Origin of the sequence: Marinibacterium sp. SX1 (assembly GCF_050389775.1) — a bacterium.
GTDB lineage: Bacteria > Pseudomonadota > Alphaproteobacteria > Rhodobacterales > Rhodobacteraceae > Marinibacterium.
This window is the reverse complement of sequence record NZ_CP177149.1, coordinates 57,672-114,923: the sequence shown is the minus strand read 5'-3', so window position 1 is coordinate 114,923 and position 57,252 is coordinate 57,672. Positions and strand designations below refer to the sequence as shown.

Here is a 57,252-nt window from a genome sequence, read left to right as displayed (position 1 = left end):
GCGCAATCGACCGTTCCGCGCTGAAGCGCGGGCACGACCTCGCCGAAGGGCATCGTCACACCGGTTGCGCCGAGACCTTCGACAAAGTCACCCTGAGAGGCGCCCTGAACGCGGATCTTTCTGCCCGCGAGATCGGCGAGACTGTCGAAGGCGCCGTTGCAGTAGATCAGCTGCGTGGGCCAAGAGTAGAAACCCAGGATCCGGGCCTTGTAGTCCGCCTCGAACTTCTTCGATGCGATCGGGAAGTAGGCGTCCGTCGCCTTGCGGGCGTCCTCGACACTGCCGGCGACCCCTGCGATGTCAACGCCCTCGATCACCGCATCCTCTGCCACGTAGACCGCCAGCGCATGGGCGAAATCGAAAAGGCCCAGTTGCAGGAAGCGGATCACCTCGGTTCCGTTCAGACCCAGTTCGCTGACGGATTGCAGGGTGGCCGAGATTTTGCCGTTGCTGCGCTCTGGAACGATCTCGGTCCAGAGCGGATGCTCGACCGCCTTCCAGTTGTTCAGGTTCGACCAGGTTCCGACGACCTTGAAGGCCTGCTGTGGCAGATCCTGGGCCGCCGTGCCCGTCGCGAAAGCGGCGCAGAACATGGCTGGAGCCAGCGCCGTGGTAATTATCCGTTTCATGGTATCCTCCCTATGTTTACCGTTTTGTCCGACGTCGCGCCCGGTCTCCTCCTGGGCGCGTCGTGCAGACGGGTTATGAGGTATCAGCGCATGACGAAGGCGTTGGCAGGCGCCTCGCCGGCCATCGAGATCCAGACCGCCTTGGTTTCCAGAAACTCGTAGATCGCGTCCTTGCCGCATTCGCGGCCAATGCCCGAACGTTTCATGCCGCCGAATGGCATCATGAAACTCACCGCCCTGTAGGTGTTCACCCAGACCATCCCGGCCTTGATCGCCCGGGTCATCCGCAGGGACCGCGCAATGTCCGAGGTCCACACGCCCGCGGCGAGACCGAAGGATACGTCATTGGCGATACGCACGGCGTCGGCCTCGTCGTCGAAGCCGATGATCGATAGAATTGGGCCAAACACCTCTTCCTGCGCGATCCGCATATCGTTGGTCACGTCGGTGAAGATCGTCGGTTCGATGAAGTGATCGCCCTGCAGACCGTGCCCTGTCGCAGCTTTCCCCCCCAAGGCGCAATGCGCCCCGTCCGCCTTGGCAATCTCGATGTAGCGCAGCACCTTTTCGTACTGGGGCTTGTTGGCGATTGGGCCGACCTCGGTTTCGGGCAGCATCGGATCACCGATCCGTGCACTGCCGACACGCTCGACCAGCCGCTGGGTGAATTCCTCCCGGATGGAGTTCTGGACCACCAGCCGGGACCCTGCGATGCAGGACTGGCCATTGGCCGCGAAGATGCCAGATATCGCCCCGGCAACCGCAGCATCGAGGTTGCAGTCCTCGAAAACGATATTGGGCGACTTGCCGCCTAGTTCCAGCGAGACCCGTTTCAAATCCTGGCCGGCCCGCGCATAGATTTGCGCACCCGCCGCGTCCGAGCCGGTGAACGAGATCTTGGCAACGCCGGGATGTTCGACAAGCGCGGCACCCGCTTCGGGACCAAGCCCGGTGACCACGTTGAACACGCCGTCGGGAAACCCCGCCTCCTTGGCGAGGGCCGCGATCTCAAGACTGCTGGCGGATGTGAATTCCGAGGGCTTCAGAACCACCGAACAGCCCGCCGCAAGTGCCGGAGCGCATTTCAGCGACACGAAAAGCAGCGGCGAGTTCCAGGCGGTGATCGCACCGACCACCCCGGCCGGTTCGTATTGGGTGAACCCGAACATGTCGGGCTTGTCGATCGGCACGACGCCGCCTTCGACCTTGTCGGCCATGCCGCCGAAATACCACCACCAATTCGGTATATAGCGCAACTGTCCGTGCATCTCGGTGAACAGCTTGCCGTTGTCGCGCACTTCGATCCTGGCCAGCCGCTCGGCATTCTGTTCGATCAAATCGCCAAAGCGGCGCAGGACCTTGCCCCGATCGGTAGCGGTCATCGTCGCCCACGGCCCTTCCGACATGGCCCTTTGTGCTGCGCGCACCGCACGGTCGACGTCCGCGGCCGTTCCGCGCGGAACCTTCGACCAGGCAGTTCCCGTATACGGATTGACGCTTTCGATCCATTCGCCGTCTACCGGGTCAGCCCAGGCACCGTCTATGAAATGGCGATAGATTTCCAATTCCTGGCTCGAAGCCATTATCCTCACTCCCATGTCGTCGCTTGCGCGAGAACTTATCGGGTGTGCCTGAAGAGGAATATCGATTTTAAATTTGTCATTTATTGAGGTAAACTCAAGCATATTAATGCACCCAAGAAAAAAGGTCGGTGCAAGGCGCCGACCTTTCTCGAACCTGTCAATAAGCTAGCCCGTTCTAACGCCACGGGCACGCCGACTGACCAGCTTTGGGGCCGTCTGGATGCCCGCTGCCTCAAGCTCTGCGGCGATCCGTTCGCGCAAGACGTATTTCTTGATCTTGGTTCCGGACATCGGCCAGTCGTCGACAAAGCGGACATAGCGCGGCACCTTGAAGGTCGAGATGTCGTCCAGGCAGAAGTCGATCAGCTCCTCCTCCGTTACACTTTGTCCGGGCGCAAGCTGGACATACGCGGCGGGAACTTCGGAGTAATAGCCGTCGGGTGCGGCGACGACCGCGGCGATGCTTACCGCCGGGTGACGAAGTAAAAAGGACTCTATCTCGAGTGCGGCAACGTTTTCGCCGCCGACCTTCAGCATGTCCTTCAGCCTTCCCTTGTAGGTCAGCCGCCCCTCGGCATCCATCACGCCCAGATCGCCCGAGGAAAACCAGCCGTCAGCGTCAATCACCGCATCGGTTGCCGCCTTGTCCTTATAGTACCCGACAAAACGAGATGGGCCGCGGAACTGGATCTCCCCACGTTCGCCAGGCGGATTTGGCTGCCGCGTTTCCGCATCGACGATCCGGACCTCCATCTGCGGCAGAGGGAAGCCGCCGGTGGTCATGCGGATATCCTCGCTGTCCTCCAGCGTGGTCATCGAGACATGGCCCGTGCCTTCGGTCATCCCATAGTTGGCCATCTGCGTGGCCTGCGGCGTACGGGCCTGAAGCTTGCGCAACAAATCCTCGCCCCCGGTGTTCAGGATGCAGCGCAGATGCGACAGGTCTGCCTGCGGGAATTCGGGATGTTCGAGGATCCGCATCCACACGGTTTCGAATGTGGGCAGGCCGTGGGTGCATTTCTCCTCTGACAGGAGGCGTAGCGCGTCGGTGGCATCGAACTGGCCGGAATGGGCGAATTTCGCCCCCGCCACCAGGGCTGCGGTCATCGTCGCGAGGCCAGCGTTGTGGAACAGCGGCATCGGGCACCAGAAGGCACAGCTGTCATCGAGCATATATCGGGTGAAGGCGAGAGACCTGCCCTGCAACAGACAGCCGCGATGCGTGGTCATGCAGCCCTTGGGCATGGCCGACGTGCCGGACGTGTACATGAGATAGGCCAGATCGTCGGCTTTCAGGGTCGCATCCGCAACTTCCGGATCAGCATGGACCCAAAGCGTAAACCCTGCATCGTCGATCCAATCGATCCCCGATGGCAGATCATATGGCTCGGATCCGATCAAGAAGACCCGCCCCAGCAGCGGCGCGATCTTGCTTGAGGCCCGACCATCCGCGCCCGAAAGATCTGGCAGAGCCTTCAGCAATTCTTCAGGCCGGTCTGCAAAAGAGGTCCGGGCGTTAGTGACCAGCACCCGCAAATCCCCGTGGGTAATCACATGCCGCAGTTCGTCGGAACGGAAGCGGTCACTGATCGGCACGGCCACGCCGCCGCAGCGCATGGCACCGAACATGGCGGCAATCATGTCAATCGAGGGCGACAACCAGATGCCGACCATCTGGCCGTGGCCCACGCCACTGTCGCGAAAAACGCGGGCATAGGCATCGGCGCGGCGGTCAAGCTCGTCATAGCTGCACCGCTCCTGCGGAAAGACGATCTCGCTTGCTGCGAAACGCCGTGCGCCGTCGCGCAGCATGTCACCCAGGGTGTCGCCCCGGGCCCCCTGGTTCATGGCTTCGTTCATGACAACCTCCTCCGCCGGTCGGGCGATGTTCAATGTCCTCGGTAAATTGGGGGACGGCGTTCGGCGAAAGCGCGCAGGCCCTCCAGAAAGTCTGCACGCTTGGTATGGGTCGCAAAAACTTCAAGCTCCTGCGCAAGCGCCGCGTCGCGGGTTGTGTCTTTGGCCGAAAGCGTCATGCGCTTCATGTCGGCGACGGCCAGCGGGCTGAACTTGGCAATTGTCTCGGCCCAATTGCTGGCGGCTGCGGCCAGATCGGCGTGCGGCACAATGCGGTTCACCACGCCAAAGCTCTGCCACCACTCGACAGGTTTCGACTCTGCCATCAGGAAAAGCTCTGCCGCGACGTTTTGTGGCACCTTCCGGGGAAGCCGCGCCGCGGCGCCGCCACCGGGCAGGACGCCATAGCGCACATGGCCGTCGCCCATCGTGCTCCCTTCGGCGGCGATCACTAGATCGCAGGCCAGGACCAGCTCCAGCCCACCGGCGACCGCCACGCCATTGACCGCCGCGATGACGGGCTTGGAAAGGGTTTCCAGTCGGGAAAATGTCGCGCTGACACCGCGCACGAACCGCTCTAGCTCGTCGGGGTGCCCGGCCTCCAGATGGCTGCGGAACTCGGTCAGATCGCCACCGGCGCAAAAGGCGCGACCGGTCCCGGTGATGACCACGACGCGACAGCCGGGATCGGCCTCGATCCGGTCGAGCGCCTGTCGCAGCGCCTCCACCAGAGCAGCCGACAGCGCGTTGAGCTTGTCGGGACGGTTCAGAGTGATCCGGGCCACCGGGCCCTCTATGTCGAGAAGAAGAGGTGTCTCTGTCATGGGGTCCGCTTGCATCTGGAAAAGGGCCGGGGCCGGGACATCCGGCCTCGGACGAGGCGAGCGCAACGCGCCCGCCCGTTTTGAATCAGAAGCCGGTGACCGGGGTCACCTCGCCGGTGGCTGCATCGACCTTGTAGACTTTCGAGGCCTGCCCGGCGCGTTGCTCTTCCTTGCTGAAGGTGATGGGCGCGGTCAGCCCGCCGGTGTCGAACCCGTCGAGCCCGCGCAGCTTTTCGATGTAGCAGTCGCGTGTCAGATCGGCACCACACTGTCCCGCGGCCTCGGCAAAGATCAGCATCGAAGCATAGCTGGCAAAGGTATAACGGTTGATCTTTTCCGCCTCGGCATCGGTCAGGTATTTGCGCGCCTTCTCGATCACCGCCTGCCCGGCCGGTTCAGCGACGCCAGCCACATAGTCGCCGACATAGTAGGTGTAGCCGCCCGGTTTCTGCAGGTTGATCGAGGCCGGCATCAACTCGGTGTAGACATTGGTCGAAACCACTTCTAACCCGGCCTGCCGCATGGATTTAAACAGCGACGCCGTGCCGCTGACGATGGTGCCGTTGATGACAACATCCACACCCGCCTGTTTCAATTGCAGCGCCTCGGCGCCGAAATCAGTCTGGCCGCGCTTGAACTTCAGGCGCAGCCCGTCCTTCACACCATAATTTTCGATCGCATTGTCATAGGCGGCTTCGATGGTTTCGCCAAAGGCATCGTCCTGACGGATCACGCCATAGACGGCATCGCCCGGCTCTGCACTTTCGTGGATGTACTTCAGGGCCGCGTCGAAGGTCTCCGTATAACTGGCGCCCATGACAAAGACGCTGGGTCGTACCCGATCTTCATAGACCAGGTTGTTGGGCGCCCAGGACACGATGGCGGGGATATTTCCCTCTTCCAGAAGCGGCAGTATGGCCAGCACGTTGGCCGAGCCTGAGGTGCCGTTGAACGCAAAGACCTGATCCTGTTCGATCAGTTTCTTGGCAGCGGGAAAGGTCCGACCGGGCTGTGCCCCGTCGTCTTCGACAAACAGCACGACCTTGCGGCCGTTGATGCCTCCGTTTGCGTTGATTTCCTCCACCGCCAGACGCGTGCCGATGGTGTAGGCTTCCCCGACAGAGGCGACAGGCCCGCTAAGCGCCGAGATTTCTCCGATCCGGATTTCCGAATCGGTGACGCCGGTTTCCGCCAGCGCCGGGCCCGCGATCAACGCCGCGACAGCGGCAAGGGTGAATAGGACTTTCATTGGTAGTACTCCCTGGAATTGTTCAGATGCGCCAGTAACTCACGGCCCGGTGCCAGAGGCTGACCAGGCCGCCCGGCGCGGTACGAAGAAAGACGATGATGACGACGCCATAGGCGATGCCGCGCAGCTTGTAGACATTGCCGCCCAGCCCGCCGCCGGCCGATCCCGACAGGGCCGCGACCACATCCGGCAGAAGCGTGACAAAGAACGCCCCGATCACCGCGCCGGCAATCGACCCGATGCCGCCGATGATGATCATGGTGATCGCCTCGATGCTGAGGATCACGCCGAAGATCTCGGTGTTGACGAAGCGCACCTGCAGCGCCATCAGCCCGCCCGCGAGCCCGACGAACAACGACGAGACGAAGAAGGACATCAGCTTCCAGCGCGCCAGTTCGATTCCCATGACCTGGGCCGCCACCCCATGATCGCGCACCGCCATCCAGGCCCGTCCGACATGCGAGCGCAGCAGGTTCAGGCTGACCAGAATGGCCAGTACCGTCAGTCCGAGGACGAACCAGAACAGTTCCTTGTCATGGCCCAGATCCAGCGGCCCGAAATGCAGATCGGCCAGAAAGATGCCGCTCGTACCATGCGTCAGGTCATCGGCGTAAAGGATCAGATGCTCCGCGATCAGCGCAAAGGCCAGCGTGGTGATTGCCAGATAAAGCTCTCTCAGGCGCAGGGACGGGATGCCCACGATCAGGCTCATCAGTCCCGAAACCAGGCAGCCCAGAAAAAGCGCCACCGGGATCGGCAGGGCGAAATCGGCGATGGCGATGGAGGTCGCATAGGCTCCGACCAGCAGGAACCCGCTCTGCCCCAGCGACACCAGCCCGGTGGTGCCCGTCAGCATGTTCAGCCCGATAGCTCCGATGGAGGCGATCAGGCAGGTCGTCAGCAGCCCCAGCACGTAGCCGTTGACCGCAAAGGGCAAGAGGGCCACCAGCGCGATGGCCAACACTGCCGTCCAGCGGGCTCGGGGGGTGCCAAGGGCGATCAGCTGCGACGGGCGGGTGACAAGGGACGAAGCGGTCATGGTCAGACCCTTTCCACGCTGCGGCCGCCGAAGAGACCGTTGGGATTGATCATCAGGACGAAAATGATGACGACGAAACCGGCGATCTCGCGCAGGCCCTGGCCGATGTAGCCTTGGGCCAGGTTCTCGGTCAGGCCGATGATCACGCCACCGATGGCGCCGCCAATCGGGGCGTCGATGCCACCGAGGATCACAGCCGGGAAGGCATGGAAGCCATAGACCCAGAGTTCCGGGTTGAGCGTCGTCAGGCTGGCAAGGAAAAGGCCCGCGATAGCCGAGATAACACTACCCAGAACCCAGACAAAGCTGCGCACCTTGGGCACGTCGATCCCCATCAGCACCGCCGACCGTTCGTTGCTTGCCATGGCGCGGATGGCGATGCCGATGCGGGTGAAGCGCAGGATGGCAGCCACCAGGACAGAAGCGACGATCAGCGCGGCCAGCAGGTAGACCTGGACCATTTGCACCGACATGAAACCAATGTTCACGAACTCCGGCGACAGCACCTGCCCGAAATCCAGAGCCGCGGCGCCCCAGACAAGGATCGCCAAACCCCGAAGTACGAAGGCCAGACCAAGGGTCAGCATGACAATGGAGAACATCGGCGCATCGACCATCGGCCGCATGATGAACCGCTCGATCGCCCAGCCAAAGAAACCTGCCACCGGGATCAGCAGAAGGATCAGCGGGATCAGGCTCAGATCAAAACCCAGCCCCAGCGAATAGGCGACATAGGAGGTGATCATCATCATTTCGCCCTGGGCGAGGTTCAGCACCCCGGTCGCCTTGAAGATCAGCGCCAGGCTGATCCCAACCAGCCCATAGGCTGCCCCGACGAATAGCCCGTTTGCGGCGATCTGAAGAAAGAATTCCATGGCTCAGCCCTCCTGTGCCAGAACAAGGCGCTCGGCCACGCGAGCACGTCGCAGGCCATAGACCGGGGCCAGTTCGCCACGCTCCAGATCAAGCGGGCCGTCCAGCAGGTGATGGCCCGCGATGCGAACCGTGCCATCCAAGCCGGACAGACGTTGCGCGATGTCGGCGTCGATCAGCTCCCGCAACTCGGGACGGGCTACGAGACTGGCGAAGTCGGTGAAGGCTAACTTGCGTTCGGCGGCCCATCTGGCGGTGGTAACCGGGTCGATCTCGATCATCAGGGTCACCCCGTCCGGGCCGGGACAGGCCGCAGCCCGCCGGATCCAGCGGCTGTCGGTCAGCAGGCTTTCAAGCCCGCCCAGCCCGACCGGGTGCCCGTACCCGCCATGCCGGTCGGACTGCCGGTCGATCTGGCCCAGCCGCACGGCGGCGGCACAGCGCTGGTCGCCCGTCGCAATCCCGCCACGCGGACCGGTGGTGATGTGGATCTGGCCACCCTCGTCGGTGGTGACCGTGACACCGGGCAACGGCGCGTCCAGCAGGCTCTGCGGCTGTTGCGACATGTGGGTCAGGCCACCGGTTTCGGTCAGGCCGTATCCATAGTGCAACCGGATGCCGAGACGTTCGAGTATGCTGCGCGTCTCCTGATCGGGCAAGCCGCCCAGGCAGATTGCGCTGCTGTTCCGTGCCAGCCCCATGAACCGCCGCATCCCGGCCCCGAAAACCCGCCGCGCCCTGCCGGCCTGCGGGTCGCGCAACGCCCTGAGCCGCAGACGCGAAGGCAGCTTTGGCGACTGTTCAAGCCGGACGGTGAGTTGCGAGACCAACTCGGCCCAGCCGTTGGGGAAAAGCGCGACACTCTGCGGCTGAATTGTCTGCATCGCGGAGAAGAGACCCTGCTCTGCCTCTGCGAAAACCAGTTCCTCGCCTGTCATCAGGCTCAACGTCGCGGAACATTGCCGCGCCATGGCATTGGCCAAGGGAAGATAGGCCAGACAACACCCGTTCGGTCCGGCCTCGACCCCAGCAACGGCCCGTTTGCCCGCCGCAACCAGATCGGCGTGAGTCAGCGGGACTGTCCGCACCCGGCCGGTGACGCCACGCGTAAGGCAGAGAGCAGCGACCGCTTCAGGGTCAAGGGCATCTATTGCCTCAACCATCCCGGTCCGGTTGCCCTGCTCTGCTGCGGCAGCACGAAAGGCATCATAGGCGACCAGCCGGGGATCTGTGCAGGATTGCAGCCCCGCAGGTTCCCAGAAAACGATCCGGCGTAGGCCAGGCAGGCAGCCTGAGGCCTCGGCGGCCAGCACCTGATCCACCTGTTCATGGCCACAGCAGAAGACGACCGAGGGCGCGAGTGCGGCAAGGATCTCCAGCCGCTCGTCCGGCGCCATGTCGGGGTAAAGCCCGGCAGACCGGCCGCCGGCGATCTGAATGCCCATGTCGGCCATCAGCCATTCCGGGCCGTTGAAGGCAAAGACCAGCACCGTGTCACCCGGCACAACCCCGTCAGCCCGCAGGGCCAGAGCGGTCTCGACCGCGGCCTCGAAGTATCCGCGCAGGTCGGTCGCCTGCCAGACTCCGCGCCGCTTGCTGCGCAGCGCCGGTTTGCCCGGAGTCTTTCGCGCCGCGTCTCGCAGGATCTGCGGCAGTGTCCTGGGCGTTCCGCTTGCCATCACGCCCCCCTTTTCCGGCCCAGATAGGCCTCGATCACGTCACTGTTGCCCGAAATGGCCTCGGGATTGTCACAGGCGATCAGCCGCCCCTGATGCATCACCGCCACCCGGTCGGAAATATCCATGACGACGCCCATGTCGTGTTCGATCATCAGGACGGTCACGCCCATCTCGTCGCGCAGGTCGAGGACAAAGCGAGCAATGTCCTCGCGCTCTTCCTGGTTCATACCCGACACCATCTCGTCCAACAGAAGCAGCTGCGGAGAAGAGACCATGGCGCGCGCCAGCTCGACCCGTTTCTGCAACCCGTAGGCCAGCGTCCCGACGGGGGCATCGCGCACATCCTCAAGCCGCAGAAAGGCCAGTACATCCTCGACCCTCTGCCGTGCCTCGATTTCTTGCCGCCGCAGCCGCCCGCGATAGAACGCGGCCTCCAGAACTGTGCCGGTCAGCTGGTGGTGCAAACCAGTCAGCACGTTCGCTACCGTTGGCTCCGTATGAAAAAGCGCCAGGTTCTGGAAGGTGCGGGATACGCCCAGCTTGGCAAGGTCCGAGGTGCGGCAGCGGGTCAGCTCGCGCCCGCCGAACACAACGCGGCCCGCGCTGGCCTTCAGCACCGCGCTGATAACGTTGAACAGCGTTGTCTTGCCGGCACCATTCGGACCGATGACGCTGAAGATCTCGCCCTGCCGGACGCTGAAACTCACATCCTGAACCGCCTTCAGCCCACCGAAATGTTTCGAGACGCCTTCGACCTCCAGGACCGTGCTCATAGCTGGCCCCTCTTGCGGCGGTCATAGCGCTTGACGTCTCGCATGGAGCGACGCGCGCCATCTGAAGCGATCCCGAGATAAAGGCTCTGCACTTCATCACGCTGAGCCAGGTCTGCGGCGGCGCCGGACATCACGACGCGGCCGTTTTCCATGATGTAGGCGTGGCGGGCGACCTCCAGCGCAAGGCGCGCGTTCTGCTCGACCAGCAGCACGCCCAGCCCGGCGGCATCGCGCAGCGCGATCAGCGTGTCGAAGATCGTGTCGATAATCTGCGGGGCCAGCCCAAGCGAGGGCTCGTCCAGCATCAGCAGCCGGGGACGCGACACCATCGCGCGCGCGATGGCGACCATCTGCTGCTCTCCGCCCGAAAGATAGCCCGCCAGCTGTTTGCGCCGCTCCGCCACGCGGGGGAAAAGCGCATAGACCTCGTCCATCGCTTCAAGCAGCGCGGCCCGCTTTACGCTATAGCCTCCCATCTTGAGGTTTTCCTCGACGGTGAGATCCTGGAACAGACCCCGCCCCTCGGGCACATGGGCCGCTCCCAGTTCGACGATGCGATAAGCAGGCGCGGTGAGGATGGCCTCTCCTGCGATCTCGAGCGCGTCGCAACTGGTCGCCCCGTTTTCCCGCTTTAGGAGCCCGGAAAAGGCTTTGAGCGTGCTGGACTTGCCAGCTCCGTTGGCGCCGAGAAGGGCAACAATCTCGCTTGCGCGGACCTCGATGTTCAGGCCTTCGACGGCGAGGACGGCTTTGTTGTAGGTCACGCTCAGATTGCGGGCCGACAAAAGCAGCGCGCCATCCCGCGCGGCGTCGCCGTCCTGCATCCCTGCAGGGGTGGCTGCCACCATCGGACCCTGTTGAACGACCATAGCAGACACTGAATTCCCCTCCCAAGGACTGTGAACACAAGATTAAGTTCCGCTCTCAAACCGGGGTAGAAGCAGTTCCACCCGAGTGCTGTGCATTTTTGCCCGGACCCGGGCCCATTCCTGCATCGTTCCGGCGTCAGGCAGAAACACCGCCCGTTCCGCCCTGGCGCGCTCGATAATGAAGTCGATCACGCTGCGGATCAGCGGCGTCGCACGCCTGTCTTCATGGGTCTGGATGAAGAACGACCGCTGCAGCCGGAAATGTTCGGGCAGAACAACGAACAGATCGGTGAAATGATGCGCGACGAAGGCCGGCAGCACGCAGAGCCCATGCCCGGCCAGCGTTGCATGTACCTGGGCCAGAAGATTGGTGCTGCGCAGAGGAACGCCGAGGTTGGGCGCGACGGCGTCCAGATAATCCAGTTCGGGCGCGTAAAGGTCCCGCTCCACATAGCCGATGAAGCCGTGTCGCCCCAGATCCCGCGGGTCGCTGACCGGATGCCGTGCCAGGTAGTCGCGGCTGCCGTAGATCATCAGCGCGTAATCGGTCAGACGGCGGTAGACAAGGCGACTTTGCCGCGGCACCGGGATGGATATCGCAATATCCGCCTCTCCTGTAATCACGTCGAAGGATCGCGCCGTCGCGATCAGCTCGACCTCCAGTTCCTTGTTGGTCTCCAGAAGCTTGGGGATCTGCCGAGCGAGAAACAGCGATCCCAACCCGTCAGGCGCCCCGATACGGACCTTGCCCGACAGGGCGCCATGATCGCTGGCCGCCATTGTCACACCTTCGAAAAGTGCCGTCTCGATCCTGTCGCTGGCGGCCAGCAACCGCTCCCCCGCCGACGTCAGGCTGTAGCCAGCATTGGATCTCCGAAAGAGCTTGACGCCGATTTCCTGCTCCAGCCGCTTGATGCGGCGGGAGACGGTCGTGTGATCGGTGGTCAGCAAGTTGGCGGCGGCGGCCAGTGTTCCCGTACGGGCCACCGCAAGAAAGAACCGCAGATGGTCCCAGTTTACCCGCGTCCATGGCCCGCCGCCCAGCCCGCATTCCGGCTTTGTCATGATCTCCTCCCTGACCGCCTCTCCCGTTGGGTCAGTCATCAGGGTAGGCATGGACAAATGATCCAATCCAATAATTTATTGCCGGCCTATTAATCGAAGAATATTATCATTCTGACTGGGTCATGCCGGGCTCGCAGGAACAGGCAAGGAAGGACGGACCATGTTGGGGAACGTGAAGTTGCGACATTTCGAGGCTTTTCTGGCCCTGGCGGAGGACACGCATTTCGGGCGCGCGGCATCCACGCTCGGCATTGCCCAACCGGCGCTCAGTCACCAGATCCAGGCCCTGGAGCACATTCTCGGCGTGACGCTTTTCGAACGGACGAGGCGGTCGGTCGCCCTGAGTCCCGCCGGCGCGGCGCTGATCCCGGCGGCCCGCCGCGCGGTTGCCTCCGCCGAGCAAGCGGTGAACGATGCCCATCGCTATAGCCGGGGAGAAACCGGAACCATCGAGATCATGTACAGCGCCTCCATCGCCTATTCTGGCGTCCTGCAGGAAGCGATCGGCGGGTTTCGCGCGGCTTTGCCGGATGTCCGGCTGAACATACGCGAGGGGACGCTGGAACGACAGGTCACCGCCCTGCTCGAGAGCCGCGCCGACATCGGCTTCATGCGCCCCACCCTACCCCGCGGCGACGGTCTCGACAGCCATGTCATTCGGCGGGAGAAAATTCTGCTCCTCCTGCCAGCCGCGCATCCGCTGGCGCAGCGCGACACCGTGGATCTGGCCGACTGCCGCGACGAGACCTTCATCATTCCTGATCAGCCCCCGGAAGTCAGTTTTCACAGGCACACGCTGGAGCTTTGCAGCAACGCCGGGTTCGTCCCCCGGATCGGTCGAGAGGTTCGGGACTGGGTGACCATCACCAGTCTGGTCGCGCTTCGGATGGGCTTTGCCCTTGTGCCCGCATCGCTCACCTGCGTGGCTTTGCCTGGCGTGGCCTTTCGGGAGATCCGTGCCAACAACGTTCTGGCCGACATCGCGCTGGTGCATCGGAGCGGCGATCAGACGCCGCCCGTCTCGGCCTTTCTGCGCCATGTCCGCGCGCATTTCCACGACGCGGATTGGGTGTCGGACTGACAGTTCAGACGCACTCCAGCACTGTGGCTATCCCCTGTCCTCCGCCGATGCACATGGTCGCAAGACCGGTCCTGCCGCCGGTTCGGCGCAGCTCGTATGCCAGCTTGACCAGAAGGATAGCGCCGCTGGCACCGATCGGATGACCCAGCGAAATGCCGCTTCCGTTGGGGTTGGTGCGGGCGGGATCGAGGCCGAGCTGCTGGGCCACCGCGCAGGCCTGCGCCGCGAAGGCCTCGTTCGACTCCACCACGTCCAGAGCCTCAACCGCGGCTCCCGCGCGCTCGAGCGCCTGCCGCGAGGCCGGCACCGGGCCGATCCCCATATGCGCCGGGTCGACCCCGGCCTGACCATAAGCGCAAAGCCGTGCCATCGGTGTCAGCCCGTATTTCTCGACCGCCTCGCCGCTGGCCAGAACCAACGCCGCCGCGCCGTCATTGATACCCGATGCATTGCCCGCCGTTACGCTGCCATCCGCCGCGAACACCGTGCGCAACTTCTGGAAATCGGCCAGTTCGGCATCGTGCCGGACGTGCTCATCTTCGGAAAATAACGCGGTCTTACCGCGCGACCTGATCTTGACCGGCAGGATCTGCTCCCGGAAATGCCCGTTCCGAATGGCTTGGGACGCCCGCCGATGGCTCTCGAGCGCAGAAGCATCCTGCATTTCACGCGAGATGCCGTAGGTGCCAGCGACGTTTTCCGCCGTTACCCCCATCAGCACGTCGAGAAAGGGATCGGTTAGCGCGCCGTTCAGCATATCGGCCAGCATCTGATCGCCGAGCTTGCGCCCGAACCGGGCCGACTGCGCCAAGAGAGGTGCCCGGCTCATACTTTCGGCACCGCCCGCTACTGCAATCTCTGCATCCCCCAGCATGATCCCTTGCGCCGCCTGGATGAAGGCCTGCATCCCCGATCCGCACAGCCTGTTCACTGTGACTGCAGAGACTCCCTGTGGCAGCCCTGCGTCCAGCGCCGCGACCCGCGCGAGAAACGGGTCGCGGCGGTCGGTGTGGATGACATTGCCGAAGACGGCGAGCCCGATCGCTTCGGGGTCAACACCGGACCGGCTGACGGCTTCCTTGCAGACCGCCGCGGCCAAGGTTGACGGAGGGATATCCGCCAACGCTCCTCCGAATGTTCCAACCGCCGTGCGTACGCCGGACACGATATAGATCTGCCGCATATCAACATCCGTCTATTGTGATTGGCCTCTTTGCCGTCGCCGGCACCTTACCTGCAGCGCGCCCGGCGCTCTGCGCCCAATTCTGCGGGACGGGTGTGCAAATTCACCGCGACCGTGCCCGAAACGGGCGCGTCACGGCCCGGTTCACCCGTCCGTTGAACGGGTCAGGTCTTCCCACTCCGCGATCTCGTGCCGCATGCGATCCAGCCGCGCGCTTACCAACCCGAGCGCATCGCTTCCCAGAAGGAGCTGCGGCGGTGGTGCGTCGGAGGCGATCAGCTCGAGAACGGCCAAGGCGAGCTTGTTCGGATCGCCAAGCTGCTTGCCGCTTTTCTCCTGCCGCGCCGCGCGGATCGGGTCAAAAAGCGCATCGTAATCCACAATCGAACGTTCGGTGCGGATCATCGAGCGGCCCGCCCAGTCAGTGCGGAACGACCCTGGGCAAAGAGTCGTCACATGTACATTGAATGGCGCCATCTCGGCGCGCATCACTTCCGAAATACCCTGCAGGGCGAACTTGCTACCGCAGTAATAGGCGATGCCGGGCATGGTGATCATGCCCCCCATCGAGGTCACGTTGACAATGAACCCGGCGCGTCGGGTGCGGAAGGCGGGGAGAAAGGCCTTGGCCACGGCAACCGCGCCGAAAACGTTCACGTCGAACTGGCGCCGCAACTCGTCCAACGGCGACTCTTCGAGGATACCTTCGTGGCCATAGCCTGCGTTGTTAATCAGCACATCGACAGGGCCGTGCGCCTTCTCAGTGCGCGCGACGATGTCCGGGATCGCGTCGAAATTGGTTACATCGCAATCCACCGGAACGACAGCGGGCAACCGTTCGGCCAGCGAGGCACGCGCCTCCTCCGAACGTACGGTCCCAATGACCTTGTGGCCCTGCTCTGACGCGGCTTTTGCGATGGCATAACCGAACCCGGAATTGGCGCCCGTGATGAAAAAGGTCCTATTCGACATGATGCTCCTCGTCTTGAAATTGCCTCTGTCTTGACGAATACTCTCTCAGAATCCGCTCTCTTAGTGCGTATCCTCTGTTCTTCTTGTCTGATCCTATGAAAATTGATGGCCATTCTGGCGCTCTTGCAGAGCTCGCCGCCACGCATGCACCGCGCACGGGGTACAATCCGACCGCGCTGGACGGAGTGCGGTTTTTGCGCTCGGACACCGTTCTGGAGGATGTCCCCGTGCTGTACCGGCCGGGCGCAGTCTTTGTCTTGCGGGGTGCGAAACAAGGGTTTCTCGACGGCGCCGTTTATCGCTACGACACGGACCATTACCTGGCCGTCTCTCTGCCGGTGCCGTTTCGCATGGCCTCGCAGGCCGACCGCGATGCGCCTTTGCTGGCGATCTACGTCGATTTCGATCTGCGCCTCGCCGCCGAAATAGCCAATATGCTTAGCAAAAGCGGGGTCATACAGCCGCCTGCCCCGGCCAAAAGCCTGGTGTCCAGCCGCATGACGCCGAGTCTCAGGGATGTATTGCGCCGTATGCTGCTGGCTTTGCGCGACCCTGTGGAATTGGCGGTCATAGGACCGGGGCTTATGCGCGAACTGCATTTCCGGATTCTGACCGGCCCGCAGGGTGGAGCGTTGATGGCGGCCCTACAGCACGAGGGTCCGACCGCGAAGATCGTGGAAAGCCTCGTGCGGATCCGCGACAGCTACAATACCCGGCTAACGGTGCCGGGTCTAGCCGCTGCCGCTGGCATGAGCGTTCCGTCATTTCACGCGCACTTCAAGGCCCTGACAGGCAACGCCCCCATGCAATACGTCAAGGCCATCCGGCTTCACGAGGCGCGCCTGATGATCGTGCGACAGGTCGGCACGGTTTCCTTGATCTCCGAGAAAGTCGGTTACGCGAGCCCGGCTCAATTCAGCCGGGACTTCCGACGGCATTTCGGCCGCAGCGCGACAGAAGAAGCGAAATGGATGCGTGAGCACCTTGGGTAGGGTGGTCAGGTTTGATTGAAACGCACCTCGGCGGCATCGAAATGTCGTGCTATCTTCGAGTAGGTTCATTGACGTCGTCATGGGATCAAAAGATCAAAAAGTTTCGGACTGGAAAAAGCCAGAGAAAGGGAAGCCCGGGTGCCGGGCTTGAAAGGATAGAGAGAGTCTCATCCGGGTCCGGCGTGACAAGGACCCTGACCATGGCCAAGACCTCTACCAGTCCGAAACCCACCACCTCAAAGAACACCGAAGCCGCTGGATCGGCAACGCCTGACGGCGCCACCGACATCCGGATGATCCCGCTCGACCAGCTGGAGCCGAGCCGGCTCAACGTCCGTAAGGTCGCCGCGAGCGCCAACGATGATGCAGAGCTCCTCGCCAGCATCCGCGAGACGGGCATCAAGCAGAACCTGGTGGTTCATTTGCTGTCTGAGACACGTTTTGCAGTCGATGCCGGCGGGCGCCGCCTCAAGGCGCTGAAGCAGCTCGCCGAAGACGGTGTGATCGCCGCAGACCACCCGGTGCCCTGCCTCATCGAGGATGAGCGCAATGCCATCCTGACCTCCGCCACCGAAAACCTACAGCGCGCGGCCATGCACCCGGCAGACCAGTTCGAGGCTTTCGAGGCGATGATCGGCGAGGGGCGTAGCGAAGACGAGATTGCGCTGAAGTTCGGCGTCTCCGTCGACTTGGTCCGCCGCCGCTTGAAACTCGCCCGTGTCGCGCCGGAGATAATCGAACAGTTTCGCGCGGGCGATCTGACCCTCGAATGCGTGATGGCGTTCACGCTGACAGACGACCATGATCGGCAACTGGCGGTCTGGAACGCGGTAAAGGGTGGCTATCACATCCATCCGCAAAGCATCAAACGCCAGCTGACCGAGACAGCGCACTCGGCGAACTCGGGCCTTGGGCGTTTTATCGGCATCGAGGCCTATGAGGCGGCGGGCGGCGTTCTGCTGCGCGACCTCTTCGACGATCGTGCCAGCGCCCATATGGAAAACCCCGAGCTCCTCGAGCGTCTTGCCATCGAGAAGCTGCAAACCGCCGCCAAACCGTTCGAGGCTGCCTGGAAATGGGTCGAGGTGCATCTCTCGGTGGATTACGGCGCGTTTCGCAGTTTCGGGCGGGTCTATCCGCAGGATATCGACCCTGATCCGGACCTGCTCGCCGAAGAGGAACGTCTCATCGCGCGCGAAGAAGAACTGGCGGCGCAGAATGACGGCGAGGATTGGACTGACGCGGAGACGGAAGAATACTACGCCATCGAGCCGCGCCTGCGTGAGATCGAGGCCTTGCAGCGCGAGCGGCACCCTTATACGGACGAAGATCGTGCCATCGCGGGGGTTGTCCTGACCATCGGCCATGACGGGGAGTTACGCGTCGAGAAGGGCCTTGTTCGGCCCGAGGATATTCCTGCGGCGCCCGAGCCCAATGAGACCACCGCAGATGCGGATGGCGCCCCCTCCCCTGCCCGCCCACATGTGACTCCGCCGACCTCCTCCACGCCGGTGCCGAGCTCCGACCCGGCCGCAACCTTACGCAAGGCAGACGGAATTTCGGCAAGCCTGGCCGACGATCTGCGCGCGACGCGCCAGCATATCCTGCGGGCGCATCTGGCGGCGGATTTCGAGGTGGCTTTCGATGCGATGCTCTACGCGCTCTGCGAGCAGGCTTTGGGGCGGTCCTACAACAACGAGGCGCTCGATATCTCGATCCGTCCTTTCCAGGCGCAAAACCGCGAGGTACTGCATGCGGACACCGTCGCCCAGAAGATGCTCGAGGCGCTGGAACAGGATCTCGCCACTGACTGGATGAAGCTGGAGAAACCCGATGACTTCCGGGCAATGTCAGCACTGCCGATCGAAGACAAACAGGCGCTCTTCGCCTGGGCGTCGGGGCTGGCGGTCAAGCCGCAGCTCTCCTCCGACAATCGCCCCTCCCCTGTCATCGAGGAGATTGGCGTACGGCTCGATGTCGATGTGTCGGCTTGCTGGCGCCCGACGGCGCAGAACTACTGGGGCCGGGTCAACAAGGGGCATGCGGTGGCCACGGCACGCAAGCTGATCGGCGACGACTACGCCGAGGATCGCAATCGCGAGCGCAAGGGCGATCTCGCAGCCGCGATGGAGCGGGCGTTCGCGGAAACTGCTGGCGAGACGGAGGGTTTCGACGCCGCGACGGTCGCCGAGGTGACCCGCTGGCTACCCGACGGGATGGTGTTTGCCGGTGCGAAGGAGGCTACTACCGACATGGGTAACCATGCGCCCGAGGCCGAGGCAGGCGACGCGCCCGCCGCAGACGCTCTGGCCGAGGCGGAGAGTGATGAACCGTCGTCCTTGCCCGCCTTCCTCAGCGAGGATGCAGCCTGACGAAGAAAACACCGGTGTGATTACCACATGAACTTTGGGCCGTCCTCACTTCGAGGGCGGCCCTTTCCGGCTGGCGGGTTGCCTACAGCCGATATCGGATCGGCTGGCCCGTCCCGGAGATATCCCATGACCACCACACTCGATCTCGATCCCGTCGAGGAAGCCGCACTCATTGCCGCGCAGAACGATGCGTTTCGTCACTCGATCCTCGGAAACACCCCCGTCGCCGATGCCCCGCATGGCCAGTTCGTGATGACACGTGGAGTCGCGGCGCTTGGACCTGACGCCCAACTGGAACTGACCCGCCGCGTTGCCACATTTGACGCCTTCGATGCCGACAGCGACCCGCAGGGATGGCACGAAATGGGGGTCATCGAATTCGATGGTACGACGGTCTGGTTCAAACTCGATTTGTACGACGTCGACTACCAGTACGGCTCGCCCGAGCCCTCTGATCCCGAACAGACGCGTCGGGTTCTGACCCTGCTTCTGCCGTCGGAATACTGACGCCTCCAATCCCTACTCACCGCCCCGGACCGCCCTTGCACAAAGGGCGGTCCTTTCGCGCTGGCGGGTTCCCCGGGGTCGCGATGATCGCATCCTGCCCGCCGCAGGAGAACAGACATGGCTAAACCGATCGACTACGAGATCACGCTGCATCCCGCCCACCGCGACGGGGCCTTTATCGTCACCAAGTTTCAGATGATGGAGACCTATCCGCATAGGCGCATCCAGGCCGCGGGGATGGATGACCTGATCAACCAGGTGACGCAGTTCGCGATGGAACATGGCGCGAGCTGCCGTGCTGCAGTGCGCTGCCTGGCCCCACGCAAGCCACCCGGCTTCGCAAAGGCGACGGCGGAGCTTTACTTCAACCTCGAGGACCGCACCGGGACCGCGTGCGGTGACGCGGCCCGTTGAGCGCAAGCATGTGACATGGGTGGCCCTTGATCGATGGCCACCCTCCCCTTCCACTTTTCCAGGATCGAAGACATGAAACAAACACCAGATTTCTACGCGCAGATGCTCGAGTCCCAGAGACGCGCTGCCGAGCAGCGGGTAATTGCCCGCGCGGCACTTCTCACCGAGCTGCGCGCCCTCGGCGTGACCGGCCTCAAGGTGCAATATGAAGGCTACGGCGATTCCGGCAATGTCGAGGATGTCATTGTGACCCCTGATACGGCCACCCTGACAGATGAGCAGCGGCGCCGCGTCGAAGACTTCGGCTGGGACTTCGCCTATGCGCTGAGCCCCGGTTTCGAGAACAACGAAGGTGGCTATGGCGAGCTGACCTGGTCACTGGAGGCGGACAAGATCGATGTCAGCCACTCGAACCGCTATATCGCGTCTGAGACCACCGAACACGAGGGGCTCTGACATGGCACATCCCCTCCATCACGCTGAAAGCTCGGCCCGAAAATTCGGCGGTGTGCCTGAAGATTACCAACATGTGCATGACTGGTTCGATGCGTCCAAGGAACACCTCGCGATCTTTACCCATCGCGCACACCGGCATCACACGCTCGGGATCTTCGAGGCCGAGCGGCTGTTTGGCCGCAGCCTGATCAACAGCGCGGGTCGGGTCGTTCCGATCCGCTGGATTGGCGAGCAGCATGTGCGCGAGGACTGCCAGGGACGTATCCCGTCGCTGGCCGACTGGTTGGGGCGCATTCAGCCGGAGTCGTGGATGGCCAATGGGCGGATCGACAACGACCCGACGCAGATTGGCAGCGATCCACGCGCCGTCTGGATCGAGGCAGTTGCCACTCACCAAACCATTCTCGGTTTCGAGGATTGGCTCCTGAAAGTCTCTGTCGAGCACGTCCAGCATCGCCAGAACCGCGCCGCCGCCTGATCCGCCAGTCGGCAAAAGCATCAACCACCTGACCACGTCCCAATCGACCCGTTCGCGCCACAACCGGCTCGGCGGGTCGATTGCGTTTCTAGAAAGGACATCGATATGCAAGACCCTATCTACGAGGAGGCCTACCAAGGCCACGTCATCAAGATCTACCACGACCCCGATGCTGAAAGCCCGCGTGAGTGGTGCAACCTCGGCACGCTGATCTGTTGGCATCGGAGATACCGGCTTGGCGACTGCCACCAGTTCGACAGCCCTAAGGCGTTCCTGCGCGACCTCGCCGATGTTTCGGATCAAAGTAATCTCTCGTTGGTACAGTTGCTCGACCGTGCGGAGCGCAATGCGATCCTGCTGCCCGTCTTTCTCTATGATCACTCTGGCCTCGCGATGAACACCATCGGGTTTCATTGCCCGTGGGACTCCGGCCAGGTCGGCATCGTCTACGCGACGCTCGAAGCGGTCCGGGAGGAGTTCGGTGTGAAACGCGTCACCAAGGCGCTGCGCGAAAAGGCTGAAGACATCCTGCGGGGCGAAATCGTCAGCTATGATGCCTACCTCGGCGGTCGGGTCTATGGCTATGTCATTGAGCAGGATGGCGAGGAGATCGACGCCTGCTGGGGATTCGTTGGCGACTATGAGACGGGCTGTTTGCCCGAGGCGCGACAGGCTGTGCCAGTACGGTCGCCTGGTCAAATACCCCAGTCCGCTGCCGCTCAAGCGCAGGCTCACCCTTAGCAACCGGCACAGGTGGCAAACGCTCCCTTTCTTGCTGCAATCCCAATTGGTCTCGCATTGCTGCAATGCAGAAAAATTATGGCCTGCCTATTGTGCGGCTGCAGCATAGCCACTATTTTGAAGTTGAGATCGGTTCTCTCCTCCTCCCTGAGCCGATCTAAGCTAAACGGAGGCATCCACCTCCTCCCGGATGCCGCCTTTTTCTTTTTCAGAGCTCGTCCTGAAGGTTGTCCGGGTGCGTACGGCTACCGAGCGGTCGACGACGTGCCCGTTTCGGATGCACAGGGCGCAAACCACCCAAGACTTAGGCGAGCTGGCAATGCCTCAAGCTGACAAGGGCTTACGCGGCAGCACCCACAGCCCCATCCCCAGATTCTGGGGATAACTTTCCGCTGCCGGGACGGAGTTCAGCACTCCCAAGAAAGAGCAAGAGGCAGGGCGGGAGGGGTGACCCCTCCCGGGTGAGAGAGTGCGCGCGGGGCTTGGGGCCAACCCTCAACCCTGGAGATTGCCGATGAACGCTCACCCCCATTCCGTCCCCCTTGCGCCCGAGGTCGAGGCCTCTGTTCTGCCGGATGCCTCGCGCTTCGCCCACAACCTGATGCAGGCTGCGAAAATCCTTGTGCCCTTGTTCGAGGCGGGCAGGTCCATCGACGCTGCCGCCCTTCGCGCCGCCATGGAAGATGCCTTCGGCGCCAGCGACACCAGCGGTGCCTGGGTCTGGAAGGACGCCTACGAAGCGGCAGAAGTCGCGCAGATCCTGATGCTTTCGCGCTACGGCGCATTGATGCAGCGCCAGGCCGCCTCACCACAGGCCTTCCTCACCATGATCGAGCGCCTCGCAGGGCTGGCCCCCTCCCACACGCGGCGCTCCGAAGACAGCGTCCGTCTGCAACAATTCTCGACCCCTCTGCCCCTTGCGGCCAGCGTGGCCCAGGCGACGGGGTTTCGGGATGACGACCTGGTGCTCGAGCCCTCGGCCGGAACCGGCATGTTGGCGGGTTTCGCGCGGATTGCAGGCGCTCGACTGGCGCTGAATGAACTCGCCGACTCCCGCCGGGCCTTGCTGGGACATCTGTTCCCGGAGGCTGTCCTGTCTGATCACGATGCCGCGGCGATCGACGACCGCCTCGACCGGTCGATCTCGCCCTCGGTAATCGTGATGAACCCGCCGTTTTCAGCGGCCAACCATGTCGAGAGTAAGTTCCGGCAGGCCACCAGCCAGCACGTTCTGTCCGCCCTCGCGCGCCTCGCGCCGGGCGGACGTCTTGTCGTCATCACCGGCGAAAGCTTTCGTCCCTCCACGAAATCCTTCCAGTCGACGTTTCAGCGTATCGGCCAAAGCGCCGATGTCGTGTTTTCCGCCTCCATCGACGGCAAGGTCTTTGCGCGTCATGGCACCACGATCGACACTCGGCTCACGGTGATCGACAAACGCCCGGCTGGCCACCAAGAGACAACGCCGGGCAATATCGAGGCCGTCTATCATCCGATTTGCGCAACAACGGCCGATCTCCTCGCGTCAGTTCTGACCCATTGCCCGGAGCGCCGGAGCCCCCCGCCCTGCCCTACAAGTTCGGCGTTGTCGGTTCCGTCCGGCCCGACGCGTACGAACCTGCACGCCCTGCGAAATACCGCCCGCAAGGAAACCCGTGCCCTCGCCGAAGAACGCGCGAAGCACCCGTTCGATGACATCGAAACAGCCCGTCTCGACTACCTGCCGAAAGACTGGAGCCAACCAGAGGGCACGCTGCAGGACACGGTCTATGAGGCTTACGACCTGCAGGCGATCCAGATCGATGGCGCGGCAGAACACCCAACCGCGCTGGTGCAATCCGCGGCCATGGCCTCGGTGCCGCCGCCCGTGCCGAGCTACCGTCCCGTTCTGCCGAAGAGCCTCGTCGCGGACGGCCTACTGTCAGCGCCCCAGCTCGAAAGCGTCGTTTATGCGGGTAATGCGCATGAGGTCCACTTGAAAGGCTGGTTCAAGCGCGGCGAGATCGAAGGCCAGCTGATGGCGGCGGCTGAGGGTGACGAAGGCGCCTTCCGGCTGCGCAAGGGCTGGTTTCTGGGCGATGGCACTGGCTGCGGCAAGGGGCGGCAGGTTGCGGGCATCATCCTCGACAACTGGCTGCAGGGGCGTCGGCGCGCGGTCTGGGTGTCAAAAAGCGACAAGCTGATCGAGGATGCGCGTCGCGACTGGATGGCGCTCGGGGGGCGCGAAAGCGATATCGTGCCGCTCTCGAAATTCCGCCAGGGCAGCGAGATCCGGCTTCCCGAGGGTATCCTCTTCGTCACCTATGCCACGCTGCGCTCCACTGAGCGCGAGGGCAAAGCCTCCCGCCTCGATCAGGTCACATCCTGGCTCGGGGAAGGCTTCGACGGGGTCATCGCTTTTGATGAAAGCCACGCCATGGCGAACGCCGCCGGCGAACAGTCCGACCGCGGCGAAAAGAAGGCTTCCCAGCAAGGTCTCGCCGGCCTCGCACTGCAGAACGCGGTTCCTGATGCCCGTGTCCTCTACGTCTCGGCCACCGGGGCGACGGTCGTCGGCAATCTTGCCTATGCCTCGCGTCTCGGGCTTTGGGGCACCGGCGATTTCCCCTTCGTGACGCGAGCCGAGTTTGTCGCCGCGATGGAGGCCGGGGGCATTGCCGCAATGGAGATGATCTCGCGCGACCTGAAGGCGCTTGGGCTCTATCTTGCGCGCTCGCTTTCCTATGCCGGAGTCGAATACGAGATGCTGGTGCATGAGCTGATGCCCGCCCAAGTCGCGATCTACGACAGCTACGCCGATGCCTATCAAATCATCCACAATAACCTCGAGGCCGCCCTTCAGGCCTCGGGCATTTCCTCTGAGACGGGCACCTTGAACGCCCAGGCGAAATCCGCCGCGCGTTCGGCCTTCGAGAGCAACAAGCAGCGCTTCTTTAGCCATCTCATCACCGCCATGAAGTGCCCCTCGCTCATCCGCTCGATCGAAGCGAACCTGGCGGCGGGCCATTCGGCGGTGATCCAGGTGGTCTCGACCAGCGAGGCGGTGATGGAACGCCGTCTCGAAGACATCCCGCCCTCGGAATGGGACGATCTTCAGGTCGACTTTACGCCGCGGGAGGCGGTCATGGAGTATTTGATGCACAGCTTCCCGACGCAGCTTTTCGAACCCTACACCGACGAGAATGGCGATCTGCGCTCTCGCCCGGCACTCGATGGTGACGGCAACCCGATCATCTGCCGCGAGGCGGAGCGGCGGCGCGACGATCTGGTCGAGCATCTTGGTGCCCTCGCCCCGGTGCAGGGCGCGCTGGACCAGATCCTCTGGCATTTCGGGGGCGATGCCGTCGCCGAGGTCACCGGGCGCAAGCGGCGCATCGTGAAGACGCGCGAGGGGCGGCTCAAGGTCGAGAACCGGCCCGCCTCCTCCAACCTTGGAGAAACCCAGGCCTTCATGGATGATGCCAAGCGCATCTTGGTTTTCTCTGATGCGGGTGGCACGGGGCGCAGCTATCACGCCGATCTGGGGGCCAAGAACCAGCGTCTCCGGGTGCATTACCTGCTGGAGCCCGGCTGGAAGGCCGACAATGCGATCCAGGGGCTGGGGCGCACCAATCGCACCAACCAGGCGCAACCGCCGCTCTTCCGCCCCGTCGCGACCAATGTGAAGGGCGAGAAGCGGTTCCTCTCCACCATCGCGCGCCGCCTCGACACGCTCGGGGCGATCACCAAGGGGCAGCGCGAGACCGGCGGTCAGAACATGTTCCGCGCCGAGGACAATCTGGAAAGCCCCTACGCGCGGGTTGCGCTGCGGCAGTTCTTCTACAAGCTGCGTGCGGGCAAGATCGAGGCTTGCTCCTACGCGAAGTTCCAGGAGATGACCGGGCTGACGCTCGATGAGGCGGATGGCACGATGAAGGAGAACCTTCCGCCAATCCAGCAGTTCCTGAACCGCTGCCTCGCGCTCCGCATCGACATGCAGGACGCGATCTTCGAGGCCTTCGGCGGGTTCCTTTCGGCCATCATTGAGGATGCGCGCCAGGCAGGCACGCTGGATGTCGGTCTCGAAACCCTGCGCGCGGAAAAATTCGAAATTGTCGACCGCAAGGTCATCTTCGAGCACGAGGCGACGGGTGCGACGGCAACCGCCCTGACCGTCGAGCGTATCGATCGCAACGATCCGCTGACCCTTACTCGGGTCAAAGCGATCTGCGCGGATAACAAGGGCGCGACGCTGTGCTGGAACAAGACTTCCAAACGTGCCGCGCTGATGGTGAAGGCACCGGCCTTCATGGATGAGGGCGGCGTGCCGGTCCTTCGGGTGAAGCTCCTGCGGCCCATGGCTACCGAGATCCTCGCCCTCACCGAGTTTTCGAAATCACACTGGGAAGAGACCGATGATGCGATGTTCGAACAGCTTTGGCAGGCCGAGGTCGAGGCGGTGCCGGAGTTCACTACATCGAAAATCACTCTGATCTGCGGCCTCCTCCTGCCGATCTGGGACCGGCTGCCCGCCGATAACATGCGCATCTATCGGCTGCAGACCGAGGATGGGGAACGCGCCATCGGCCGTCTGGTCAGCCAGGAGCAGCTTCTGAACGTCTACGCGCGGCTCGGCCTCGACTGTCAGATCGAGATGTCGCCTCAGGAGGTCTTCGCCGCGGTGATGGAGGCCAGGACGACCTTGAGCCTGCTCGGCGGCTACCAGCTGCGCCGCTCATTGGTCATGGGCCAGCCGAGGCTCGAGCTCATCGGCGCGTCGGGCGCGGCTCTGCCGGGACTGAAAGCCTTGGGCTGCTTCACCGAGGTGATCCAGTGGAAGACGCGGGTGTTCATCCCGGTGGATGGCACCGGTGTGCTGGCGCGCGTGCTCGCCGAACATCCGGTTGGTGCCAGCGCTGCGGATGCTGCCGCATGAGCGCGCGGCGCAGTATTGCGGACCTCTCGGCCGATCTGGCAGACCGTGCCGAGAGTTTCTGCCGCCACTATTTCCCCGAGGGGTGCAAGCAGGGCAACTATTGGCAGGTCGGCGACACTTCGGGCGCAAAGGGCCAGAGCCTCGCCATCCGGCTCCACGCGCAGGGTGGGCGCAAGGCGGGGTCCTGGGCCGATTTCGCGACGGGTGAATATGGCGACCTGATCGACCTGCTGCAGGAACGGCTTGGGTCGGCCACGCTGAAGGAAACGCTGAGGGAGGCCCGGTCCTTTCTCGGCGAGGCCCCCTGCCCTGCCGTGCCGCGCGACACCCAAACCCGTGAGCAACCAGATGCCGCCTCGAGCAAACGCATCGCGCGGGCGCGCAAGCTCTTTGCCGCTGGAAAGCCGGTTCTTGGAACTCTGGCCGCCAGCTATCTGCAAGGGCGTGGCATCACACGGCTTGGCCCGGCCCTGCGCTATCATCCGCGGGTCTTCCTGCGGCGGGACGAGGACGATCCCGATCCGCCGCTAAGGGCCCCTGCCCTGCTCGCTAAGATCACCGATAATCGGGGCCAGATCACCGGCTGCGCGCGGCTCTATCTCGATCCGTCCACCGGCGGTCTGGCCGCGATCGAGAGTCCGAAACGGATCCTCGGGCAGCTTCACGGCCATGCCATCCGCTTCTGGTCCGGCTCACCTCGCAGCGATCTCATCGTCGGCGAAGGGCTCGAGAACACCCTCTCGGTCGGAACGGCTCTCGCGGAGTTCGATCTCGCCTCCTGTCTCACCGCCAGCCATCTAGGCCTCTTCATTCCGCCGCCGGGGATCAAGCGCATCTGGATCGCGCGGGACAATGACGAATCTGGCCGTAACGCATCAATAAGATTGCGTAACCAACTGGAAACGCTTGGAATTGCCTGTGGTGAACTCGTGCCCAATATGGGCGATTTCAACGACGATCTGCGGGCATTAGGCAAGGATGCGCTGCGTAAGTCCCTTCTGAAGGCCATGTAAGAGCAAGGTCTGGGGATCGAGGACGGGACGACCGCCAACCTCCTCGCGGATGCCTGACTGGGCAAAGGTTCCGCCGGTTCGATCTGATCCCGTTTGGACAAGGGGAGCGATGGACCGGCGGGTCGGGGCTGAGTGCCCCTCGCCCGGGCAGCAATGCGCCCCGAACCAGAAAATTCCCCTGCCCCTTCGGGCCATTCCTCGCGGGAGCAATTTTCCGGCCCGCGGCGCATTCTCCGCTGCGCTCCGATCCTGACGGATGCGGCCCGGTCGCCGCCGGTCCTGGTATCGCCCCATCCAAATCGGGTCAGATCAAACAGAGGAACCAGACAATGCCCCATCAGACAGACATCCCCGAGGAAACCGGCGTGACCGCCGCCATCCTCGACCATCTCGCACTTCACGGCGCAACGCCTGGGCCCGGCGAGACCGATCATCGCCCCCTGCCCCAGCCTGACGAGGTCGAGCTCGCCATGGCGACGCTCTTTGACACGACCATCGGCCTCCTCACCGGCAGCCAGTTGGAAGACAATCTCGAAGAAATGCTCTGGTCCCTGACCTCGATCTTCCATCGCCGGCTCACCCATATCCAGAAGCTCCTCGATGACAATGAGTTCGAGGTCCGGGAAAGTCTGGCCATCCAGGACGGCTCCGAGGTCGCCTCGGTCGAACTCGAGCGCCTCCAGATGATCGGGCTCAAGCTCTGGGACCATCGCGACGCCTTCGAGCAGATGCGTGATCTGGCGGTGGACCACTTCTCGGCCGCCACGGGCTCGCCCTGGCTGCCCCGCACCGGATCCAAGGTCTCTCATCGCGGCCTCACCTCCGCCGTGGTGGACAGCCGGGCCTATCTATCGGCCAAGCGCCGCAAGGAGACCGACGTGCACTGCCCCGAAGGCACGCGGATCGCCTTCTCGGGCGGGGACTATCAGGCCTATGAACTGATCTGGTCCGTCCTCGATGCTACCCATGCGAAATACCCGGACATGGTGCTCTTGCACGGTGGCACGCCCAAAGGTGCAGAAATGATCGCGGCCCGCTGGGCAGATACTCGGGGCGTCACCCAGGTGGTCTTCAAGCCCGACTGGAAAAGCCACGGCAAGGCCGCCCCTTTCAAGCGCAACGACAAGATGCTCGAGACCGTGCCGCAAGGTCTGATCGCCACCCCCGGTTCGGGCATCACCGAGAACATCGTCGACAAAGCCCGCAAGCTCGGGATCCGCATCAAGAGGATCGGGGCTTAGGCCCCGGTTCCACCATGATATCAGGCAGAGCGCCTTGTGCGGTTCGCTTTGTGAGTTCGCAGAGGTGCGCGGTTCTGCGGGATTTGGTCTGGCAGACTGCTGAGTGTGTTAACACCATTTCTAACTGGTGGCTGTGGCGAGACCCTCTGAAGCCGCGTGACGCTCTCGTCGTCCCGTGATCAGCGGGATGTTCGCCGAAAGGCACCCCATGTCGGCCAGGAAACTGACCAATCCGACGATCGTCTTGAACTCGCGCAACTTGAAGACGCTACGGCTCGTGACAAGCATCTTCGCGTCCTGGCCATCCTCCGTCACAGCGTGCACGACCCAGGAGCCATACCAACTGTTGTGGCGCTTCTCGGCAGTCTGGTTGCAGATCACCTCGATGAGGTAGCCACTTGAGAGCAGATCGCGCAGGCCATCCTCGGTGACCACATTCGGTGTTGCGCCGTCCAGCTGCTTATCCTCTTCACTTATGCCAGCACGTATCGGGATTGGAGCGGGCTCGAGCTTTGGTCCGATCTTCCGCGTCGCAAGCGTCGTTTGCTCAGTTTCGCGATGCCATACGGGACATCCTCGAAGTTCGTAACGCGGTCGGGGATAAAGTCGTCGGGAAGAGATGCGCGTGTCTTCGCCCCGGCATTTCGTCTTCTCCAGCCTGTCAGATCACTTTCCGCTTGGGGCCTCTGGTGTCTCGACCGAGGAACTGAATACGGGTCGGTGTCGCTTTGCGATAGGTCGTGGTGTGTATCGGATGATCAGGCGTGACTGTGCAAGGAACACTTCGGCGTTCCTGGCTGTCAGCAGTTCACCCTGTTTCCTTCGCGGCCGCCGCACTTCTCCTTTTGTCTGAGTTGCATGACATGCTGGTCGCAGCTGTCGTCCCGTCCACAAAGGTTGTCGCCGATCTTTTTCCCCTGACCCTGCGGGCCATTCCTCGCGAGGCAAAAAGACCGTCGCCTGCCCCTCTCCGCTACGCTTCGCCTTCGGTGTGGCCAGGCCTTGGCCAGCTGCAAGGTGACCATCATTGCAACGCAAACAAGGAGAAGAGCAATGACCACGAACTGCATCAAATTCACCAGCGCCGACATCGAAACCGCCAAGGGCGTCGGCTCCATCTCGACCCTGACATTCGACCTCGACATTACGGTCGAACCCGTCGCGAGCTCGAAACCGATGGCCCCCACGCACCGCGTCCTCGGCCGCTCCCCGCGCGGCAAGCTGGTCGAGTGCGGCGGCATCTGGAAGAAGCAGAACAAGGAGACCGGCGCCGACTACTACACGCTGACCATCCGCGACCACGGCTTCAACGCCAACCTCGGCAAGGCCGCGAACCAGGACGATCTGTCCCTGCAGGCCGTGATCCCCTGGGGGCCGAAAGACGCCGCTTAAGCCAAAGGCCAGACCGCTCCAGCGGTCTGGCTGCACCAAGCTTCGAGGTTTTTGCACGCGTGCAAAATCACCTCGGCGGCTCAGGTTGCTGTCCGTATTTTCAATCGGTGTAGCCCATATTGTGCGCCGGAAATCCTGTAGGCGTACAATATCTGTACATTTCCTCAAAAACCGTGCTATTTACAACTCGGAGCGATTCCGTGAGAGAATCGAAAATGAGAGCGGTGCAATGGGCGGCAGTATAGAACAGTTCCTTCAAGAGCTCGAGCGGGGCCTTGGGCGGACCATGGTCTCGGTCAACAAGGAGTTGACGATGCGTGAGCGCATCAAGCGCTCTTGGTCGATGCGACAATGTGCTCGCTTCCTGAATATTAGCCATCAGCATCTGACGAAGTTCGCTAAGGACAATGAGGATTTTCCTGCCGGCAAACATGTAGGGCGCGAACGTGTTTTCACACTGACGGAGCTGATGCACATTCGGGCTTTGATGGCTGCCTCAGCAAAGCGGCCTGAGCATTTTCTTGCTTGGCGCAAACCCGACGATCGTTTGCCCGTCATTTCATTTGCAAGTCAGAAAGGTGGCACGGCGAAGTCGCTTAGTGCTGCGCACTTCGCTCAATACCTGAGTCTGCACTACGGCATGCGAGTCGGTGTCATGGACGCTGACCCCCAGAGCACGATTACGCTCTACTTTGTTGGCGGCGAAGAAATGCCAACTTTGCCAGATGACGAAACTCCGACGATGGTTGACTTCGCGGGGCTGTTTCAGACCGACGATTCCATCCCTTACACTGACTATGATGCGGAGACGCTTGACGGGTTCTTCAAGAAAACCTCTTGGCCGGGCGTGCGACTAGTACCTGCGCATGGCGAAACCTCCGAAGGCGAAATTCAGATCGCGAGGTTGTTGCGAGCGGGTATCCCGGAGAAGCGGTTCTATAGGTTCTTGAGAGACTCCATAGATCGTTGGAAGGAGGGGCATCCACCGGTTACCCGTCCGAATGAGCTTGTGAGCAACGGTAGGGTCGACCAAGCGAAGCTTGAAAGTGCCCTGAGCGAGACCTTGGACTGCATCATTATCGACTATCAGCCTGCGCTGACACTGTTCCAGCTGAACAATGTAATGGCGTCTACTTCGTTGATTATCCCGCAGACGATGAAGGGGTTCGACATTGCGACCTTGTCCACCTTTGTGACTGGTCTCCTAACCATGCTGCGCCACATTTTCGCGACGGATCGGATCGATATGGGCGGTGCGGCGCATATGCTGTTGCCGACGATCGTCCAGAGAACAAATGAGCAAGATCTCACACAGGTCGGCAACCTGCTCGAAAACTGCCCAGATGAGGTGCTGCCGGTATTCTATCTTCGCTCCGATGCTATTTCGAACGCATCGGACGTTTATCAGTCTGTCTACGAGTACGACCCTGATACGCCAGGCAAGCGAAAAGGCATCAACAGGTTCATCGAGAATGCTGACGCAGTGAATGACGCCATCGTCTCACGCCTCTGGCCTGGTCTTGAGCGTGGCTATGCCGACGATTGGATGCAGAACTTCTACAATTTTGAGGAGGAAGCCGAATGAAGCGAACACTGAGCAGCTCGGTCCTCAAGAAAAAGTCCACGCGCCCAGATGAGGATGTGTCAGCGGCTCCTGGAACTGGTGCAAGCGAACATGTTCACGAAGACGAAGCGAAACTGGTTGGTGGGGTTAAGCCAAGACTGGGCGGCTCTGGCAGTGCTTGGAAGGCCGGAGCGCTTTCAGACGCCAGCCAGATGCTTCAGGTCGAGCGCGCGCAGGTCGTGGAGCGCATTCTCGCGGGTCGACATGAGTTGCAGATTGATCCATCCCAGATCGTGGACGTGATTGGATCGGACCGGCGTGAAGATTGGCGCGACCAAGAGGCATTCGAGAAGCTCAAAGAGAGTATCGAGAAGAATGGTCAAGATACGCCCATTCATGTTCGGCCAGCAGATCCTGATTGGCGACCGGATGAACGTGAGCCCGAGAACGTAGAAGGCGTGACATTCCAGTTGATCGTGGGTCGGCGACGCCATGCGATCCTTGAAGCTTTGGGATTGCCTGTCCGCGCTATTCTGGTTCCACAATCTCTTCGGGGTTCCCGTGAAGAGCAGTTCGAGATGCTATTCATGCGCTTCCGGGAGAATGAGGAACGTGAAAACCTCAGCGCTTTCGAGCACCTGGTTTCGATAGGCGAGATGTTTGAGCGGCTACAAGATGCCAAACCGGACGAGAAGATAACTGCAACCGAGTTCGCCAAGCGTGTGGGTGTCCATAACAGCGCGGTATCACGTGGTCGCGCTGTCTATGCGGCTAGAGGTGAGATTTTGCACGCGTGCAAAGATGTCTACGATCTCAGCCACCGTGACCTCGAAAAGGTTCTTGGCGACCTGACTAAAAAGCCGTCCAAGCCTGCAAAAAAGAAATCGCAGAGCCCAAAGAAACTCACGGTACAGCGAAAGATCGGTTCGCGGAAATTGAGTGTTACAGGGCAGGGCGGGAAGCTCTCGGTCGCTGCCACGGGGCTAACATTGGACGAGGACATTCTCAGAGGTTTGAGTGATGTCATCGCTGAGTACTTGGAGAAACACGGATCGAAGTAAGAGGCAGGAGCCGCGGAGACGGTGGTCTTCGATCCAAACGAGGTAAGAAACAGGAGCGGATATGCTTTGAGATAACGGCAAAAGAAAAGCCCCCAAGCTGAGGGCCTGAGAGCTTATCAAGATTAGTTTGGTCGCTATCAAGATAGTTCTCCGGCGAATCACTGTCAACAGCAACGCTCCTGAGCGAACGGGATTCTTTTGCCCTCCATCAAGCAGAGGAGGCGAGAACTATCCATGAAACATACAGGTTGGCGCAAGCCGACACCGGGTCTTGGTATTGCAGAGCAGCTTGCCCAAGCCGGTGAACAGGTAGCTGTATCCAAAACACGCGCGTTCGTCGCCGTGAAGCGGGTGGGAGCTTACATTGGCCTCAAGGCCGGAGACATGATGCTCCTCGACACGCTCGGGGCCTTTACCCAGGCTCATGACTGGGAGGAGGGGCAGCGCCCGATCGTCTGGGCATCGAACGCCTATCTGATGGAGCAGACCGGGTTCTCGCTCTCCGCGCTCAAGCGCCATGCACGGCGCCTAGCCGAGGTCGGTGTGATCTCCTTCCAGGACAGCCCCAACGGAAAGCGCTGGGGTCGCAGGGATACCGACGGGCGCATCGTCGAGGCCTATGGCTTCGATCTGTCGCCGCTGTCGGCTCGCGTTGAAGAGTTCGAGGAGCTTCATGGCGACTTGCAGGCTGAACGCGAGCTCTGTCAGCGCCTGAAGCGCCAGATCACGGTGGCACGTCGTATGATCCGGGCTCGGATAGAGGCGGCCGTGAGCAGCACGCTCCGCGGCCCCTGGGCACAGTTCACGGGTCTCTTCGAAGAACTCCTGGACCGGCTTCCGCGCCGCCACGAAGCTTCCGAGCAGCTTGCACGGTTGCTGGGCTGGTTCAAGGAGCTCCAGGAACGCGTCGAAGCTGCCTACCTCAAGGCAACTGAGGTCGTTCAACCTGTGGAAAAGATGCCGGAAACCAAGGAACAAGTTTCTGAGAAGACTCCAGAAATGAACCCCAGGGAGTTCATTTCTGACCCTCACATACTAATTACAAATCAACTTGGTCCTGTAACATGTAATTCCTCAAAAAATGAGGAAGTCGCGGCCGTGGTGCCCAATGCTCAACCCGAAGACCAGGTTGATAGAGAGCTGGAAGAATGGGTTGCCGAGGTGCGCAAGAAGCGCGCTGCGCTGGATCTGCCCACCGTGATGCAGGCCTGTCCCGAATTCGCATCCTGGGCGCGCAATATGGGCGGGTTCCTGAAAGATTGGGGTGATCTGCACAGGGTTGCAGGCCAACTCAGGCCGATGATCGGAGTGTCCGAGCATGCCTGGAACGTAGCGCAGGACCGTTTGGGCAAACAGGTGGCAACAGCCGCGCTGGCGCTTGTCTTCGAGAAACATTGCGCAGGCGAAGTTTCCTCGCCGGGCGGATATCTGCGCGGAATGGTCGAGAAGGCCGGGGCAGGGGAGCTGCATCTCGAGCGCAGCTTCTATGGCAGGCTCAGCGGGCAGGCGGCGTGATACAGCATTTCCAGTTTTCATTGGCTTTGAGGATCGGTTCTTCGCGTTCGAGCTATAGGCGAGAGGCAGCGAAAACCGATGCATCCGAAACTGGAAATGCTCTTGGGCAGAGAATCAGAGGCCGGCAGCCTTGGTCAGGTTCACGCGGAACCGGTCGCGTCGGCGCTGGTAGCGACGAGTCATCTCTGCCGAGGCATGCCCCAGCTGCTTTTGGACGTAGCGTTCGTCAACTTCGGCCGAACTGGCGAGCCCGGCGCGAAGGCTGTGACCGGAGAACAGTGCCAGGCGCTCTTTCTCGGTCAACTCGGATCGGATGCCGGCGTCTAGGACGGTGCGCTTGATCAGGCGTGCGACATGCTTGTCGTTCAGCCGTGTGTCGAGGGCGCGCTTGCCATCGCGCGAGGTGGCGACGAAGACCGGGCCGAAATCGATCTTCGCAAAGTGCAGCCATTGCTCAAGAGCATGCACGGGGCAGGTCTGATCCTTGGAGCCGCGGCCAATCTCGACTTCACGCCAACCGGTCTTGGCGTTGAGGGTCAGGAGGGTGCCTTTCTCGAAGATCTCTATCCAGCCGCCGGAGTCCGGCGTATCGTCTTTGTGCACGTCGAGGCTGACGATCTCCGAGCGGCGCAAACCTCCGGCGTAACCGAGCAGCAGGATCGCGCGGTCCCGCAGTCCGCGCAGGTCGTAGGGCAAGGTGGCAACCATTGCGAGGATGTCTTCCGCCAGGATCGCTTCCTTCTGAACCGGTGGTCGCGCGTGTTTGCGCTTGATCCCCGCAAGTACCGTCGCGATGTGCCGGTTCTTTCGGTCGAGGGAAAAGCCGCGTTGCGCGTAGTTCCAGGTGAGGCCCGACAGGCGGCGGTCTATGGTCGAGACGGATAGGGCAGGGGAAGGACCTGATCCGGAGGCCAGGTCCGCGAGATAGAGTCCGATCATCTCGGGCGTGGGGGGCAGGGGCTCTGTGCCTTTCATCCGGCACCAGCGCGCGAAATGCGCCCAGTCCTTTGCATATGCCTTCAGTGTGTTGTCCGACGCGGCCGAGCGCGCGTAGTCACGCGCGGTGTTGACCAGTCGATCGAGCGTGCCGGACCCCGCGACATGGGAGGGCAGGGCGATACCGTCGCTTTCCTCTTGATCTCGCTCGTCGACGCGAGCACCATCCAGTTCATCAGAGGGCGCTGACGTCGATTTCTCGGTCTCTGAAGCCATTTTCCACTGAATCCGGAAATGAAATTGAACTGCTTATCAGCTTATTCTTTTATGTCCGATAATGCAAACTTATTGGACATAAAAGAGAGCGGCAAGGCGGGGCGGTTCTTGTGCTATTTTGTGGCAAAAAGCGCCGCGCTGATATAGGTTTCACGCATGACTTTCGCCCGGCTAGATCACATCAGCGACCTCGACACGTTACCCCGGATGCCTGCCTGGGTCACCTCTGCACGCGCTGAAACCCTTGAAGATGTTGCGTTTTTGTCGGGTTCGGCGCTGAATCACCTGCATCTTGTGTTGGGACGCGAGGAGGTGCCCCAAGCCTTGTTGCGGGACCGGCTCGCGCTGCGCGCGGCCGAGGCTTGTATCGCGTTCTCTGGGCGGCCGGAGCGGGCAGGGGAGCTGCGCGACGCGGTGCACCTGCTGCGACCCGGCGATCTGCCCGGACCGGCGGGCGAAACTAGCCTCGCCTGGCGGCGCGCTGTGGAACGGCCGGTATCGATCAAGGCTCTGGGTCGAGCCTTGCCGACCCTCGAGCAAGGCCAGATCGCGACTTGGCTATATGCGGGGCAGGGGGCGCCCGTTGGCCGAGCTGCGATGGTGCTCGAGGCAGTACTTCGCGCGGCACCGCGCGCAGAGGTTGCGGCGCTGATCCTTGCGGAGGCGGCCCTCGCCCAGGCTCTCGGTTGGGATCATCTCGTGCCGCTGCTGGCCCCTAGCCTGAAACGCGCCGACCTGCGCAAGCAAGGCGATGACCTTCGCTTGGCCTGTCATCGGGCAATCATCCCTTCGGTGATCGAGGCCGCCAAGCATGCTGCCGACCTCGCGCGTCGGGCGGCGCATCTCAAGTCAGTCGCACCCAAGCTGCGGGCCAACGGGGCGGGCGACGCGGTCGAGATGTTCCTGACCCGAGATGCTGTGGCGCCGTCGGCCTTGCCATTGCAGGATCGAGCCGCGCGGCGGCTCTGCGACCGGCTGGTCGACCTTGGTGCGGTGCGCGAACTGACCGGGCGCGACACTTTCCGGCTCTACGGGGTGTAGCGATGGCGAAGGATCGCTCAGACCCCGAACTGGATCGCGAGTTGCCCGACCTGCCGCCTGAGCTGCGCTGGCGGGAATGGATGCGCCGGATCGAGGCTGTGCTGTTTGCCTCCGCCTCGCCTGTCCCGCGCCAAGACCTCGCCCGTGTCGTGGGGCAGGGCGCCTCAGTCGATCTGCTGGTCGAGGACCTTGCCGCCGAGCTGGAGGGGCGGGCGTTCGAAATCGCGCAGGTCGCCGGCGGCTGGATGTTCCGGACCCGGGCGGCCTATGCGCCCGCGATCCGGGCGGCGGCGGATATCGGGGATCAGTTTCTGGATCTCAGCGAGTTCGACACCGCGGTCCTAGCCGCTATCGCCTATCACCAGCCGATCACGCGCGACGGGCTCAATGACATCTTCGGCAAGGATATCAGCCGGGAATTGATCGGGCGATTGCATGCACGCGGTCTCATCGGCACGGGGCCAAGATCCCCACGACGCGGCGCGCCTTATACCTTTGTGACGACCGAGCAGTTCCTAGTCGCCTTCGGGTTGGAGAGTTTGCATGACCTGCCCGACAGGGAGCAAATGGAGGATGCGGGTTTTCAGAGGGAGCCACCTCAGGTTGGCGTTGGCTGAGTTCCCACTGCTTTTCGCGAATAGTTACTTCTCAATACAGGTTTCGGAAATGGGGAATCGTGCGCCACGCTTGGCGGACAGAATGGCGCTCTGTTGCACAAATCGGGTGATGGCCGAGTTTCCCCTTTCCCCGGACGGACCTATCCCACAGGTTCCGTAATGGGTATGCCGAGCGCGGTGTAGCCGTTCAGCACGGCGATACGGACTTGGATCTCCGCGACTTGGCGGTCGAAGTCTCGCGCCATGAGGCGCTGCCCCAGAAGCTTTACACAGTGCATCTTCGTCTCGACGCGGCTCAGGCGGTCGTATCCGCTCCATCGTCGCCACAGTGCGCGACCGAGGTATTTGGTGGCGCGCAGGATTTCGTTTCGCGCGGCGGCACCGGCGGTGATGGTCTGCCACGGCTTCGCGTTCTTGCGCCGTGGGACGACAGCGTGAGCGCCGCGATCTGCGATGGTCTCATGGCAATTGCGCGTGTCATAAGCGCCATCGGCGGTCACCGAGGTGGATCTTGCGCCAGACCCGCCGTTTAGTGCCACCATGCTTGCGGGCGTGCCACTCGCCTTCGCCCTCGACCTTGATACCAGTGCTGTCGATCAGCAGGTGCAGCGGCCTCTTGGAGCCGCGATACTGGATGTTCACATCCAGGGTCTTCTGACGACGTGAGAGGGTGCTGAAATCAGGCACCTGCCAGTTCAGACCGACCAAGCGCAACAGGCTCTCGACAAAGCCGGTCGTCTGCCTGAGCGCCATCCCAAAGAGCACTTTCATCGTCAGGCAGGTTTGAATGGCCGTGTAGCTGAAGGTCTGCTGACGGCCACGCCTGCCTGTCGCACGGCATCCCAGCTCATCTCGGGGTCAAACCAGATCGTCAGAGAACCGCGGCGCTTGAGCGCTTCGTTATAGGCTGGCCTGTTCGTGGTCTTGTAAGTCGTTTGTGTCGGTCTGCTCATGCATCTTTGCTACCACGCTGGATTCCCATGATGAATCCCACACCGGATTTGTGCAACAGAGCCTAAGGCCGGAACAATGGCGATCATGTCGTTTCGCAGATACCCAAACTGCGGGTAAATGATAGCTTGGGGACATTGGTTCGCTGAAAAGTCACGCTACAGGGAGGTTCGTATTCAATGCCAAGTTACATCAGGGTCAAAGCGGCACCAAACCAAGTCAGACAGGCGCTGAAAGACGGTCTGACAGCTCACGAGTTCCGCATGTTCACCATCGATCAGCCAAAGCGCGACCCATTTGCTCCTAACGCGCATCGAGATCTTCCGGACCTTCAAACCGTTGTCGAATTTGCAGCAATGGCAATTGCCGGTGGGGTCGTCCACGACGGAGCTAAGGCGGCGTTGGGCAAAGCCGTTGCTCGGCTGAAGGCGCGTTTTGGTGACGACGTGGACGTTGATGATGGCGATCGCAATGACGATGCCAACACATAGTCAGCATGATCCATTTGCGCCGCGGTCATTGGGTGCCAGACCTTCATTCGCGTCCTACTGGCCTGATACTCGTTTCATTGAGTTGCGTTCGCACGATGGTTACTTCCATCACTTGCTCGGCCGCGCTCCGACAGATGACGATGAGCACCTACTTATGCTGGGAGGTTCAGTCGTTCACCACGAGCGCGTGCATTGGCAAATTGCACACAGCTTGACCTGGGGTGTAATGCGCAGTGCTCTGGTGAACCTCCGCACGACGCTTGCGTCACTTTTCTTCAGGCAAATGTCCCCAAGCGCGTTGAGTGAAGAACTTGTTCGTCACCAAAACGGGATTGCATCACTTCGCAGGACAGAAAACTTCGACTTGGTTATTCCGGACCATTGGTCCGCTACCTCGCACAGCATCGCTGAACACGCGTGGCTGCTGACTATGTTGCCAGAAATCATTGACTATGGCGGTATTGCTCCTGTTCGGCCCCCCGATTTCATGTTGGGTATTGCAGCTCAATATCTTGGACGTGAGTTTGATCCTGTTGATATCCTTTTCGGTGATGACCATGCTGGATTTCACAATCGGGTGCGCAGCTTTCGCCAGGAAGGATCTCTTGAGGCATTGCAAGATACACAAGCAAACGGATTTCCTGCCATAGTAGTTGAAGAGTGCCTCGCGGTATTGGCGCAATTGACATTTCTTGATCGTGTCCAAACACGCAGCGTGGCAGAGCGCAACATCTGCACTCAGTTTAGGGCGGATATTCTTGGTGGTGTATTTGGTGCAGACGGTGGGCTTTACGCGCCATGCTTTCGCGCCGCGGCTCAAGCGGCGAGCTGCCAGTTCGAGGACCTTAATCTAATGGCACTTGGAGTTGTTTGCGAACTGGCCCTTGATCCTCCGCTTCCTTTCGCTGCGGATGGCTCTGCCGCAAGTTGGACATGGTCAAACCTGCACCCAGGCTCGAGGTTTGCAAAGCTGCTCAAAATTTCTGTGGACCGAGGGATCCTCACGGACGTTCAAACGCTCGCTGATCCGGGAGAGCGACTCGTAGTTGAGGAAGATTTGCTGGTCTCTGCACAAATGGAACGCGCAGAACACTCTCATGTTCAGCAATGGTTGGCGACTTACGACGAGGACACGACTGAGTGGCCATCGCAAGAGCTTGGATGGCAACACGCAAGAACTGCACACACTGGCCGGTCGGAAATAGCAAAATGCCCAGGTGTTCTGCAGGACATGCTTGGTAGTTGCGACTTACCTGAGGCGCACACTTTTTACGACTTGCCATTCGTCATCTTGGATGGTGTCACGCAACTAGATGATCCGGAGTCAGAATCCGAAGCACTGCGAAGCGGCCAACAAATTCTAAACGCGCATGTTGCCCGCATGACCGATCATCTTGCATTCCACACTGGACCGATTCATCCGAGGGGTCTTCCGACCGATCCAGAGGACGGATTCTCGGTGTTTACTGAACGCGCCCATGAGTTTTTCAAGTCGGCTTGGGGCGTTGACGTGCCGAAGATGGAGATTATTCGAAACGAACGAGGCTGGAATGCCGATTGAAGACCGTTTCGCTTGGAAAACAGTAGGGACTGACCAACGTGCCGTGTCTCAATGAGAGTGCAGTCTGGCGAATGAAGCAAAAGTTGATCGAGCTTTATCGCCGAGGTGATTTCGTCGCGCTCAAAGACTTCGTCGACCCTAGAGCGTTCGATGGAGAAGAGTGTCTTTGGATCGCGCGCTGTTATTTGGAAAAAGGTGAGCCGAAAGCAGCACAGAAGTTCTTGCAGGCAGCAAAGCTTTCAACAAACGACACTGAGCGGAGTAAAGCCATTTCTATGCAGGAGTTCTGTGTAAGCGCCCAGGTCTCGGGAGACATAAGCGCAGAGCTCCGAAAGGCAGAGGCATTCTGGGACCGGGATAACGCGCAGACCGTGCTTGCTCAGGCTTATCTCGTGCTTCTGCGCCTGATGGCCGGTCAAGTTTACATCGGCTCCAAGGTCGAGAGTCTGCGTGATTTGGGCGTTTTGATCGGTCCTCTCTCCAAGATCTCTTCCTTTATGGCCGCCCACGCCGCGAGATGGATCGTCCTTGGGACCGATGATATAGAAGAGAAAACAGCTGCAGCCAGACAGTGTATGGCTCTCGCAACGGAGGCTGGCTTTCCGCATGTCGGTGGCGAAGCATGGATCATGGTTGCTCAGGCTGGGCGAAAGGTGCTGGCGCGGCGGGGCGACATCGAGACTGCTATTGACGCTGCCGAGAAGGCGTTTCTTGATGCGCAGTATGTTCCTGGTCCTGCAATCATCAAGAGAGAGCGCATCAAAGTCGATATACTGGAAGGTCGCGCGAAATCCTCTGACCTTGAACCTTTGGTTGCTGAGTTTGAACTTTGCAAAGCCACTGGCCTCGCCCATGCGTTGTGCAGTGATTTGGCAAACGAGTTGCAGCAAAGCGCACGTGCGACAGCTGCTCGCAAATTCAGTGACCGAGCGCAGCTCCTCGCCCGTGAATCAGGTATGGGCCCGGCTCTACGGATTGACAGCTTAAACGCGATTGAGCGCCTTAGATCTGAAGGCAAACCGGCGGAGGCGGTGAAGGTCTGCGATGAAACCTTGGCTCAGGATTTACCTGACCTTGTTCGCGGTATTATTTTGCAATCTAAGGCGCGAGCGCTTTCGGCCGCAGGATCAACAAAAGCGGCGTTGAGAGAGATTGATGCCGCACACCAAAAATTCAAGACGATTGGAGCTATGGACTACGCGTCAACGCTCGTTGGTGAACATGTATTGTTCTTGACCACCGCAAGCCGTGACCGCCGCGACTTCGAAGCGGCTGACGGTCTGTTGGTCGAACAAGAAAAAGCGGATTTTGGTGAAAACCGCCCCCTTCAAGCACTGGAAAAATCGATCTATCGCGCCGACACTGCCTTGCGCGCTTTCAGTGCATTCCGGCAGATGTCGGATCTTGACGAAGCTATGGCGTACGCGAAGCGATCCTATTGCCTCGCAGATGACTTTCCAGGCAAGATCAGAGACCAACACAAAGCGCGCTGCTTGCAGGTGCAGGCACAGGTTTATGCCATTCGCGCGCAGGCCTACTCGCAGCAAAGTGACCTAGACGCGGCCGCGCGATCAACTGCTCAGTTCCGGGAGGCAAATAGTAGCGCGATAAGTCACTCGATTGATGCAGACAATCTGATCCAAGCGGCTGGCTGTGCTATGACAGCCGGGACAGTCGAGTTGAACACCTCAATAGATGCACTTCGACGGTTTGCCGGAGTCTCACATGATGACCGTGACCAGCGCGAAACCTTCGACAAACTGCGTAGAGACTCATCAGCCAATGCTTATGCAAATTTCGAGAGAGCGGAGGAACTCTATCGCGAATGTGGACTTAGTGAGCCGGCAGCGCGGTCGCATGCGTTTCTGTCCGAAGTGGCAGCGAATGCATTGCTGTTTCCTACGCTTGGAACGCCGAGCGATTTGGCAACCTTGTTCAAACGACACCTCGCCGAGGCCGATAGTCTCTATGAACTACGCCGCGCAGAATTAGAACTTGATCGAGCGGAAGATACCCTGTTGGCGCGGCAAGAACTCTCAAAACAGACTGAACGTCTGACTGAACTTGCGCTGCGCGTCTTTCTGCGCGATGCAGCCGATCTGGAGGCCTTCTGGTCTTGGTTGCAGAAGGCAAAGGCGCGCAGCATTTCAGACGCCTTGGCATTCCGAACGGCCGATCAAGGTTCACTGTCGCTACAGCATGCCCGCCAAGCGATCTCTGATATGCCGCGCGGCGTCACATTGGTGGATTGGAGCATCGCTGCGGGGCAGGTCCACATCGTTGTGGTCTCAGGCAATGATGGGCCAATCTTCGAGAGGATCCCGATCTCCCAGGCGGACCTGACCGACTGGATCGACGCTTTGACTGCGCGAGACTACCGGTCTTCATTGGCCGGAACGCCCCAGTTGTTGCAGAAGTTCTCGCCTCTGGTCGCCCCACTCGAGTGGCTGACAAGACCCGGAACTCTGCTCGCCCTCTCCCCGATGGGTGGCATTGGTAGGCTGCCTTTACAGGCTCTGAACGTCCGAAACGAGCCGCTGATCCGGCGAAATCCGCTGGTTGTTGTACCAAACCACTTGCTTGGCTTGGACAGTTGGCATGGTCGTCAAGCCGACAAGGAGATATCCATATTTGGAGACCCGACCTCGGACCTAAAGGATGCCTCAGATGTGATTGAACACCTGAGCACTCGATTTACGGCTTCACCCGCACTTGGCGCTGAGGTCACCGCCGATGCAATCCAAGTAGCCCTGAGTTGTGCGCGTGTTCTGCACTACCAAGGTCACGCGCGTCACGATGCCGAAGATCCATTGGCGTCGGCGCTCGACCTCGCGGCTGGCTCATTTGCGGCCTCGGACATCCTGGATGGGGAGCCAGTCTCGGCGGAGTTGGTCATTTTAGGTGCCTGCGAAGCGGGAATGTCGCAAATCGCCCGCGGAAATGAGCCTAACGGTCTGACACAGGCCTTTCTTATCCGCGGTGTCGCTCGGGTTATCTCAACTCTGTGGCCAATTGAGGAACGTGCCGCGAACGTTTATGTCGAATCCTTGTATGGTGCGTTGGATCAAATGCATCCGGCTGATGCGCATCGAAGTGCAGTGCTCTCCGCCTTTGATGAGTTCGGAGAAGACAGACCAGATCTTTGGGCACCTTTTGTTTTGACTGGCCGGCTGTTTACGAAAGAAGAATTGGGATGAAGACTCTGACCGACGGAGAACAGATCGAGCTCGAGCTCTACCCGGACGAAGCTGAACACAGCGAGCTGCGCGGGGGAGGAGACCAACTTATTGCTGACGAGGATATCGGTAGATCACGTGTTTTAATTCGCCAACTTGCAGCCGAGCGTCTCCCTAAGAGTGCGGGGAAGGGCGGGGTCGTTGCGTTTGATGTGACGTTCCATGCCGATCGCGGGAACCGATTTGAAAGCGCGCGTTTGGTGCTTTCTATCACCAGTCCAAAGGATGCGGTTTTCATCGATTGTCAGCCCAGAGAGACCGTTACCAACGACGTAGAAATATCCATAGACGAGAACGGAAAGATGCAGCTTGGTGTGCCCAAGGTATTCTCGGGCGAAGCGGGTGTCGCGCGAAAGGTCAACTTCGCGCTACGTCATCGTGTCCTAAGGGGCAGTGGTGCAGGAACGTCGAATGTTATCTGGGACTTCGCAGAAGATCCTGAACGCAAAGACGGAATCCTGCATCAGGTCAACCTCGCTGTGACACTGCCGATAGGTGGCACAGTTGATTGCTCGCTATCCATCATCGCCCGTTTGGCCCAACCTGGTCTCGATGGGCGTCTGAAACGCTTCCGCCGGATGATTTTTGGCGACCACAAGTACGCGTTTTCGATAGAGTTGCCTTCGCAACCCCCAGACCAAAGCAAATTTTGGTTTGGCTGGGATAAACTGATAAACGGTTAGAGGTTGATCGGTTAGCCGGGCTCTGTTGCACAAGGCCTCTGATGTCGGAAGTTCCCCTTTCCCCGGAGGGATTCATCCCACGGCTTCTGTGACAGGTATGCCAAGCGCGGTGTAGCCGTTCATGACTGCGATGCGGATCTGGACCTCCGCGACCTGTCGGTCAAAGTCCCGCGCCATGAGGCGCTGCCCCAGCATTTTCAGACAGTGCATCTTTGTTTCGACGCGGCTCCGGCGGTGGTATCCGCTCCATCGTCGCCAGATCGCGCGGCCGAGGTATTTAGAAGCTCGCAGGGCTTCGCTTCTGGCCACCGCACCCGCCGTGACGGTCTTCCACGGCTTCGCGTGCTTGCTGGGTGCGATGACAGCGTGAGCGCCGCAGTCGGCAATGGCAACATGGCATTTGCGTGGGTCGTAGGCGCCATCTGCCGTGACGCTGCCGATCTCCTGGTCCGCAGGGATCTAACCGAGAAGGTCGGGAAACACCAGCGCGCCGCCAACATGGCTCCCGGTGATCTCGACGGCTCCGACCTCCAGTGTTTCCTCATCGATTCCGAGATGGATCTTGCGCCAGACGCGGCGTTTCGGGCCACCATGCTTGCGCGCATGCCATTCGCCTTCGCCCTCGACCTTGATCCCAGTGCTGTCGATCAGCAAGTGGAGCGGACCCCTGGGGCCCCGATGCGGGATGTTGACGGCGAGGGACTTCTGGCGGCGGCTCAGCGTGCTGAAGTCGGGCACCGACCAGTCAAGGCCGACCAGGTGCAGCAGGCTTTCGACGAACCCGGCCGTCTGCCGTAGCGCCATGCCGAACAGAACCTTCATCGTCAGGCATGTCTGGATGGCGGTATCGCTGTAGGTCTGCTGTCGACCACGTTTGCCGGTAGGCGCGGCCTCCCAGATCATCTCGGGATCGCACCAGATCGTCAGCGAGCCCCGGCGCTTGAGCGCTTCATTTTAGGCTGGCCAGTTCCTGGTCTTGTAAGTCGGGGGTATGTGTCTGCTCATGCATCCCAGCTACCATGTTGGTTTCACGAGATGAATCCCTCACAGGCTTTGTGCAACAGAGCCCAGCCGATCTGCCAGAGCGGGAGCAGTGGGAGAACGCAGGTCTGGATGGCGGGTCATAGGAATGGTTGCCGGCTGGCGATCCCCGTCTTGGCCAAACGGTGAGGCATGTCGTGGACATTTCGTGACGCTCTCAGTCGTGACTTGTTGAGAGAACTCAGGCTTCGATCCTGAGCCCTCTGAACAGAGTTTCCCAAGGGGCCCCATCCTCGGTCATCGCGCCCGGTTCCAGGTTTGCTATGTTCTCGTCGATGACTGCGTTGTGGTAGTTCTTGAGCCAGCTGTATTTGCGCCGCACCGTCGCGTTGGGACTGTCGGCGAGACCGCTCTCCACCAACGTTTTGTGCCTACCCAGAAACTCGATCCAGCCAGCGTATTCGCCGTCGAGTTCGCTGAGACTGGCGCGAAGATAGTCGATGTAGTGGAGGCCTGACTCGTCCTGGCGCAGGAGGTTGTTCAGGTGACGCTCTTCATCCTCAAAGGAATGTCCTTCCCGCCAAAGCGTTTGGTCCTGCCGGTGGCGTTCGATGACATCTTCATGGATCGCAATGCGCGGGAAGATGACCTCGCTTTCTTCCATGAAATAAGCCTGAACGAGGGCAGGCCCAAACACCGGACCACTGAAGTCGATGCCGAGATGCATGGGGCCGACCGTCATCGCGCCGCGCACCAATATGCCATTTGCCACGCATTCGATCTGGATGTGCAGCAGATCGATGAGCTCCCAGACCAAGGGGCCGGCCTGGTACTGAGTTTCAATGGTTCTGGTTCTGACGATCGCGTCAGACACGATCTCTGCATGGACTTCGCTGATCATCCGCATCTCGTCGGAGCGGGTGGGCGGCGTGGCATCTCCTTCGGAAACTCTGCGAAACATCGAAAGCAAGTGCCTGATCTCTGCACCGCTTCGCGTGTGCAGGAGGTTCCTGAAACCGAGGACATCAAAAAAGGTCACAAGGCATTCTTCGTAGTCGGGGTCGTTCTCGAAATCAGTCATCTCTGGTCCATCTTCAGCCGAGGAGCTTCTCCAGCTCTTCCCCTTGGGCGGCATGCTTCTTGGGGTTTTCTGCTTTCAGCTTGTTCACGTTGATGAGCTTCCATCGGACCGCTGGAAGCTCGGCCGCTTGAGGGCGGTCGATCGCGTCGAAGTCGGGGTCGCCTTCATACAGGGTTCTCAGAAACCTCTTTGCGCCCTCATCCATGCGGGACTGGATGTCCGCGATTAGGCGGTCGCGCGTTGAGACCAATTCCGCAAGGTCGACCGCTCCCTTCGTCATGCCCTCGAATTCCCGCGCGTAGGGCTGATCAAGATCGATCAGGTTTGGGTTCAGTAATTCGTGCGGCGGGCGTGGGGAACTCGCGACGTAGATCAGAAAAGTGCGGAACAACTCGTCCGTGAAGCCTTCATTCTCGTAGAGCAGCTTGACGTCGTAAAGGTCTCGCGGATGCTGGCGATCAAGGGCTGCATGTAGCTTGCCGCCGAACAAATCCTCGAAGGAGACGATGTTCATCGCCGCATATCCGAACGCCTCCTCGACGGCTTCGGAGACTTCGCGTTGTTCCGGATCATGCACGACGCCCCGGGTGACGGGGGAGGTTTCGATCTTGATTTCGGCTGTGCCGAGGCGGGCGAGCGCACGCGTGGCGCCGCCGCCACCGCCGGCAATGCGCTGCGTTTTGGCGCCGGTGATTCCGCTTTCGATGGCGGCGGCAATCCGGTCCATCGCGTCGTTGATCTCGACGAGGCTTTCGGCGCGGTCCTTGACAAGCAGATAGGTCAAATCGATATCGACCGAGAGGCGCGGAAGGTCGCGATAGAAGAGGTTAATGGCCGTCCCACCCTTGAGCGCAAATATTTTCTCCTTTGCGACATACGGCAGTATCCGCACGAGCAGCGCCACTTGGGCGGCATAGTCCTCACGCGCCATGACCACGTTCCTTTCCTACAAACTCTTCGGGCACCATGATCCTGTAGCGCGGATGTATCTTGCCGCCTTTGACCAATGCGCGATCTCCGCTGCCGAGGTCGAACTCTTCTGGATCGAGCCGCTTGCGCCAGGCATGGTCGTGGCGGTCGGCGAACACGAAGAACAGGCGTTTGACCTTGATCTTCTTGCAACTTCTGAGCAGCGCCGAGAGGGTTCTCGGTCGCAACGTCGTCAGGCTTTCGAACACCATGTCGAGGTTGTGAAAGCTCTCCTGATCCGGCAACTCGTCCAGCGCCTCTAAGATCGCGCGTTCCGGCGAAGACATCACCAGTTTCCAGTCCCATGGCAGGGACGATGCTGTCTCGTTGAGATTTTTTCGTGCGTCATTGACACCCAACTCTGGATCGGAGAACAGCGATACGCTGCGTGTGCGGAGTTCGGCGTTGAGCGGCAGTTTTTCGAGCCAGTTGGGGATTTTTGAGCCGTAGAGCCAGACTGTGCTTTTATCGCCGAGTGAGAGATAGTGCGCATAGCCTTGCAGATCCAGCGCGGTCGCCCCCCCGACATGGACAGGGTAGTGCATGATGTGATGGAGCGAGAGCAGGCAGGTCTTCCAATCGAGCGTATTCGTGGTGGCGCTGCTTGGTGAGGGACGGCGGAAGACGCCGCGTCCAAGGCGTTCTAGCCAGCCGCGTTGGACATAGGCGTAGGACGAACGCCGGCCTATCCCGTGGTGCTCCAGCCAGGCGGAGTCCACGAGGAACCCCGTGGGGACAGCCTCGAGAAGGCTCTTTAATTTTTCGTGTTCTTGTCGACTCATGTGCGACATAATGATGTATTTTTAAAGATGCCGCCACTTGTTTCTGTGATAACCTGTGAGATAGTCTGTCAAGGATCGACAAATTCTGGAATTTTCAAAGAGACTGGTGGTTGTCAGCTCTGAAGCTCACCAGCAAAGCAGGGCGTGGATGCCCTCGTAAGGCTGAGAAAACACCCGGCCATTTGGGCTTCGCAGATGAGCGACTACCAGTCGTTCCTGCGAGTAGAAAACCGGTGTTTGTCTATCGGCGAATGTGGCGGATTTTAAGTTCCTCCGGACGTGCTAAGCGGTCCGTGGTAAAATGCAGCCGAAGCCCGAGGAGCATCAAAGAATACCTCAAGGCGTTCGGCGTTCTCCTCGACAAGACGTTTCGCCTGCTGCGGAAGTTCGGCACTCGCTCGCGTGAAGTCATCAAGTGCAATGGGTTCGAGCGTCGGAGCGGATGTCAGACGAAGCATGCGGTCTCGCCCGACCAAAAGTCCGGCCTGTCCGAGGGCGTTCTGGCTTTGCAGGTGCATCGCGCTCTCGATGATTGTTCTCCAGTGGAACATGCCGCCGCGCTTGATTTGACCATCAGTCATGCGGAGGTCTTGATCACCACAGCCAAGGCTCAGGATTTCGATTTTGTGCCTGTCGACGTTGAAACAGCTCATGGCATCCACCAGCGCCACCATGACGGGGTTGTTCGCCCAAACACCGCCATCGGCAAAGTGCCGGGTGCCGTTTCGGTAGGTCGAGAAGAATGTTGGCGCGGCTGACGTCGCCAATGCCACCGTGACCAGTTCTTCCTGCCAGTCGAGGCGGAAGTCAGGGTGGTGCGGGGTCTTGAGGACGTTGACTTCGTTAAACCCATCGAAGGCGGGAATGTTCAAACGCACATTAACCGAGCCCAGTGTCCTGTTGCCAAAGCGATCTCGAAGCGCTCGTTCCAAGTGTTCGCGGTTGTATCGATAAACGGCAAGATCGCGTGCAAACTGGTAAGCGGATCGCATCGCGCGACCAAATCGAGTTGGCGGAGTCCAAGGCCGGGGAAATATTTCCGACCCGTGGCGCATATAGATTTCGAGAACCTCCTCCGCGCGCATCCCTGCTGCCATGCCGAGCGCGATTATTCCTCCGGTTGAAGTGCCGGCGATCATGTCGAAGTAGCTGGCTGCCGAACCGCCCTTCAAGAAACGACGCTCGCATTCCGCCAGCACCGCCGCAGGCAGAATGCCTTTTATGCCGCCGCCATCAATGGACAGTATGCGAAGATCATCTGCGGGCCATTCGAGTTGATCTCGACGGTGAAAGATGGTGCCCTGCGAGCGGCGGGATTGAGGTTGTGCCATGAAATCTCTCCATAAGTGCCGCCAACCTGGATCGCCCGCCCGACTGACTTCTGATGTGTTTACCAGTCCCAAACCATTTTCCCGAAGCGAGCCAGCTTTCGTAGCAGCTCAGCCAGTTGGACGCCCAAGGAATGGCCGTGTCGCTGATCCGGTCGTCAGGTGACCATTGATCTGCTTCGTCGTCGAAGAGGCACAGGAATGGTCCTGTCCGCGTTGTTCTCGGGTGGGACACATAGACATGCGGCAGGGACCCTTCTTCGTTACCGAAGCGCCTTTCCAATGTCGGTTCGAGTACTTCGACCAGTGGTTGCAGGTAGAGGTTTGATCGGCCTTCGACCAGCAACGGTTCAGTATATTCGACCCGCAACCGGTACCGGGTTCTGTGCGGTTGCAGATGTCCCACCCAGACACAGGTTCTCTGGCTCAACCGGTCAGATGACCAATCGGGATAGACCTCCGCCATGTCCGAAATTTGCTCACCAACAGTTATCATCGGGCACCGTGCCCCCCATGTTGGTGTTCGCGCGTGCGGGCTTCACCAGGCCAGGTGCCGCGGCGACGTCGGCACCAAGAGCCGGAGCAGCCAGGGACGAAACTGGAGCAGCAGCCTTCAATTGCCCGCGTGGTGTCATGCCGAGCGCACCGTTTTCGAGCTGGACGGTCTGTGCACGATGATAGGCCTGCAGCGCGGTCTCGCCGGACTTTTCACCGAAAAGGTCATCGAACGTCGCCCGGATCACCGCGGGATCGAAGCCGACCCGCTTCAAGGTTTCAAGGCGATCGATGAGGACAAGCAAATCTGCGGCCCAGAGTTGTTGATCGCTCCTCTGGGCCGGCCAGCGGTCCGTGAAATGGTCCGGGTAGTGTGCCGGATTGCGAACCTCCAGCAGCCGGAGATTCTGCTCTGCATTGCGAATCTGCCAGCGCATGCGCTTGGCAATCGCAATCACTTCGTCGACGAGGCTGTCGTTGGCAGGACCGGCGTCGATCGCGATCGCCGCCATGATGACGGCCGGAGGTTTGCGCCGGCCGCGGTGATCGTCGTGCTTGCGATACCGCTTGTCGCGGAACCTCTTGATCAGTTGCAGGGCGACCACGCGAGGCGATTTTTGGTCGAGCGGGACATGGACCGGCATCGGTTGGGTGTCTGCCTTCTGCAGCGCCAGACCCGAGGTTTCGTTTGACAGGCGCGTGGCCAGTTCGGTGTAGGTTTCACCATCGACGAGGTATCGTCGTGCGTCGAAACGCTTCTGAAACGTCTCGCTGATTTCAACACGAGCGTTGAAGTGATCGGCAAACCCCTTCGGATTGATCTCCTTGTGGTAGCGCTCGCCCGTCTCAGGCTTGTGGTGGAACAAGGTCGCCACGCGCTCAGGTGTCCCGTCGATGCGAACGACGGGCATCAGATCGACCGTGACGCCGTCCGGGTAGGTAACCGTGACGCAGCGGCTGTTTTTCTCGATCAGATAGTCGAAGTACCTGCTTCCCGCTTCGCCCTTGATCGCCTTGTACAATTGTTCAAGCACCCATGCCGGGTCGGTCCCGGGAGCGACCGCGATCTCAAGAACCGCATCAACGTCGTGCTGATCGGTCTTCAGGCGTGACCGGGTTGCCGCGTGAATTGCAAAGCTGCCAGAAGGATAGATCTCAAGGACCAGATCTTCGAGAGGGCTGCCGGGGCGGTCGACATGCTGTGCGAGCCCGCGAAAGTGACTGTCAGCCTCATCGTGCATGGTGCGGGTGATCTGGATGGCACGCGCGACATCCATCAGTGCAGCTTCTACAGGGTCGATCTCCAGGCTGCGGGCGAAATCTTCGAGGTTCGTCCTGATATTCATCTTCTTCTGCCCCCTCAGGCTTGACGCATTCGCTGATCCGTCCTACAGTTTTTGACGTTTTCGTAGGATGAAAAGCGAAAAAAGAAGCCGCGAGCAAGCGGCGGGAATCCTACGATATCGTCATACTAACACATGCGGGAGCGTCATGTCAAATTCTACGGATTCCAATGGTGGGTTCGGTGACAGGCTACGTCAGGCCAGAGAAGCTCGAGGGATCAACCAAACGGAACTTGCGGCGAAGACTGGGTTACAGCCATCAGCAATCGGCCATTTCGAGAAGGAGCGGCGCAAGCCTTCGTTTGCAAACATTCGGGCTCTCGCGAAGGCATTGAGCGTTACGTCAGACTACTTGCTCGGCAGGACAAGTGACATGGCCGGGGCAACAACGGCTTTTCGTGGTGAAGAAAATTTATCGGATGACGACCGAGAACACATCCAGATGATGATCGATCTCATGAATCAGAGAAAGTCCGGCCGTTGAGCAAGTTCAGAATCCAGATGGCTCGGCGCCAGGGCGAGCTTAAAGCAAAGGAGAAGGGCTACGATGCCTTCCCCGTGGATCCGTTTGCGATCGCGGAGAGCGAAGACATCTTGGTCGAGCCAAAGGATCCGGGCCGGGTTGGCGTGAGCGGCGGGATCATCTTCCATGATGAGAGCGTTGGCATCTTCTATGCGACCGATATCAAGAGCGAAGGGTTTCGCAGGTTCACCGTGGCTCACGAACTTGGCCACTATTTTCTTGAGGGGCATCCCGAGGAAATTCTGAAGACCGCTCCGATCCACATGTCCAGGGCCGGGTTTTCACAAGGGATGAGTTCGATAGAGCTTGAGGCGGATCATTTTGCGTCTGGTCTGCTCATGCCGTCGAAGCTCGTGGGCGACGTCATCGGGGGAAGCCGCGTCGGTCTGGATGGGATCATTGCGCTGAGCCAGCTGGCCGAGTGCTCGCTCACGGCCTCTGCCATCAGAGCCGCCGAATGTTGCGACTATCCGATGGCGGTCGTCGTCAGTTCGGGCGACAAGGTCGCATATGCGTTCTTGTCTGAAAGCTTCAAAAAGCTCGATAAGCTCACATTCCTCAAGAAGGGTACTCCGCTGCCACGAACCCATACCCTGCGGTTCAACGCTGATACGCAAAACATCCGGTCCGCGCGCTCGATATGTGGACAGACCAGTCTTGCTGAATGGTTCTCTTGCGGGCGGCGGCTTGCATTGGATGAAGAAGTCATCGGACTCGGCGCTTACGGTTTCACCCTTACCGTCCTTTCCAGCGAAGAACTTGCCGACGACCCTGATGACGAAGCCTACGAAGAAGAAGCCTCATTGATTGAGAGCTGGACCCCCAAGTTCGCTCGCGGGCGGTAGCGGCGCACAGTCTCCTCGAATAGCCCCTCTTGATCTATGCCGAGTAGAAGTTGTCCTCATCAAAAGGGCATTCCTCCCGAAGCATGACCGCTCCGCGTTTCACCGAATTTTCTTCGGTGCCGAACACCTCCACGGAGTGTCGACACCGGGTACAGGTAATGATGAGCCCAGGAACCGCGCCATAGTCACCATCCAGTTCCTCTTCTGAGACATCGATTTTCACGCGCATGTGCCGACCCTATTACGATTCACGCCGCGAGAATGGGATCACCGACCCTCCTGCAGGTGCCCCTGTCTCACGCGCAGCGTCCGTTTTGAGAGTCAACGACACCACGTCGCCTGTTTTCTTGCTGAACCAACCGGACGGGAGGTTGACGAGGTTCTCAATATCGCCTGGATGCATCGTGAACTCGACCGAAAGCAGGTCTTCCTTACTGCGGGTGCCGGAATCCACGATCAGGCAAAGAGCGTCATGCAACATACGTGGCTTTGGAACAGCCCACTCCTTGTCCATCGGCTCTTGTCGGTTCCAGCCTTTGGCTGAATAGGTCTTGTAGAGCTGCGTGGCATGATCCTGCGGGATGATCTCTAGATCCACCAACCGCTTGATCTGGGCCTTCACAGAAACGCGCCAACGTTCTTTCAGGGACAGCAAACCTGCCAGGGAGTAGTTCGGGACCTCCGGCACATAAGTGGTCTGCGGCATAAGAAACGCGCTTGCGAAACGGAATGCCTGGCGCTCAATCTCTGGAAGATCATCGCGCAAAGCTTTTGCACTGACATTCCGGTGCAGCACTGCATGACCCAGTTCATGTGCGGCGTCCATCTGACGACGGGGAAGATTCATCTTGTCTGATGAGAGCAAGATGTGAGGACGGTCCTCGGATTTGGACCAGCTGCAAACGCCGTCGAGTTTGGACGTTCCCATTTCGATGGAGCCGACGACACAGCCGATCTTTTCAAGGACGGCTACGACATTTGTGCAAGGGCCTTCGCCCAATTGCCAGTGGGACCGAAGTTCTCCAGCGATGTCCTCGATGTCTTCGTCCCGAAGCTGACTGTAGCTGGAGCCACCCAAAATGTCTGGAATGTCAAGTTCGGGGAAATCAACATAGTGCTGCAAGACGTGGCTGATCTCATGTAGCCAGCTCACCTGAGAAGTTTGATACTCGCGGTCGCGCTTCAGCGTGCTGACCAGTTTTCGATAGAACATCGGTCGCGGGCTGTCGAAGACCGGACGGAGAAAAAACTCTCGCCGGACCCGCAGGGCCTTCGCCAATTCTGTTAGAGCATCAGCTTCCGGCGCCTGCTTGCCGGTTTCCCAACGGGAAACCGAACTAGGGCTGACTCCTAGCATCAGGGCCAACTCTTTCATACTTTGAACGCGCCGGGCGGCGCGCGCCTCAACGAGACGTTCCGGCACGAAGCCGGGTGTTCCCACTCGCATTCTTCCCTCCTCTGGTGCCGGTGGCACCTTTATGCTTTGCCATCCTGTTCGTCATCCACAGATGGAGCCTCGGGAGGAACAAAAGGCTTCATCGTGCGCTTCAGGCGGACAGCACCGCTGGCAGGCAATGCGGGAGGTGTCGAAAACGGCGAGCTGGGTTCCGACACATCCCCGTCATCCGCGAGGTACTGGTCGATCCGTTCGTAGAAAAGGTATTGCTCATAATCAGAGTCAATGAGACCGATGGCCAACTCCTTGATCTTGCCGGCTTGTTCGGGGTCGCGAGCGAATAGAAACAGAATGCAGATGTCCCCGATCTGAGGGGCAGTACCATCGAAATCGAAGTGAGGAGACAGCTGGTAGTTCAGTGTCACACCGGCTTTCCGCGACTTGTTTTTGACCGGAAGCTTGCTGGGTTCCGGCATTGCCGCGAGGCCAAGGATGAAGCCTTGCCCCTCATGCTCGAAACGCAAGAACGGCTGGAAAACCTTGAAGTCCGAACCGGGGATGATGCCGCCGTCGAGCAGTGCGCCGCCATGAAGTTCACAGACCTCCTGAAAGCCCTTTTCCATCATGTGGAAACGCGACATTCCCTCAAGGCGCCGTGCGCGACGTGTATCCAGACCAGAGTGATCCTGAATCATTCGATGAGCCTTCAGGGCTTCTCCGCGCAGGCGGTCCTCAAGATCAATGATCAGGCCGCGATAGATCGCGACCGGGAAACGGGTTTTGACAAAATCCCCCATGACTGCTCCGATTCTGTGGGGTTGCGTTTTGCGGGAAATGTGCCTCAAAAATTGCGTTAAGTCAATTGCGAGCAGCCGGTTATGTTCATCTTATCGTCCTGGACATCCCGAACTAGCGCCTCGCTTTGACCAAGTGCCGACCGGTCCAAGGCTGGCCGAGCGGCCTAGAACTGGATCCTCTCGAGGTTCATCCTGAAGACGAGGCCGGCGATAGGCTAATGTTTCACATGCCACCGCCGAATATCCCTCGGCTGTTCCCCTACCTTCCTTCGCGGCCACCGCACTTCTCCCTTTGTCTGAGTTGCATGACATGCTGGTCGCAGCTGTCGTCCCGTCCACAAAGGTTGTCGCCGATCTTTTTCCCCTGCCCCTGCGGGTCATTCCGCGCGGAGCAAAAAGACCGGCGCCTGCCCCTCTCCGCTGCGCTTCGCCTTCGGTGTGGTCGGGCCTTGGCCAACTGCAAGGTGACCATCATTGCAACGCAAACAAGGAGAAGAGCAATGACCACGAACTGCATCAAATTCACCAGTGCCGACATCGAAACCGCCAAGGGCGTCGGCTCCATCTCGACCCTGACCTTCGACCTCGACATCACGGTCGAACCCGTCGCGAGCACGAACCCGATGGCCCCCACGCACCGCGTCCTCGGCCGCTCCCCGCGCGGCAAGCTGGTCGAGTGCGGCGGCATCTGGAAGAAGCAGAACAAGGAGACCGGCGCCGACTACTACACGCTGACCATCCGCGACCACGGCTTCAACGCCAACCTCGGCAAGGCCGCGAACCAGGACGATCTGTCCCTGCAGGCCGTGATCCCCTGGGGTCCCAAAGACGCCGCCTAAGCCAAAGGCCAGGCCGCTCCGGCGGTCTGGCTTTTTTCACTGCGGGGAACTAGCCCGCGGCCAGCGAAATATCGGTTTCCGAAGGACGCCGCATATTTCGGAAGCGGACGAAGCGGCGGATAGTCAGACTGGATATGTCGCAGTTGCGGCTTTGATCTTTCTGCCCTGTGACAACGCGGATCGTGGGAACCCGAGGCTGAACCGAAAGTCAGCAGGGAAAACTGGGAGTCCAGTTAACGAGCCAAGCGCAACCCTTCCCTCATTCGAGCAACCCGCGCCCGGGTCGTGTTGGTGAGGCTCCCGGAGGCGCCGAACTCACCCTGCGCCGCGAGGGTCCAAACCGCAGATCACCGTAATGCATCCCGGGGCGACGTCTCACGTCAGGGCCACCGCCGCGCGCCTTTCCGTCGACCTGTTGGCCTTAGAGATCGCTAGCCCGGGGTCGAGCGGCCGGCAACGTCGGGGGCAGGTTTCTGGACGGCTGGCGCCTTGAGCGCTGCGGGGCATCGCTCACAACAAACCTGCCCCCGGCGTGCTCCATTTCATTCCGCCCCGTGCCGGGTGCAGCCCGCTCTCATGCCCCCGGTCTTTTCCACGATCCGTCCAACGACGATCAATGGAAAGGATCACACCATGACGCTCGAACAATCCATCGACCTCGCCGAACTGCAAGTCGACATGGCCTTCGAGGCCTACCTCGCCGCCTTCGATGAAGACGCCCATCCACAGACCCTCGACAGCCTCGAGACCGAGGCGCTGATCGCCCGCAGCCGCTACGACGATCTCCGCAATCGGGGACTGGGTCACTGACCCAGACACCCCTGCGGGTCTTCGGATCCGCAGGGGTCGGGCGCCGTCTCTCAGAAGCTTCGTGACGCCCTCAGAGGGTGTGACCCGCGCCATCCAGCGCGGGCCATTTTCGTGTACCTGGTGTCCGATCCGTGACTGTCTCGCGCGCTCGGATTGCCTGACATCGCGTGCCGCTCGGGCGCAAGTTTCGGCAGCTTCTTCGCCCAGGTTGTCCTGCATCGATGAGGGCGGGACCCGTTCCATGTCGCACCGCAACGCGGGGTCTTGATGGCGTCCAACGCCAGCAAAAAGACAAAACATGCAAAACGTAATATTGAGCAATGTGATGTATTGAAGTATAAGAGAAGGAAGACGTTGGCAGGATATGACCAATGTTTGCACATTTTGTCCGAGGGGTCTGACCCGTGCCGAGGCCAGCGAAAAACCTGAAACTTGAGCAGCGCATCGAAGTCGCGCGGCGCTTTGCGGCGGGCGAGACCGCGAAGGACCTGGCGGCGGCGTTCGGCATTTCCCCGCGCCATGTGAACCGGCTCGCGAAAGAGGAGGCGGGCGAGGGGATCGCGGTGCGCGATCCGAGCGAGACGGTGGCGTTCCGCACCAGTCAGTCTGAGCTTGCAGCGTTCGATGCGGAGTGGCGCGAACGGGGCTATGCCAACCGGTCGCAGGCGCTCAATGCGGTGCTGCGCGGACGGTGCGGAATCCTCGATGTCCCGCGCGATCTGGTCTCGGAATTCTGCGCCGCATGGCGTCAGGCGAAGGATGTGAGCGACGCTGGATTGGTGCTCGCCAAGGCGGTGCATCGCGGTCGGCTGGAGGTCTCGGAGGCGGACCGCGCGGTGCTGATCGAACTGCTCGATCTGGCGCAGTCCATGAGCCGTGAGATGGGCCGGATGAAGGATGCGGCGCAGGCGCTGCGTCATCAGGAGTGGCCGCAAAA

General features: G+C 60.6%; 47 protein-coding genes and 3 pseudogenes (2 of these 50 running past the window's edge). 26 read left to right on the top strand and 24 right to left on the bottom strand.

The window, feature by feature from the left end; all coding sequences use genetic code 11:
• The 11 genes from ACK3BB_RS25630 to ACK3BB_RS25580 all read right to left on the bottom strand — a co-directional run.
• Positions 1–629 carry the 5' portion of a TRAP transporter substrate-binding protein gene (locus tag ACK3BB_RS25630; protein WP_428929560.1) on the bottom strand. Its footprint begins 430 nt before the window's first position, so 629 of the gene's 1,059 nt are visible here — the first part of the coding sequence; the start codon lies at positions 627–629; its stop codon lies beyond the left edge, outside the window.
• Between the two features lie 83 nt (positions 630–712).
• The gene (locus ACK3BB_RS25625; RefSeq protein WP_428929559.1) at positions 713–2,212 is read right to left on the bottom strand and encodes an aldehyde dehydrogenase; all 1,500 of its coding nucleotides are present in this window, start codon (positions 2,210–2,212) and stop codon (positions 713–715) included.
• A 165-nt stretch (positions 2,213–2,377) separates the two neighbouring features.
• A complete protein-coding gene (locus ACK3BB_RS25620) occupies positions 2,378–4,072 on the bottom strand; it encodes a class I adenylate-forming enzyme family protein (protein ID WP_428929558.1) in 1,695 nt (564 codons plus the stop codon).
• 29 nt (positions 4,073–4,101) lie between these two features.
• Positions 4,102–4,893, bottom strand: coding sequence for an enoyl-CoA hydratase/isomerase family protein (locus ACK3BB_RS25615; protein ID WP_428929557.1), 792 nt, complete (start codon positions 4,891–4,893; stop codon positions 4,102–4,104).
• Positions 4,894–4,978: 85 nt separating this feature from the next.
• The gene (locus ACK3BB_RS25610) at positions 4,979–6,142 is read right to left on the bottom strand and encodes an ABC transporter substrate-binding protein (RefSeq protein ID WP_428929556.1); all 1,164 of its coding nucleotides are present in this window, start codon (positions 6,140–6,142) and stop codon (positions 4,979–4,981) included.
• Positions 6,143–6,164: 22 nt separating this feature from the next.
• Entirely contained in the window at positions 6,165–7,181 is a 1,017-nt protein-coding gene (locus tag ACK3BB_RS25605) for a branched-chain amino acid ABC transporter permease (RefSeq protein WP_428929555.1), read from the bottom strand.
• A 2-nt stretch (positions 7,182–7,183) separates the two neighbouring features.
• Entirely contained in the window at positions 7,184–8,056 is an 873-nt protein-coding gene (locus tag ACK3BB_RS25600; protein WP_428929554.1) for a branched-chain amino acid ABC transporter permease, read from the bottom strand.
• Between the two features lie 3 nt (positions 8,057–8,059).
• Positions 8,060–9,733 carry an AMP-binding protein gene (locus ACK3BB_RS25595; RefSeq protein ID WP_428929553.1) on the bottom strand — a complete coding sequence of 558 codons (1,674 nt, stop codon included), beginning with the start codon at positions 9,731–9,733 and terminating at the stop codon, positions 8,060–8,062.
• Positions 9,733–10,506: an ABC transporter ATP-binding protein gene (locus ACK3BB_RS25590; RefSeq protein WP_428929552.1), complete on the bottom strand. Its 774-nt coding sequence runs from the start codon at positions 10,504–10,506 to the stop codon at positions 9,733–9,735. Before ACK3BB_RS25590 ends, ACK3BB_RS25595 begins: the two co-directional genes overlap by 1 nt.
• Positions 10,503–11,354, bottom strand: coding sequence for an ABC transporter ATP-binding protein (locus tag ACK3BB_RS25585; protein ID WP_428929551.1), 852 nt, complete (start codon positions 11,352–11,354; stop codon positions 10,503–10,505). Before ACK3BB_RS25585 ends, ACK3BB_RS25590 begins: the two co-directional genes overlap by 4 nt.
• 63 nt (positions 11,355–11,417) lie before the next feature.
• The gene (locus ACK3BB_RS25580) at positions 11,418–12,440 is read right to left on the bottom strand and encodes a LysR family transcriptional regulator (protein ID WP_428929550.1); all 1,023 of its coding nucleotides are present in this window, start codon (positions 12,438–12,440) and stop codon (positions 11,418–11,420) included.
• A gap of 160 nt (positions 12,441–12,600) precedes the next feature.
• Between ACK3BB_RS25580 and ACK3BB_RS25575 the strand changes: the two genes are divergently transcribed.
• Positions 12,601–13,521, top strand: a complete 921-nt coding sequence (locus ACK3BB_RS25575; protein ID WP_428929549.1) for a LysR substrate-binding domain-containing protein — start codon at positions 12,601–12,603, stop codon at positions 13,519–13,521.
• A gap of 4 nt (positions 13,522–13,525) precedes the next feature.
• On the opposite strand, the gene bktB is transcribed toward ACK3BB_RS25575, so the two are convergent.
• Both bktB and ACK3BB_RS25565 read right to left on the bottom strand, forming a co-directional pair.
• On the bottom strand, positions 13,526–14,704 hold the full coding sequence (gene bktB / locus ACK3BB_RS25570; protein ID WP_428929548.1) for a beta-ketothiolase BktB: 1,179 nt from the start codon (positions 14,702–14,704) through the stop codon (positions 13,526–13,528).
• A gap of 144 nt (positions 14,705–14,848) precedes the next feature.
• Positions 14,849–15,676, bottom strand: a complete 828-nt coding sequence (locus tag ACK3BB_RS25565; RefSeq protein ID WP_428929547.1) for an oxidoreductase — start codon at positions 15,674–15,676, stop codon at positions 14,849–14,851.
• 95 nt (positions 15,677–15,771) lie between these two features.
• Here ACK3BB_RS25565 and ACK3BB_RS25560 point away from each other — a divergent pair, with 95 nt between their 5' ends.
• The 10 genes from ACK3BB_RS25560 (at position 15,772) to ACK3BB_RS25515 (ending at position 28,802) form a co-directional block, all read left to right on the top strand.
• Positions 15,772–16,668 (top strand): AraC family transcriptional regulator, encoded by an 897-nt coding sequence (locus ACK3BB_RS25560; protein ID WP_428929546.1) that lies wholly within the window; start codon positions 15,772–15,774, stop codon positions 16,666–16,668.
• A 200-nt stretch (positions 16,669–16,868) separates the two neighbouring features.
• The gene (locus ACK3BB_RS25555) at positions 16,869–19,040 is read left to right on the top strand and encodes a ParB/RepB/Spo0J family partition protein (RefSeq protein ID WP_428929545.1); all 2,172 of its coding nucleotides are present in this window, start codon (positions 16,869–16,871) and stop codon (positions 19,038–19,040) included.
• Between the two features lie 126 nt (positions 19,041–19,166).
• Positions 19,167–19,547, top strand: a complete 381-nt coding sequence (locus ACK3BB_RS25550; RefSeq protein ID WP_428929544.1) for a DUF3768 domain-containing protein — start codon at positions 19,167–19,169, stop codon at positions 19,545–19,547.
• Positions 19,548–19,664: 117 nt separating this feature from the next.
• The gene (locus ACK3BB_RS25545; protein ID WP_428929543.1) at positions 19,665–19,961 is read left to right on the top strand and encodes a hypothetical protein; all 297 of its coding nucleotides are present in this window, start codon (positions 19,665–19,667) and stop codon (positions 19,959–19,961) included.
• Positions 19,962–20,033: 72 nt separating this feature from the next.
• Positions 20,034–20,417: a DUF6878 family protein gene (locus tag ACK3BB_RS25540; protein WP_428929542.1), complete on the top strand. Its 384-nt coding sequence runs from the start codon at positions 20,034–20,036 to the stop codon at positions 20,415–20,417.
• 1 nt (position 20,418) lies between these two features.
• Positions 20,419–20,895 (top strand): DUF6915 family protein, encoded by a 477-nt coding sequence (locus ACK3BB_RS25535; protein ID WP_428929541.1) that lies wholly within the window; start codon positions 20,419–20,421, stop codon positions 20,893–20,895.
• A gap of 105 nt (positions 20,896–21,000) precedes the next feature.
• Positions 21,001–21,636 carry a hypothetical protein gene (locus ACK3BB_RS25530; RefSeq protein WP_428929540.1) on the top strand — a complete coding sequence of 212 codons (636 nt, stop codon included), beginning with the start codon at positions 21,001–21,003 and terminating at the stop codon, positions 21,634–21,636.
• A 514-nt stretch (positions 21,637–22,150) separates the two neighbouring features.
• On the top strand, positions 22,151–26,548 hold the full coding sequence (locus ACK3BB_RS25525; protein ID WP_428929539.1) for a strawberry notch-like NTP hydrolase domain-containing protein: 4,398 nt from the start codon (positions 22,151–22,153) through the stop codon (positions 26,546–26,548).
• Positions 26,545–27,561 (top strand): DUF7146 domain-containing protein, encoded by a 1,017-nt coding sequence (locus ACK3BB_RS25520; protein WP_428929538.1) that lies wholly within the window; start codon positions 26,545–26,547, stop codon positions 27,559–27,561. Before ACK3BB_RS25525 ends, ACK3BB_RS25520 begins: the two co-directional genes overlap by 4 nt.
• 329 nt (positions 27,562–27,890) lie before the next feature.
• Positions 27,891–28,802: a DUF2493 domain-containing protein gene (locus ACK3BB_RS25515; protein WP_428929537.1), complete on the top strand. Its 912-nt coding sequence runs from the start codon at positions 27,891–27,893 to the stop codon at positions 28,800–28,802.
• 120 nt (positions 28,803–28,922) lie between these two features.
• Here ACK3BB_RS25515 and ACK3BB_RS25510 read toward each other — a convergent pair whose 3' ends face one another.
• Complete coding sequence (locus ACK3BB_RS25510; protein WP_428929536.1) at positions 28,923–29,237, bottom strand: hypothetical protein; 315 nt, start codon at positions 29,235–29,237, stop codon at positions 28,923–28,925.
• A 618-nt stretch (positions 29,238–29,855) separates the two neighbouring features.
• Between ACK3BB_RS25510 and ACK3BB_RS25505 the strand changes: the two genes are divergently transcribed.
• From ACK3BB_RS25505 to repC, 4 genes are all read left to right on the top strand, one after another.
• Entirely contained in the window at positions 29,856–30,194 is a 339-nt protein-coding gene (locus ACK3BB_RS25505; protein ID WP_428929535.1) for a DUF736 domain-containing protein, read from the top strand.
• 229 nt (positions 30,195–30,423) lie between these two features.
• Entirely contained in the window at positions 30,424–31,779 is a 1,356-nt protein-coding gene (locus ACK3BB_RS25500; protein WP_428929534.1) for a ParA family protein, read from the top strand.
• On the top strand, positions 31,776–32,819 hold the full coding sequence (locus tag ACK3BB_RS25495) for a ParB N-terminal domain-containing protein (protein ID WP_428929533.1): 1,044 nt from the start codon (positions 31,776–31,778) through the stop codon (positions 32,817–32,819). Before ACK3BB_RS25500 ends, ACK3BB_RS25495 begins: the two co-directional genes overlap by 4 nt.
• 234 nt (positions 32,820–33,053) lie before the next feature.
• The gene (repC, locus tag ACK3BB_RS25490) at positions 33,054–34,334 is read left to right on the top strand and encodes a plasmid replication protein RepC (RefSeq protein ID WP_428929532.1); all 1,281 of its coding nucleotides are present in this window, start codon (positions 33,054–33,056) and stop codon (positions 34,332–34,334) included.
• Positions 34,335–34,448: 114 nt separating this feature from the next.
• On the opposite strand, the gene ACK3BB_RS25485 is transcribed toward repC, so the two are convergent.
• On the bottom strand, positions 34,449–35,546 hold the full coding sequence (locus ACK3BB_RS25485; RefSeq protein ID WP_428929531.1) for a tyrosine-type recombinase/integrase: 1,098 nt from the start codon (positions 35,544–35,546) through the stop codon (positions 34,449–34,451).
• 156 nt (positions 35,547–35,702) lie between these two features.
• Here ACK3BB_RS25485 and ACK3BB_RS25480 point away from each other — a divergent pair, with 156 nt between their 5' ends.
• Entirely contained in the window at positions 35,703–36,587 is an 885-nt protein-coding gene (locus ACK3BB_RS25480) for a DUF1403 family protein (RefSeq protein ID WP_428929530.1), read from the top strand.
• Between the two features lie 2 nt (positions 36,588–36,589).
• Entirely contained in the window at positions 36,590–37,204 is a 615-nt protein-coding gene (gene scpB, locus ACK3BB_RS25475; protein ID WP_428929529.1) for an SMC-Scp complex subunit ScpB, read from the top strand.
• Positions 37,205–37,344: 140 nt separating this feature from the next.
• Here scpB and ACK3BB_RS25470 read toward each other — a convergent pair.
• Positions 37,345–38,157, bottom strand: a pseudogene (locus ACK3BB_RS25470) (IS5 family transposase).
• Positions 38,158–38,418: 261 nt separating this feature from the next.
• On the opposite strand from ACK3BB_RS25470, the gene ACK3BB_RS25465 reads away from it, so the two are divergent.
• The 4 genes from ACK3BB_RS25465 to ACK3BB_RS25450 all read left to right on the top strand — a co-directional run bounded on the left by ACK3BB_RS25465 (position 38,419) and on the right by ACK3BB_RS25450 (position 44,126).
• Positions 38,419–38,646: a hypothetical protein gene (locus ACK3BB_RS25465; RefSeq protein ID WP_428929528.1), complete on the top strand. Its 228-nt coding sequence runs from the start codon at positions 38,419–38,421 to the stop codon at positions 38,644–38,646.
• Positions 38,615–40,207 (top strand): hypothetical protein, encoded by a 1,593-nt coding sequence (locus ACK3BB_RS25460; protein WP_428929527.1) that lies wholly within the window; start codon positions 38,615–38,617, stop codon positions 40,205–40,207. The genes ACK3BB_RS25465 and ACK3BB_RS25460 overlap by 32 nt, the downstream gene beginning before the upstream one ends.
• Before the next feature lie 83 nt (positions 40,208–40,290).
• A complete protein-coding gene (locus ACK3BB_RS25455; protein ID WP_428929650.1) occupies positions 40,291–43,404 on the top strand; it encodes a CHAT domain-containing protein in 3,114 nt (1,037 codons plus the stop codon).
• Complete coding sequence (locus tag ACK3BB_RS25450) at positions 43,401–44,126, top strand: hypothetical protein (RefSeq protein ID WP_428929649.1); 726 nt, start codon at positions 43,401–43,403, stop codon at positions 44,124–44,126. The genes ACK3BB_RS25455 and ACK3BB_RS25450 overlap by 4 nt, the downstream gene beginning before the upstream one ends.
• Before the next feature lie 72 nt (positions 44,127–44,198).
• Here ACK3BB_RS25450 and ACK3BB_RS25445 read toward each other — a convergent pair.
• The 6 genes and pseudogenes from ACK3BB_RS25445 to ACK3BB_RS25420 form a co-directional block, all read right to left on the bottom strand.
• A pseudogene (locus ACK3BB_RS25445) lies at positions 44,199–45,131 on the bottom strand (IS5 family transposase).
• Positions 45,132–45,348: 217 nt separating this feature from the next.
• A complete protein-coding gene (locus ACK3BB_RS25440) occupies positions 45,349–46,188 on the bottom strand; it encodes a hypothetical protein (protein WP_428929648.1) in 840 nt (279 codons plus the stop codon).
• A 13-nt stretch (positions 46,189–46,201) separates the two neighbouring features.
• Entirely contained in the window at positions 46,202–47,119 is a 918-nt protein-coding gene (locus ACK3BB_RS25435; RefSeq protein WP_428929647.1) for a nucleotidyl transferase AbiEii/AbiGii toxin family protein, read from the bottom strand.
• The gene (locus tag ACK3BB_RS25430; protein ID WP_428929651.1) at positions 47,109–47,939 is read right to left on the bottom strand and encodes a type IV toxin-antitoxin system AbiEi family antitoxin domain-containing protein; all 831 of its coding nucleotides are present in this window, start codon (positions 47,937–47,939) and stop codon (positions 47,109–47,111) included. The genes ACK3BB_RS25435 and ACK3BB_RS25430 overlap by 11 nt, the downstream gene beginning before the upstream one ends.
• Before the next feature lie 263 nt (positions 47,940–48,202).
• A complete protein-coding gene (locus tag ACK3BB_RS25425; RefSeq protein WP_428929646.1) occupies positions 48,203–49,270 on the bottom strand; it encodes a CBASS cGAMP-activated phospholipase in 1,068 nt (355 codons plus the stop codon).
• Between the two features lie 476 nt (positions 49,271–49,746).
• A complete protein-coding gene (locus ACK3BB_RS25420; protein WP_428929645.1) occupies positions 49,747–51,108 on the bottom strand; it encodes a nucleotidyltransferase domain-containing protein in 1,362 nt (453 codons plus the stop codon).
• 67 nt (positions 51,109–51,175) lie between these two features.
• On the opposite strand from ACK3BB_RS25420, the pseudogene ACK3BB_RS25415 reads away from it, so the two are divergent.
• A pseudogene (locus tag ACK3BB_RS25415) lies at positions 51,176–51,403 on the top strand (helix-turn-helix domain-containing protein); the annotation flags it as partial.
• 182 nt (positions 51,404–51,585) lie between these two features.
• A complete protein-coding gene (locus tag ACK3BB_RS25410) occupies positions 51,586–52,473 on the top strand; it encodes an ImmA/IrrE family metallo-endopeptidase (protein WP_428929644.1) in 888 nt (295 codons plus the stop codon).
• Positions 52,474–52,714: 241 nt separating this feature from the next.
• On the opposite strand, the gene ACK3BB_RS25405 is transcribed toward ACK3BB_RS25410, so the two are convergent.
• Both ACK3BB_RS25405 and ACK3BB_RS25400 read right to left on the bottom strand, forming a co-directional pair.
• Positions 52,715–53,920, bottom strand: coding sequence for an XRE family transcriptional regulator (locus ACK3BB_RS25405; RefSeq protein ID WP_428929643.1), 1,206 nt, complete (start codon positions 53,918–53,920; stop codon positions 52,715–52,717).
• A gap of 29 nt (positions 53,921–53,949) precedes the next feature.
• Complete coding sequence (locus ACK3BB_RS25400) at positions 53,950–54,666, bottom strand: hypothetical protein (protein ID WP_428929642.1); 717 nt, start codon at positions 54,664–54,666, stop codon at positions 53,950–53,952.
• Between the two features lie 500 nt (positions 54,667–55,166).
• On the opposite strand from ACK3BB_RS25400, the gene ACK3BB_RS25395 reads away from it, so the two are divergent.
• The 3 genes from ACK3BB_RS25395 to ACK3BB_RS25385 form a co-directional block, all read left to right on the top strand.
• Positions 55,167–55,505: a DUF736 domain-containing protein gene (locus ACK3BB_RS25395; protein ID WP_017470241.1), complete on the top strand. Its 339-nt coding sequence runs from the start codon at positions 55,167–55,169 to the stop codon at positions 55,503–55,505.
• A gap of 633 nt (positions 55,506–56,138) precedes the next feature.
• Positions 56,139–56,315 (top strand): hypothetical protein, encoded by a 177-nt coding sequence (locus ACK3BB_RS25390; protein WP_428929641.1) that lies wholly within the window; start codon positions 56,139–56,141, stop codon positions 56,313–56,315.
• A 404-nt stretch (positions 56,316–56,719) separates the two neighbouring features.
• Positions 56,720–57,252: the 5' portion of a helix-turn-helix domain-containing protein gene (locus ACK3BB_RS25385; RefSeq protein ID WP_428929640.1), read on the top strand. Its footprint extends 88 nt past the window's final position; only the first 533 of its 621 coding nucleotides appear in the window; it begins with the start codon at positions 56,720–56,722; its stop codon lies beyond the right edge, outside the window.

What these genes read in the sequence shown, in the direction of transcription:
- ACK3BB_RS25625 (WP_428929559.1), bottom strand. Translation starts at nt 2,212, where the DNA reads ATGGCTTCGAGCCAGGAATTGGAAATCTATCGCCATTTCATAGACGGT.
- ACK3BB_RS25620 (WP_428929558.1), bottom strand. Translation starts at nt 4,072, where the DNA reads ATGAACGAAGCCATGAACCAGGGGGCCCGGGGCGACACCCTGGGTGAC.
- ACK3BB_RS25615 (WP_428929557.1), bottom strand. Translation starts at nt 4,893, where the DNA reads ATGACAGAGACACCTCTTCTTCTCGACATAGAGGGCCCGGTGGCCCGG.
- ACK3BB_RS25610 (WP_428929556.1), bottom strand. Translation starts at nt 6,142, where the DNA reads ATGAAAGTCCTATTCACCCTTGCCGCTGTCGCGGCGTTGATCGCGGGC.
- ACK3BB_RS25605 (WP_428929555.1), bottom strand. Translation starts at nt 7,181, where the DNA reads ATGACCGCTTCGTCCCTTGTCACCCGCCCGTCGCAGCTGATCGCCCTT.
- ACK3BB_RS25600 (WP_428929554.1), bottom strand. Translation starts at nt 8,056, where the DNA reads ATGGAATTCTTTCTTCAGATCGCCGCAAACGGGCTATTCGTCGGGGCA.
- ACK3BB_RS25595 (WP_428929553.1), bottom strand. Translation starts at nt 9,733, where the DNA reads ATGGCAAGCGGAACGCCCAGGACACTGCCGCAGATCCTGCGAGACGCG.
- ACK3BB_RS25590 (WP_428929552.1), bottom strand. Translation starts at nt 10,506, where the DNA reads ATGAGCACGGTCCTGGAGGTCGAAGGCGTCTCGAAACATTTCGGTGGG.
- ACK3BB_RS25585 (WP_428929551.1), bottom strand. Translation starts at nt 11,354, where the DNA reads ATGGTGGCAGCCACCCCTGCAGGGATGCAGGACGGCGACGCCGCGCGG.
- ACK3BB_RS25580 (WP_428929550.1), bottom strand. Translation starts at nt 12,440, where the DNA reads ATGACAAAGCCGGAATGCGGGCTGGGCGGCGGGCCATGGACGCGGGTA.
- ACK3BB_RS25575 (WP_428929549.1), top strand. Translation starts at nt 12,601, where the DNA reads ATGTTGGGGAACGTGAAGTTGCGACATTTCGAGGCTTTTCTGGCCCTG.
- bktB (WP_428929548.1), bottom strand. Translation starts at nt 14,704, where the DNA reads ATGCGGCAGATCTATATCGTGTCCGGCGTACGCACGGCGGTTGGAACA.
- ACK3BB_RS25565 (WP_428929547.1), bottom strand. Translation starts at nt 15,676, where the DNA reads ATGTCGAATAGGACCTTTTTCATCACGGGCGCCAATTCCGGGTTCGGT.
- ACK3BB_RS25560 (WP_428929546.1), top strand. Translation starts at nt 15,772, where the DNA reads ATGAAAATTGATGGCCATTCTGGCGCTCTTGCAGAGCTCGCCGCCACG.
- ACK3BB_RS25555 (WP_428929545.1), top strand. Translation starts at nt 16,869, where the DNA reads ATGGCCAAGACCTCTACCAGTCCGAAACCCACCACCTCAAAGAACACC.
- ACK3BB_RS25550 (WP_428929544.1), top strand. Translation starts at nt 19,167, where the DNA reads ATGACCACCACACTCGATCTCGATCCCGTCGAGGAAGCCGCACTCATT.
- ACK3BB_RS25545 (WP_428929543.1), top strand. Translation starts at nt 19,665, where the DNA reads ATGGCTAAACCGATCGACTACGAGATCACGCTGCATCCCGCCCACCGC.
- ACK3BB_RS25540 (WP_428929542.1), top strand. Translation starts at nt 20,034, where the DNA reads ATGAAACAAACACCAGATTTCTACGCGCAGATGCTCGAGTCCCAGAGA.
- ACK3BB_RS25535 (WP_428929541.1), top strand. Translation starts at nt 20,419, where the DNA reads ATGGCACATCCCCTCCATCACGCTGAAAGCTCGGCCCGAAAATTCGGC.
- ACK3BB_RS25530 (WP_428929540.1), top strand. Translation starts at nt 21,001, where the DNA reads ATGCAAGACCCTATCTACGAGGAGGCCTACCAAGGCCACGTCATCAAG.
- ACK3BB_RS25525 (WP_428929539.1), top strand. Translation starts at nt 22,151, where the DNA reads ATGAACGCTCACCCCCATTCCGTCCCCCTTGCGCCCGAGGTCGAGGCC.
- ACK3BB_RS25520 (WP_428929538.1), top strand. Translation starts at nt 26,545, where the DNA reads ATGAGCGCGCGGCGCAGTATTGCGGACCTCTCGGCCGATCTGGCAGAC.
- ACK3BB_RS25515 (WP_428929537.1), top strand. Translation starts at nt 27,891, where the DNA reads ATGCCCCATCAGACAGACATCCCCGAGGAAACCGGCGTGACCGCCGCC.
- ACK3BB_RS25505 (WP_428929535.1), top strand. Translation starts at nt 29,856, where the DNA reads ATGACCACGAACTGCATCAAATTCACCAGCGCCGACATCGAAACCGCC.
- ACK3BB_RS25500 (WP_428929534.1), top strand. Translation starts at nt 30,424, where the DNA reads ATGGGCGGCAGTATAGAACAGTTCCTTCAAGAGCTCGAGCGGGGCCTT.
- ACK3BB_RS25495 (WP_428929533.1), top strand. Translation starts at nt 31,776, where the DNA reads ATGAAGCGAACACTGAGCAGCTCGGTCCTCAAGAAAAAGTCCACGCGC.
- repC (WP_428929532.1), top strand. Translation starts at nt 33,054, where the DNA reads ATGAAACATACAGGTTGGCGCAAGCCGACACCGGGTCTTGGTATTGCA.
- ACK3BB_RS25485 (WP_428929531.1), bottom strand. Translation starts at nt 35,546, where the DNA reads ATGGCTTCAGAGACCGAGAAATCGACGTCAGCGCCCTCTGATGAACTG.
- ACK3BB_RS25480 (WP_428929530.1), top strand. Translation starts at nt 35,703, where the DNA reads ATGACTTTCGCCCGGCTAGATCACATCAGCGACCTCGACACGTTACCC.
- scpB (WP_428929529.1), top strand. Translation starts at nt 36,590, where the DNA reads ATGGCGAAGGATCGCTCAGACCCCGAACTGGATCGCGAGTTGCCCGAC.
- ACK3BB_RS25465 (WP_428929528.1), top strand. Translation starts at nt 38,419, where the DNA reads ATGTTCACCATCGATCAGCCAAAGCGCGACCCATTTGCTCCTAACGCG.
- ACK3BB_RS25460 (WP_428929527.1), top strand. Translation starts at nt 38,615, where the DNA reads ATGGCGATCGCAATGACGATGCCAACACATAGTCAGCATGATCCATTT.
- ACK3BB_RS25450 (WP_428929649.1), top strand. Translation starts at nt 43,401, where the DNA reads ATGAAGACTCTGACCGACGGAGAACAGATCGAGCTCGAGCTCTACCCG.
- ACK3BB_RS25440 (WP_428929648.1), bottom strand. Translation starts at nt 46,188, where the DNA reads ATGACTGATTTCGAGAACGACCCCGACTACGAAGAATGCCTTGTGACC.
- ACK3BB_RS25435 (WP_428929647.1), bottom strand. Translation starts at nt 47,119, where the DNA reads ATGGCGCGTGAGGACTATGCCGCCCAAGTGGCGCTGCTCGTGCGGATA.
- ACK3BB_RS25430 (WP_428929651.1), bottom strand. Translation starts at nt 47,939, where the DNA reads ATGAGTCGACAAGAACACGAAAAATTAAAGAGCCTTCTCGAGGCTGTC.
- ACK3BB_RS25425 (WP_428929646.1), bottom strand. Translation starts at nt 49,270, where the DNA reads ATGGCACAACCTCAATCCCGCCGCTCGCAGGGCACCATCTTTCACCGT.
- ACK3BB_RS25420 (WP_428929645.1), bottom strand. Translation starts at nt 51,108, where the DNA reads ATGAATATCAGGACGAACCTCGAAGATTTCGCCCGCAGCCTGGAGATC.
- ACK3BB_RS25405 (WP_428929643.1), bottom strand. Translation starts at nt 53,920, where the DNA reads ATGCGAGTGGGAACACCCGGCTTCGTGCCGGAACGTCTCGTTGAGGCG.
- ACK3BB_RS25400 (WP_428929642.1), bottom strand. Translation starts at nt 54,666, where the DNA reads ATGGGGGATTTTGTCAAAACCCGTTTCCCGGTCGCGATCTATCGCGGC.
- ACK3BB_RS25395 (WP_017470241.1), top strand. Translation starts at nt 55,167, where the DNA reads ATGACCACGAACTGCATCAAATTCACCAGTGCCGACATCGAAACCGCC.
- ACK3BB_RS25390 (WP_428929641.1), top strand. Translation starts at nt 56,139, where the DNA reads ATGACGCTCGAACAATCCATCGACCTCGCCGAACTGCAAGTCGACATG.